Here is a 56,416-nt window from a genome sequence, read left to right as displayed (position 1 = left end):
GCAGGACCAGAGCAAAGCCGAGTCCCATCATGAAGCCGTCGACAAGTGAGGGCAGCACGGGATGTTTCGCCGCATACGCATCAGCGCGGCCAAGGATGACGCAGTTGGTCACGATCAGCGGAATGAATATGCCGAGAATCTGGTACAGCTCATAGGTGAAGGCCTGCATCAGCAATTCGACGCAGGTCGTCAGAGCGGCAATGATCATAACGAAAGCCGGTAGCCGCACAGCATCGGTCACCGCGCTGCGGATAATCGACACGGCGAGGTTCGAGCCGGTCAGTACCAGAATGGTGGCAATGCCCAGGCCCAGCGCATTGACTGCGGTGCTACTGACGCCAAGCAGCGGGCACAGACCCAACAATTGAACCAGCCCGGGATTGTTGTGCCACAAGCCATCAGCGGTGATATCGGAAAACTTGGTGCTAGCCATTGGCGGGCTCCTGGTTGGGCAGTTCGAGCAGGCTGCCACGGTTTTCGTCGAAATACTGCAGCGCACGGTATACGGCCTGGACCACTGCACGCGGCGTGATGGTGGCCCCGGTGAACTGGTCAAAGGCGCCGCCGTCCTTGCGCACGCCCCAGTCTTCCGGCATCGGCATTGTCAGGCTCTTGCCGTCAAAGCTGAGAACCCACCGACTCTTTGACAATTCAACCTTGTCGCCGAGGCCAGGGGTTTCGCGGTGGTTGAGTACCCGTACGCCAGCCAGTTCGCCGTTAGCGCGTATGCCGACCAACAGGCTGATGCGTCCGCTGTAACCGTCGGGTGCAATCACCGGCAGGATGACTGCGACGACTTCTCCGTCCTGCCGGCCGCGATAGGCTTCAGAGGGGCGGAGCAGGTTCAGCAATTCACGATCATCCACCACAAAGGTGTCGTTGAGCATGTCGTTGTCATGCTGTTCGTCGGGCAGGATTTCCGTGAGCGCGCTCAGTTGCACGCGGCGGATTTCTTCGGCGATACGCTCGGCGGTACTCTGCTGCGTGACGGCGATAAGCCCGACGGTGACCATCGCAAAAATGCCCAGGATGATGCTATTGCGTGCAACCGAACGACCGGCTGTTGCGGGGTTTTCCATGTCAGTCCACCTTGCCCATGCCGCGCTCGGCCTTGCGATGGCCATAGGTCCGCGGAGTGGTGTAGTAATCGATGGTGGGAGCGGTGAGGTTCATCAGCAGCACTGCAAAGGCGATCGCGTCCGGATACCCGCCCCAGGCGCGGATGACATACACCAGCACGCCGACACCCGCGCCGAATACCACTCGGCCCAGATTGCTGGTGGCGCCGGACACCGGATCGGTAACGATGAAGAAAGCCCCGAGCATGGTCGCGCCGCTGAGCAGATGAAACAGCGGTGAGCCATTGGAATCAGACCCGCTGCCCCCCCAGAAAAGCAGGCTCATGATCACTAGCGCCGCGAGCATGCCGAGCGGCGCATGCCAAGTAAAAATACGCTTGTAGATCAACAAGATACCGCCTGCCAGATAGGCCAGGTTGATCCATTCCCAGACATTCCCGCCCAGCGCGCCGAATACCGGTTGGCTCGCGGCCAACTCGTCCATCGTCAGCCCGCTGTTGTTCTTGAGCAGATCAAGGGGGGTGGCGTGCGTCCAGCCATCGATGGCCTGCGCGGAAAATCCAAACACCTGGCGCAGCGCATCCAGCAGCCCAAGGGTGGCCGATAGGTCCGGAACGCTCTGTTCGATGCCGCGCCAGGCCGGCCAGGCCGTCATCTCCACCGGAAAGGAGATCAACACCACCGCGTAACCGAGCATGGCCGGATTGAATGGGTTTTGCCCCAGTCCGCCATAGAGCTGTTTGCCGAAAACGATAGCGAAACTGGCGGCGATGACCACCAGCCACCAGGGCGACATCGGCGGCAACGCCAGAGCCAGCAACCAGGCGGTGACCAGCGCGCTGCCGTCAGAGACGAAAAACGACACCGGCCGTTTGCGTATCTTCAGGATGAGTGCTTCGGTACCCAGCGCCACGGCACTTGCCAGCAAAATGTTGATCAGCGTGCCGAAGCCAAAGAACCAGGTCATGGCCAGCACGCCGGGCAGGGTAGCGCCAACTACCCAGAGCATTATGTTCTGGGTCCGATTATTGCCGCGGGCATGGGGTGAGGTCATACGAACCAGCGCCATCAGTCGGTCTCCTTGCTGGCCATATGGTCGGCCAGGGCCTTGGCGGCCTTGTTCAGCGCTTCTTTGCTACGATCCAGTTCGGCTTGTGCTGCGCTGGTATCGCCGTCGGTGTCCTGCGCCTGCTTCAGCGCCTGCTCGGCCTTTTTGAAGGCTGCCTTGGCCATGGCCAGCTCGGTCTTGCGCTCGCGGGTGGTTTCGTCGATGGGCGTTTTCTCGACCCGCTGACGTTCCGGCGTAGGCTGCACAGTGTTTGCTTCAGCCGCCTCCAGCGTGCGCAGGGCGTCCGTCAGTACGTCCCGGCAGCGCTCTACCTCCTGTTGCAAGGCGGAATCGTCGATGTGGTCTGCCAGCGCGCGCTCGGCTTTCTTCAGACCGGCCTTGGCCATCGCCGCATCGAGCTTGGCCTGTTTCAGATTCTCATCGATGGGCTTTTTGGCGGCGACGTCCTTGGGCAGGCGCGCCTCGGCGGCAGCGACCTGCTCGCGCAGGGCATAGATTTCCTTTTCCTGTTCTTCGGTTGGCGCATCCCCCGCTGCACGTTCGGCCTTTTTCAGGCTGGCGCGCAGCATGGCGGCTTCAATCTTGAGTCGTTTGGTTTCATCGCCCGCCGCCGCAGCGGGCGCCGGAGTGGTTTGCACCGAGGCTTCACCAAGGCTGGCGTCGAAGCGTTGCTGGGCTTCGCGCCAGGCTTGTTCAAGCACCGGCACCTGCGCCTTCAGTTCTTCGTTGTCCGGGTTGGCTGCTACCTGCTTCTGCGCCTTCTTCAGCGCCATCTGCGCCGTAGCGGCGGCGATTTTAAGCTGTTTCTGCTCGGCGTTCAGGCCTGCTGGCTTCTGCGCCGTGACCCGGGCAACGTCCGGCTCGGCGGGGGCCGGCGTGCCAGGCGCGGCTGCCCCGGCCTCCTTGGCCGCTTTCATGCGGGCAGCCTTTTCAGCGCGGGCCTTGCGGTCTGCTTCCTTCTGTTCGGCTTCATGTTGCAGACGCTGTTGGCGCTGCTCGAAGCGCTGTTTGGAGTGTTCAGCCTTGTGATGTTGCAGTTCCAGCGCACGAATTTCGGATTTGGCTGCACGGTAATACTGCACCAGCGGAATGCTGCTGGGGCACACGTAGGAACAGCAGCCGCATTCGATGCAATCGAACAGATTCAGGCGTTGAAGCTGGTCATATTCCTTGCCGAGGGCAAACCAGTGCAACTGTTGCGGCAGCAGCATCGCCGGACAGGCCTCGGAGCAAAGCCCACAGCGGATGCAGGGTTGTGCTACCGGCGGCGGGGGCAGCTCTTCGAGCGTGCCGGCCAGCAGGCAGTTGCTGGTCTTGATGATGGGGGCATCCATGCTCTGCAGCGTAAAGCCCATCATAGGCCCGCCCATGACCAGTCGATACAAGCGATCCGGTTGTAGCCCAGCAAACTCGAGCAGATCGCGGATGGGCGTACCAATCAGCGCCTCGACATTGGTGGGACGTGTCAGAGCTTCGCCGGTCAGGGTGGTAATGCGCTTGATCAATGGCTGACCAAGGATCACTGCATCGTGGATCGCGAGCAAGGTGCCGATATTCTGGCAGACCATGCCGATATCCGCGGGCAGACCGCCGCTGGGGACTTCTCGGCCGGTCAGGATCTGGATCAATTGTTTTTCGCCACCCGAGGGGTACTTGGTGGGGAAGGGCACGATCTGCATCTCGCGATCGCCCACCGCTTCACGCATCGCGGCAATGGCCTCGGGCTTGTTATCCTCGATCCCGATCAGTACTTCGCCGGGGCGCAGGATGTGCATGAGGATTTCGATACCGGCGACGATCTCTGCCGCCTTGTAACGCATCGCCGTATCATCGGCAGTGATGTAGGGCTCGCATTCGGTGCCGTTGATGATCAGCGAATGCAGCTTCTGTTCCGGACGCGCATTGAGTTTGACCGCGGTCGGAAATCCCGCACCGCCGAGACCACTGACGCCCGCCAGTCGAATGGTTTCCAGCAGCGGCGCAGCATCCAGTGCCTTGAAATCCTCGATCGGTTCAAGGTCTGTCCAGACGTCCTGGCCATCGCTTTCCAGTGTTATCGCCCATTCTTCAAGGCCGGAGGCATGTGGGTAGGGCGCAGGCCCGATGGCACTGATGGTGCCGGAAGTCGGTGCATGCAGCGGGCAACTGACCAGCCCGTTGGCTTCGGCCAGCAACTGCCCCTTGAGGACTTTGTCGCCGACACTCACGACGGGTTCGGCTCGCGCGCCGATATGCTGCTGCAGCGGCAGTATCAGCCGTGGGGGCAGTGGCGCGATTTCCAACCCGTGCGCCGTGGACTGATGCTTGTTTTCCGGCGGATGAATGCCGCCGGGAATGTCCCAGATCTTGATGGGCGTGGCGTGGCTCATGCTGCGCCTCGCTGGGCGTCGGTGGCGATCAGGGTTTTGCCAGGCAAGGGATAATCCCACTTCCAGTTCTGCGGTGTAGTCGGTAGCGGCAGCATGTCGATGCAATCCACTGGACAGGGTTCGACGCACAGATCGCAGCCGGTACATTCGTCGACGATGACGGTATGCATCTGCTTGGCGGCGCCGAGGATGGCATCGACCGGGCAGGCCTGAATGCACTTGGTGCAGCCGATACACTCGGCTTCGCGGATGTAGGCGACGGTACGCGGCTTTTCTTCACCATGTTCGGCGTCGAGCGGTAGCGGTTCGACGTCCAGCAGGTCGGCCAGCGCCTGGATCGTCGATTCGCCACCCGGCGGGCATTTATTGATGGGCTCGCCGCCATTGGCTATCGATTCGGCGTAGGGCTTGCAGCCAGGGTGCCCGCACTGGCCGCATTGCGTCTGGGGCAGCAGCGCGTTGATCTGATCGACGATAGGATCGCCTTCAATCTTGAAGCGGATTGCGGCATAGCCCAGGATCGCGCCGAAGATCAGCGCCAGGCCAAGCAGTACCAGGATGGCAGTAATGACGATACCCATGCTTACAACCTTATGAGTCCGGTAAAGCCCATGAACGCGAGTGACATCAGGCCGGCGGTGATCATGCCGATGGCCGCTCCGCGAAAGGGCGCTGGGACGTCCGCAATGGCGATGCGCTCACGCAAACCGGCGAACAGAATCAGCACCATGGAAAAACCAATCGCCGCGCCAAGGCCGTAAAACGCGGACTTCATGAAGGTCTGCTCGGCGCGGTTGGTGTTCAGCAGCGCAACGCCCAGCACGGCGCAGTTGGTGGTAATCAGCGGGAGAAAAATGCCCAGCACCCGGTACAGCAGGGGGCTGGTCTTGTGCACCACCATTTCGGTGAATTGCACGACCACGGCAATCACCAGGATGAAGGAGATGGTTCGCAGAAACTCGAGCTCGAAGGGCACCAGAATGTACTGGAAGGTCAGATAGCTGAGGATCGACGCCAGCGTCAGCACGAAGGTCGTCGCCATCGACATGCCGATCGCGGTTTCCAGCTTGCCGGACACGCCCATGAACGGACAGAGCCCGAGAAACTGCACCAGAACGAAGTTGTTGACCAGTATGGTACTGACCAGGATCAGGGCAAATTCCGTCATATTACCCAACCGTGTTGGAGTCGCTGTGTCTGCGTGCGAGCGGCATTATCAGTCGCCTGTCTCGGACACGCTGTAAATACATCCCTGTACGCTCGGCTATTACCGTCCCGACCGCCAATGCCGCAGAGTATGAGCTAGCTGAGGCTCACTTGACCCGCTGGCCTGGCTTGGCGCCCGCGTCGGGACTGAGCAAGTAGATGTCTTCGCCGCCGGGCCCTGCCGCCAGAACCATCCCTTCGGATACGCCGAATTTCATCTTCCGTGGCGCCAGGTTGGCAACGTAGAGCGTCAGTCGACCTTCGAGCTTGCTCGGTTCAGGATAGGCGCTCTTGATCCCGGAGAATACGTTGCGCTTGGCATCGCCGATATCCAGCGTGAGGCGCAGCAGTTTGTCCGCGCCTTCGACAAACTCACATTTCTCGATCAGTGCCACACGCAGATCCACCGCCGCGAAGGTATTGAAATCAATCTCGTCGCCAATCGGCTCCTTGGTCAACTCGCCATTGCCGGTGGCTACCGCTGTTGCGGCAGCCGTTTCGGTTGCGGCTGCTTCCAGGTCTTCCTTGGACGCTTCGACCATGGCTTCAATTCTGGCTGGCTCGATGCGCGTAAGCAATGGCTTGAACGGGTTCAACTGGTGATCGGCAAGCAGTGTTTCGTGACTGGTCCAGGTCAGCTCCGGCACGTTGAGGAACGCCTCGGCGTCGGCGGCCAGGCGCGGCAATACCGGCTTGAGGAAAATTACCAACTGGCGGAACAGGTTGATGCCCAACGAGCAAATCGCCTGCACTTCAGCCTCTTTGCCTTCCTGCTTGTTCAATGCCCAGGGTGCTTTGTCGGCAATATAGGCATTGGCCTTGTCCGCCAACCCCATGATGTCGCGCATGGCGCGGGCAAAATCACGTTTCTCGTAGGCCTCGGCGATGCCGGGCGCGGCCTTGGCGAAGGCATCGGTCAGCTCAGGAGCCGGGTTCGCCGCGACCATTACGCCGCCGTTGCCCTTGTGGATGAAGCCTGCGCAGCGGCTGGCGATGTTCACTACCTTGCCGACCAGATCCGAATTCACCTTCTGCACGAAGTCATCAAGGCTGAGGTCCAGATCTTCCACGCCACGGCCAAGCTTGGCGGCGTAGTAATAGCGCAGATATTCCGGCGACAGGTGTTCGAGATAGGTGCGCGCCTTGATAAAGGTGCCGCGGGACTTGGACATTTTCTGCCCATTCACCGTCAGGTAGCCATGCACATGCACCGCCGTTGGCTTGCGGAAGTTTGCACCTTCGAGCATCGCCGGCCAGAACAGGGTGTGGAAATTGATGATGTCCTTGCCGATGAAGTGATACAGCTCGGCGGTGGAATCGGCGTTCCAATAGGCATCAAAACTCAGCTCCGGACGACGCGCGCACAGATTCTTGAAACTGGCCATGTAGCCGACCGGCGCATCCAGCCACACATAGAAATATTTGCCCGGCTCGCCAGGGATTTCGAAACCGAAGTAGGGCGCATCACGGCTGATATCCCACTCGTGAAGGCCGGAATCCAGCCATTCGGAAATCTTGTTCGCCACTGACTCCTGCAAGGCCCCGCCGCGGGTCCATTGCTTGAGCATGTCGGAAAAGTCCTGCAGGCGAAAGAAGAAGTGCTTGGAGTCGCGCAAGACCGGCGTAGCGCCGGAGATGGCCGAACGCGGGTCTTTCAGCTCGGTGGGCTCGTAGGTGGCACCGCATTTTTCGCAGTTGTCCCCGTACTGATCCTCTGCCGCACATTTCGGACAGGTGCCCTTGATGAAGCGGTCAGCCAGAAACATCTTCTTCTCGGGATCGAAGTACTGCGTCACCGAGCGGGTGCTGATATGGCCGGCTTCTTTCAATCTTTCATAGATAAGCGACGACAGCTCGCGGTTTTCTTCCGAATGGGTGGAATGGTAATTATCGAAATCCACCAGGAAATCGGCGAAATCAGCCGAGTGCTCGGCCTTCACGTTGTCGATCAATTGCTCCGGCGTGATGCCTTCCTTCTCGGCGCGCAACATGATCGCCGAGCCATGCGCATCGTCAGCGCACACATAGATGCACTGATTGCCACGCAGCTTCTGGAAACGCACCCACATGTCCGTCTGAATGTACTCAAGCATATGCCCCAAATGGATCGAACCATTGGCATAGGGCAGGGCGCTGGTTACAAGAATCTGGCGTTGGCTGGCATTCTGAGACATGGGCGTTTGGGTACTTTCCGGTTAGCTGATGAAAGGGGTGCGATGATAGCAGAAGCAGGCGGGCGGGGGGATACGGATCAGGCACGGCGCTACCGGCCGCCTACGGGTTAGTAATGCCAGCAATGCTGTTATATGCTCGAAATCGGCAAGGGACGCCCTCGACTTACCCGCCTAGCGGCAAGGACAGCCGTCTCCTATCTCAAAATGTGTGATCAAGACACGCCTATGCCCGTTTTGAAGAGGTAGAGCGGTAGCGTGGCCAGAGTTCGTCATGCGGCTGTCATGGCAAAACCGACCCAGGTATTGAAATCATGAAATGCGGAAGTCATGCAATTACGGGCAGTATCACGCGGGCAGTTCTAGGTTATTGATATTAAGAATTTTTCGTGCCTGGAGCTGTCCGGCGGACCGGAGTTATCTGGAAGTAACGAATATGCCATATGATGGAATTCCGTCTAATCACTGTTAGGTGAATGCAGCACATGGAGAGGAGCACCCGGTGAGCACATACCCGCTAAATATTGAAATTCCATCGCTGAAATCGATTTATATTGAAATGTGTTTTGGTGATCAGCTGCTAAGTACTGGAACAGCAATATTGGCAGCCGTTGATAAGGGTTCTCGTTGTGCTGTGATTACCAATAGACACAATGTAACAGGCCGACACCAAGATACTGGAGAGTGCCTCAGCAAAACCTTGGGAACCCCCGACAATATTGTTATTTACTTTCATCGTTCCGAACCAAACGTAGGCGAATGGTTAAAAGTAAAGCTCCCGTTATATCGAGACGATGAAACACCATACTGGATCGAGCACCCAACATTAGGAGCATCCGCTGATGTAGTTGCTTTAAATGTAAAATGGGGTGCTGATGTTTTGTGTCTACCTTACTACATCGAAGAAGACAGTGATCGAATTAAAATGGTCATTAATCCAGCAGAAACTGTAAGCGTTATAGGATTTCCATTTGGGCTTTCAACAACAGGGAAGCTTCCGGTCTGGGTTACAGGGTTTCTTGCTCAAGAACTCGACTTAGTGACAGAGGAAAATCCAGTATTCCTTATTGATTGCCGCTCTAGGCAGGGGCAATCGGGCTCACCTGTTATTGCCTACAGGGTTTCAAACTACAGGTTTGTTAATGGCGATAAAATTACAGCACAACTCTCACCAAAAATCGCTTGGGAGTTTCTAGGCATCTATTCTGGGCGTATCAACCCTGAGTCTGACCTTGGTCGAGTATGGCATGTGAGTATATTAAAAGACCTATTGGTAGCCGCCGAAAACGAATATAACTTACGTAGCTCAGAGAGTCGTGATGTTGAAATCACCTAACAAAGCCAGCCAGAGGGACCAAAAAACCGCCGCTTCACTCTGGTTTTTCGGCCCCTGCTGGCGGCGTTAGGCGAATTTAAGGACAGAGTATGAGTAAAGACGAAGCGCTATGGGTTGTAATACGAGGGGGCGGAGTAGTGTTCTTGGTTTTGACCGTAGTCAGCCTCACGAGTGTAGTCGGCATGGGAACCTATTGGCTGCACCTCGGTGATATTGTCGATGCGGCTTCATCCGTCCCAGATGGCAAGATGATGGCGGAAACAACGGCCAAAACGTTAGTTTCAAAAAGCATTGGAGAGTTTATTCTCTATGGGATTTCGGCGTTTTACTTCATGCGCAGAGGAAATCTTGTTCATCGTTTTATATCGAGGTGATTAGCCTAACCAATCGCTTTTGCCGGACAATTTCTCCACCGCTTCGCGGCTACAAAATTGCCGCAAAGCTCTACGTTAGCACTACAAGGAGGTATTGAGCATGCCTGAAAGATTAGAACTCACAAAAAATGCACAATTCTATACACCAAAGAACGCCATTGATGATTTAATCATAAATGATATTCTCGGTGCTGCAGTCGACAATATGGATACGGGCGCTCAGTTTGTTGTTGACCTTTTCAGAGCTGATAAGAGAGTTGATGAATCAGAGTTAGAATATAAATGCTCAGTTAGAGTATTCCCTTCTGTTAGGCCCGTATATTTTATTGACGCAGAGCTCGAAGATAGGGTGTACGCATTTATTATATTGATCGAATATCAGAATTATTTGGCAATCTTTAAGAAAAGCTGTGCAAATATATCCGAGTTATTAAAAGATCAGTTCACACTTGTTGATAGTAGAGATTTGACAAGTACATTTGGCGATAACGATGTTGAGTTTCAAAAAATCGCTTTAAGAAATATGACTATTTCAGATAGGGCAATGAGAGCAAGGTCTTATGAAGCTGCAGATTTAAAGGGACTTCTTTCGACACACTCTGCAGGAAGGTCAATTCCATTTTATTTAAAGTTACGTCAAGGCGCTATCACAAAAACAATTTCTGGAACTGGGCGATTAGTTGAGTCTTCTCAAAGAAAGTCCCTCGACGAGATAGCTGTTTGGGTGAAGGAGCAAGTTGAGCTTATTGAAAACCCTTCGAACGATAATAACTTCCTGGATTCTTTTGCTAAGAAAGTAGAATTAATCGATGTTCTAAACGCATGTGAACCTAATGCAATTCTTGTGGAAAGCACTCCGTTACAGGAAAGAATTGAACGGGACGGTCTGACTTTAAAATATAAGACAGCTAGAGGTGTAAATGTAGTTATTTCTTCTCGGGTTAAGAACAAGCTTTTTGCAGGCCTTGAAAGAGTATATGAACTTGACTCAAAGTGTAAGGTTATTGGAAGAGAAAACTGCACGCGCCTTAGAAAGAATGAAAAAAGCTTAACATTGACGTCGAAGGCTTTGACAAAGTTTCGAGTAATCGAAAACGGAAAGGAAGTAACCTTACAAAAATTTATCGTGAAAAATGGTTACTATAGCGTCACATTCACGGATCCTAAATACATGTACTTCATGGGGGCATGCTTTGAAGACCAATCAGGAGTTTCTGAGATAAATAGTATCTTAGAGATAATGCATCCTAAAATTGAAATACCTACAGTAACTTCTGAAAAGGGTGGTTTTACTGATACAAGTACGGCGTTTGAGGTTGACTCAATGTTTGGTGTAGTTGAGAGCTTACATCAAAACGACGACTATATATTCTGTGATGATTTGGGTATTGAATGGGCCGATCACATCACATTAAACCGTGCCGAATCTAATATAAGCTTCATCCATTCTAAGCATGGCAGTACTAGCACTTCAGCAAGCAACCTTCATGATGTGGTTGGTCAAGGAATTAAAAATCTGGGAAATATGTATTTTACTAAAGAGCAGATGCTCGAAAGAATCAATGGTAAGTTCTCAGATATATACTCAAATAGTGGCTGCAATACTAGTATTGCTAGAATTAGAAAAGGCGACCCAGCGCAAGCCGAGGGTTATCTTGATGGATTGTTAAAAGATTACAAGCTTCATAGAAAATGTATTCTAAGCTGTTCTTTTATATCAAAGTCTTCTGTGACAAATGAATTTTCTAAGATACAACGTGGTGAATCAGTGCCGGGACACATTATTCAATTGCTCTGGATTATTTCATCATTTGCTCATGCTGTTAGAGATATGAATGCGATACCAATAATATATTGTGCAGATTGATAGTGCTAACAAGCCACTGCACGCGGAAATTTTACTCGCTTCGCTCCTAAAATTCCGGTGAGTGGGGCGTTAAATCAGTAGTGATACCGGAGCTGAGCGATAAGCAAAGCGTCATCCGTGACCTTGTAAACTACTCGGTGTTCTTCATTTATCCGGCGAGACCAGTACACGGCAAGACTGTGTTGAGCGGTTCTGGTTTGCCAACACCTTCGAACGGTTCTCGCTTGGCCTCTTTGATCAGCTTGTTGATTCGGTTAAGAACCTTTTTGTCGGTTTTCTGCCAGCACAGATAATGTTCGCAGGCATCCTCGGAGAAGATAAGTCTCATTCAAGAAGTTCCTTTTCCGGACCACCACCTTGCTCCAGCTCGGCAACGGATTCCAATAAGCGCCGTGCGTTTTTTGGTGCTCGCAGAAGGTATGCAGTTTCTTGCGGCGCCTCATAGTCCTCAAGAGAGAGCATTACCACGGACTGCGATTTGCTTCGGATGATGATCACAGGGGAATGGTCTTCTCAGACCTGCGCCATGGTTTTTGCTAGATTGGTTCTAGCGGCTGTATAGCTAATGGCATCCATAAGGTTGCTCCTGTACAAGATGTTGACCATGGTCAGGATGCCGTACGCAAAAGGATTTCACAATCGGCTGCACAGCGACCAATTTTCCGCCGCTTTACTGCTCCAACCCGGCGCGTGAGCCGGGCGTTAATTTCTTGAACTCCAATTATTTTTGATGGCCGAAAGAGAGAGTCCTGTGCGGCGAGCCGTTAGCACAGCCACTAACTCCGCTGGTCGGCCAGAGCATTTGGAAGAACGAGCCAAAGGATGGATGTAAGACTAAATGCTTCGGTGAAGCTGGTAGAGGTAAAGGCCGGAGTGCCACCACTGGTGTTGCTACGTTATGCGGAGCTATTGTGATCGAGAATATTTTCAGAAGTAGTCGGTTTCTTGTGCTGGTGGCGGTGATTACTAGCGCAATATCATGCGTGCTCCTGTATGGCACTTCTATTAATATTATCTTGAATATTGGGCTGGATGTTGTTCGCGACATACCTGCCTCTGGTGATGGGGGAAAGAGTCTCGCGGTCAAACTCCTTAAATTACTGGATCTTCTGTTGATCGCTATTACTTTTCAAATCATCACGGTCAGTCTTTACCGTTTGTTCATCCGTCCGATACCCATTGAAGAAAGCAAACTCCTCGAAACTCTGGATATCAAGAGCTTCAATGACTTGAAGGTCACACTAACCCAGGTGGCTGTGGTAATTCTGGTTATTCTGTTTCTTGAACAGGCGGTAGAGACTGGCGCCACGATCGATACGTTATACTTTGGTGCTGCCATTGGAATAGTGATTGTGGCCGCGGTATTCGCCTGGGAGAATATGAAACACTGATTTGCTTCAGTTGGAAGATTAACAAATGGAGGCCAGGGACGCTCCTGACGTCGCGCCCGTGCTGCTAGCATTAATGGCTGGGGATTGGGCTTGCCAGTGGTGATTGCGGAGCGTCGGAGTGCGACTTTAGTGCCTTGCGCGCGGGGCGGGGTGCTACGGGACGTCAGTGCAGAGCCAGGGCGCACGGGATGAGCGCTGACTACTGCTGGGTAAGACCGGGCATATCCTGCCCGGACTGACTCGCTTCAAGCTGGATGCGCTCGGCTTTAGATAAGCCGGGCGCAACATTGTCCAGCCGAAAATCCACTTAGTAGTTGCGATTTTCCCGGGACTCTCTTTCGATGCCTTCGCCCGCCGCTTCGATGTCCTGGCCAGCGCCTTCCATCGTGTTGCAACCGGCAACAGCAAACAGCAGTGTGATACTCAGCAGAAATGTTCTGGTTACTAGGTTCATAATTTATCCTCGATAGGAGAGTTGTTGGATTGCTCTCACTTGTACTGACAGCGAGGCGGCAAAACCGTTCATCGTGATTCGATTGGTTGTCTGGGCCAGTGCTGAAGTGTCGCTGGCGCAATGGCAAGCAATCGACCTGCGGCGGTTATCGCCGGTTCACCATGGTGGGGACGAAATCCACTTCGAATACCCTGCCGTGGAAAAGCCGGCAATCACGGGTGCCAGTAGCAACCACCTGGTCGCCAGTGCACAGTTGCTTGTAGCCGTCATTGTCTAGAGGGTTAAACGGCATGTCGTCCACTTCGACGGTGGTGAGCGCACGCCCCTATGGTGCGAGAGCGTAGGCGACGGCCTCGTTGACATGGATTTGAGCGGTGTCGTACAGCGGTACCTCGGTGTGTTGCTGCTGTACCAACAAAGCGATCTCGGTGCAGCCCAGGACGATCGCTTGAGCGCCTTGTTCCCTAAGTGAGTCGATCACCCGGAGATACCCGGCTCGGGACTCGTCGCTGACTATTCCCTGACATAGCTGCGAATAGATCACGTCGTGAACGAAGGTGCGGTCGTGCTCGTTCGGCACCAGAACCTCAATGCCTTGCGCCTCCAGGCGCTCGCGGTAGAAATCCTGCTCCATGGTATAGCGTGTGCCGAGCAGGCCCGCGCGCGTTACGCCGTCTGTTGTCAGCGCGCGCGCTGTGGCGTCGGCAAGGTGCAGGAGCGGAATGTCAATTCGTTGCTGGATGGCGGGGGCTACCTTATGCATGGTGTTGGCGCAAATCAGCAGGAAGTCAGCACCTGCTGATTCGACAGCTGCAGCGGCGTTTCCGAGAATCAGCGCGGCCTGATCCCAGTCATCCCTGGCCTGTAACTCGGCAATCTCCGCGAAGTCGACGCTATGCATAACGATTCTGGCCGAATGAAGGCCGCCGAGGGCCTGGTTTATGCCGCGATTGAGCGCGCTGTAATAGCTTTGGGTGGATTCCCAGCTCATCCCGCCGAGCATGCCGATTGTTTTCATGAGATCTCCCCGGTGACTTATCTGAAATAGAAGCTTAGCTGCCGTACTCAGATCAGAATAGTCAGAACAGAGTAGTTCGAGACGCCGGCAATGACCGGCAAAGGGCTCAGGGCAGCTCCAGGCCTCCGGCCGCTTTGTGCAGCTGGCGAAGCAGGTCACCTAGGCGGCCAATATTGCTCCGGGTGGCTTCTAGCTCTGCGAACTGCTCAGGCGTGAGCAGGCGTTGCACGCGTTGATCGACGGACTCCAGCAAGTTCAGCAGCTCCTGCTGGCGCGCATCGCTGGAACGTTGCAGGGCTTGCCGATCGCCTGGCTGTGGCAATCCGTACCCGTTCGATAGCAACTCCGCCGGGCGGCTTAAAAAGGCACTCTCGGCCATGGCCTCACGCATCAGCTGGGCGGTTTCACCGAGCTCGTGATCAGCCAGATGCTCGGCGGATAGGTAACGCTCCTTGAGTTCGTGCCTGATGGTTAGCGCCAGGCGATGCATCGCCGCCTGTTCCAGCAGTAGCAATGCCGCTGCGGTGCGGTGATCGGCTTTGGCAAACCAGCGCTGGCGATCGCTGGCGGACCCATCCAGCCAGTCTTCGACGTCGGTCGGTGGCACCTGCAGCCGTTCACGTACCACGGTATACATCTGCTGATAGCGTTCGCGATAGGAATCAAAATACAGGCCTGTGCGCATCGCTTCGCTGCGGTCCTGCAACGCCGCTGTGTCCGCCAGACCGCGGGTTTCAAGGCTGCGCAGCAGGTCTATCGGGGTGATGCTGTCGAGGTCCCGCAGCGCCTGATGATCGCTGCCGCTGCGCAGCAGTTTTAGCGTTTCGACCGCACAGTTATTGGAGATGAAATAATAGGTGCCGTCATAACTCCAGTGCATCTCTGCGGCGCGGGCGGCCAGCGCGATCTGCTCTCTGCGGCTCAGGCGCAGCGGAATGGAGCTCAGGCTGCGCAATTCCTGTTTGGTGTATTCGTCCACTACCTGATTCAGGGGCAGCAGAAAAAGCCTGGACGGGTAGTTGCCGATCAGCCCGTCCCAGCTCGACAGCTGCACGTCATTCACGAAGGCGCGGAATGACAGCACCAGATGATGCTCAAGATCGAGCAGGCAGTCTGGGCCTCGGGGTCGGCCGGGCGCGCAGACAACCAGACGCAGCATGCTGTGGCCCCAGCGGCTGGCCCAGGCGTCGTTTGGCTCGGCCAGCAGATAATGCACCTGATAGATGCGCTCGGGGTCCAGCCAGCCTAGCGCCGGGCTGGAGGCGTCAAGGCCGGCATTGATGAACGGCAGCTCATCGGCACAGCGCTCGGCGAAGGTGGGCGCCCAGTCAAAATGCTGGGCGAAGTAGGCCTGCAGCGCCGGTCGACGGCAGCGGTACTGGGGATCGGACAGGAAGTACTCAAGATTGACGGCCACGAACTCGCGTGGACTGGTCAGTTCGTAGGCGTCTGGCGTGCGGGCCAGTTGCCGGTTTTCCGATTCTCTCTCGCCGCGCGTGCCCACCCGTTCTGGCCAGCCGGCCAGATCCAGCAGGCGCGGATCATCACTCAAGGTGTAGCGCCTGGCGATCTGCCCGCGGCATTCGGCCGGTAATCCGATGTCACCCAGCGTGTCGTATTGAGTCTGACATCGGCGCAGTACGCGCTGAGCGTCATCCGCCAGGAACCTGCCGCGGTCATAAAGGTGGGCGATTTCATGCACCAGCGTGGCGATCAGTTCGTTTTGCACGCTGCCGTGGGAGCGGCCCTGGGGCAGAGCCGCTTGATCGCCGGTAATCAATGCCGGCAGAAAGCGCTGATTAAGCTGCAGCTGACCACTGGGAGTCGCTCGGCCGATCACCCGTGCCGGCAACGTGCTGGTCCAGCTGATGGAAATCTCACGATCAAGCTGCTGGGCCAGACGTGGCGGCAGGGAGCTTCTCGCGTAAGTGAGGAGTTCGTGGCTGGCCAGGGCTTGGTCGGGTGTAAGCCCGTTCTCAACCAGCCTGAGTTCCAGATCGGCCAGGGCAGGGCTGCTGACCAGAACACATACAAACAGTCCGGCGCCCAGCAAAACCGAGCGGGTGAAGCGACCGGGCGGGCTGCCCATCAGCGTGCTGATGTGGCAGCGTGAGCCTGCTTTCAAAGTGCCAGAATGGCCGCTGCCAGTTGCATATCAGTTGCTTCAAGCTCGGGGAGCTCGCTGCGAATATGCATGAGCGCTGCTTCCAGACGGACACCACGAACGTCACCCTCGCTGCCCACGAAGCTTGCTGCATCTTCGCGCGCTTCCAGTACCACCTTGTCATCGCCTACCGATGAGGTGATGTCGCTGGTTCCTTCGACGGTATTGGCAAGGGACGAGCCGATGGCATCGGTGGTCCCGACGAAGCTGCTGGCGGTAGCAGCGCCGGACAAGCCCAGAATACCCGCCGCGATGAACATGGATAGACGATGCATGGTAGATCCTCGAATAGATGAGACAGGTAGGCCTGAGCCTGCAAAACGGGCGGCTACTTTGCGCACGCCGCGGTTCGGATCATACCTCTTTCGCCACGGCATTCGAACCCGGTGTGCGCGTTTGATGGAATGCGTCTGCTGCATCGACGGTGAGTACTGAAAATCGGTGGCGACCGATAGCCGTCAAAATCCGGCTTCGAATACTGTCGATGAATCTCTTAACGTCAAGTGTTCTCAACTGCCAACCGGATCCTTGATAACGGCGTCACATTTGTGAAAGACAGCCGTGCCTGCAGAGGAGGTATTTTTTATGCTAGGCGATATGGATCTGCACCGCGCATGAGGCGCGATGCTGGAAAAGGGCAGAATGGACATGGGTTCTAAACGGGTTTTGATTGTCGACGATTCGCGCTCGGCACGCCACGTCTTGAAACGCCAGCTGAAACAGCACGGACTCATAGTGGATGAGGTGGATTCAGCCGAAGACGCATTGCAGTATCTTCTCTATCGAAGGCCACATGCGATTTTCATGGATCACACAATGCCGGGCATGGATGGTTTCCAGGCCGTGCGCATTATCAAGGGCAATCCCGCAACCGGGCTGATCCCGATCATGATGTACACCTCAAAGGAGGGTGGCGACGTCTTTCTTGGTCAGGCCAGAGCACTGGGCGCCGTCGGCGTGATCCCCAAGGGTATCGAGTCGCCGGATCTGGCGGCTGCCCTGGAATCGCTGCGGTTGCTGGAGCCGGAAGAGGAGGCGGCGCCGCTGCCGAAGGCGGCAACCGAAACCATAGCGGCGCAGGCTGTGGCGGCTGAAGGCCAAAGCCTGGGCCGCGAGGCTGCAGAAGAAGCGATGTTCCGCTTTATGCGGCCGCACCTGGATGCTCATGCACGGCGCATGCAGTCCATCGTCAAATCGGAATTCAAGGTTATGCGTGAGTCGATCAAGCCAGCCACTTCACCCGTTCAAAGCCTGTGGCCGGCTGCGTTGGGCGGGGCGATCATTGGCGCTGCATTGGCAGCTGCGATCTATGCCATGATCTAACAGCGTTGGTTGCCGTTTCGCTGCGAGGCAAGCGAAACGGCATGCAGGCTGTGTTTTCCTAGTTCCCGGCGCGACGTAGCGCCTGCGGCGAGAAATCCCTCGGATCGAGGTCGACGCCGAAGTCGTACATGGGTTCGTTGTTATCCAGCCCATCTGCGAAATAATCACCGGTCTTCAAGTGATACAGCGTTTCGAGGGTACTGCTGAACATGGGCACCTCGTAGTAGTTGATCGGGTGACTTTCCTGCAGACCAATCAGGTCGCCATCCTTGTCACGCAGATCCACCGCAAGGATTTGCCAACTGTCCTCATCGATATAAAAACGACGACTCTCATAGGGATGGCGCAGGCCGAATCTCAGCTGAGCGTCAACCACCCACACGCGATGCAATTCGTAGCGCAGCAACTCCGAATTGAGGGTTTTCGGCTGGATGATGTTGTCGTACGGGATGCCCTGCTGATGCACCGCATAGCTGTTGTAGGGCACCAGCATTTCGCGCTTGCCGACCAGCGTCCAGTCATAACGATCGGGAGCGCCGTTGTATGAATCCACCACATCGGCAGTCGCCAGGCCGCTGGTATCAGGCTGGACCGAGTCGTAGGCCAGTGATGGCAGGCGGCGTACCCGACGATTGTCCGGGCTATAGCGCCAGGCGCGGCGGGTCGTCAGCACCTGATCCATCGGATCCTGCACGACCAGGGAGGTGCCTGATAACTTGGCCGGGGCGGTGACGACATACTTGTAGTACAGCAGAGTGTTGTTCAGATCCGCTTCGGTCATGTCTTCGCGGCCGTAAACGTAATAGATCTCGCGGTCGCGCTTGATCAGGTTGCTGTTGCCGTTGATCACGACAGCCTGGCTGTTGATGAAGTGATTCTGGTCGCCTTTGTAATGCAGGATGTGGTTCCAGATAACTTCCATTCCGCTCTGCGGGATAGGGAAGGGAATGCCCGCGGCGGCGCCACCAACACCGTTACCGTTGGACATCAACTCGCCATTCACTGCGTTTTTGCGGGTGGCGTCGTAGATGCGTTGCGGAGCCGATGCGCTGCGGCGAGTCGGGAATACGCGCAGATAATAGTCAGGATTGCGTTCGAGCAGATCGAGCATGCCGGCCGGGAGTTGTTCAGCATATTCCTGGATATTGGAACTGTTGACCCGATATAACTCGGCGTCGGCCTTGTAGGGGTCCGGGTGGTGCATGCCAGACTGGTAACCAGCGGGTGGTTTCACACCCCCGGTCCATTCCGGAATGGTGCCGGCGGCGTTACCCGCGCGCTCGGCTCCAAGGGGTGTCAGATCCTGACCCAGGCGCGCGGCCTGCTCGGGGTCAACCTTGGCCTGTGCCTGCCCGATGAATACAGCCAGCAATGCTATGCCAAACTTCCTGTACATTATTTTCTCCTTTACGAGCATCCTCTCCGGAGAACGGAAAGCCATGTTCGCCTCGCCATGAAACAATTTGATCGTGCGTCGAACCTGTCCTAGGGACCGTTCGCGGGCGAATTGTATCCGGCAATGGCGGCGGATAATGGCTCGGCTACAAAAACCATACAAATCCCCCGTCTCGCTGTATTGCCAACCCAGCCGGACGAGACTTTTCGCCATTACCCCATACAGGCGATAGCATTTTTATAGTGATCACGATTCTGTTCCAGGGCGGTATTTCGGTCGCGCACACCGTCACAGATTTACAACAAGGTGTGTGCCGGTAACCGGCGCGTTCCCTATGCTGGCGGAAATAATACGCCATCGGGCAACGCGCCTGATGCCAGCTCAAAAGCGGATATGGCCATGGCTTCTAAACGCGCATTGGTGGTCGACGATTCCCGGTCGGCCCGTCTTGTCCTGAAACGGCTCCTCGAGGAACACGGCATCATCGTGGATGAAGTAGAGTCCGCAGAGGATGCCCTCGAATACCTTGTCTATAACAAGCCCCATGCGATTTTCATGGATCACATGATGCCCGGCATGGATGGTCTTGAGGCTGTCGCAATCATCAAGCGTGATCCGGCCACCGCGCTAATTCCGATCATGATGTACACCTCGAAGGACGGTGAGGAATTGTTCCTGGGGCAGGCGCGTGCGCTGGGCGCTGTGGGTGTACTGCCCAAGGAGGTAAAGGCGGCCGATCTGGAGGTGGTACTCGGCGCACTGCGGCTGATCGGCACCGCAGCGGAGGAGCCCGACCAACCCGACGCGCCTGCAACAGTACCGGCCAGCCCGCCGCTGGAGATAACCAGCCTGGCGCGCGAAGCAGCGGACGAAGCCATGATCGAGCTGCTCAAGCCGCAGCTTGAGCAGCAAGTAAGCCGCTTGCATCAAAGTTTGAAGTCGGATTTGCGGCGCTTCTTTGACGAGATTCAAACGCCACCACCTGAGGCGCCGGTGCAACACGGTTGGCCCTGGTTGATTGGTGGTGTGGTGTTAGGCGCGGTATTGATGATTTTGACCTATAACATTCTACTGGGAGACCCGGACGCCCAGGCCGGGCCTGTTGCTGAACTCAGTAATCCTGGCACCGGTGCTGAGCAGGGCAGCGTGCTGCTGGGCGCGCTGGCGCAACAGCGTGGTCGCGCGGAGCATGAGAAGGAGTCCTTGCTGCGCGGATTGGAATGGGCATTGAATCGCGAGGGGCAGTATGGCCCGGATGAGATCCCCTTCAATGATCGTCGGCTCAGCTTTGTCAGTGAACTGATACAGATGCTGCATGGTGGCGGTTTTCAGGGCGTTATCCACCTGACCGCGCACGTTGGGGACTTCTGCCTGGTGCAGAATGACCGCGGCGAAATGGTCTTGGCGCCGGATAATTTGCCGCTGGGCGATTGCGAGCTGTTTGGTGTTGAGGCCGCTCGCTGGGGCCGAAGCACAGAGCTGTTCTCCATGGGTTTCGCCAACTTTGCTAATCGGGACCCCCTCGTCGAAGGTAGCCGCATCCGTCTGATAGCCAAACCTGCCGAGCAGCCAGAACCGCTTGTTGAATACCCGGAAATGGACGATTTTCTGCTCGCCGGAGACTGGAATGCCATCGCACGCCAGAATCAGCGCATTGAGGTTCGATTACAGCCGTGAAGGTGAGCGTTAAGGCCTGTACTCCTTCTATGACCGCGGTGGACGGCGGGCGGGTGCAGGTTTGGCGGCCTTGGAAGGGGGCGCGGCTGGCTTCGGTTCAGTGCCCGGCGCATCCGTAAACCAGTCCCCCAGGTGTATTCTGCTGCGCGCCGCGCTGGTTGCCTCGGGTGCTGATGGGCTCGGTTGAGCTTCCTGTCTTGGTATTTTGGGCTTCTTCGGCTTCTTAGGTTTCTTGCGAATCAGACCATCCGCTGTTGTGACCGGGAGTCGATGCTCTGCGATAAAGTGTGGCTCTTCATGGCGCGTCAGGACCTCACCGAGCAGCGATTCGATGGCCGCCAGTTGCGAGACCTCATCCGCGCTGACCAATGAAACAGCCTCGCCCGCAGCGCCGGCGCGGCCCGTTCTGCCAATCCGGTGCACATAGTCTGCCGCGGTAAGGGGCAAGTCGATGTTGACTACCAGGGGTAAATCCTCGATATCCAGCCCCCGCGCCGCAACGCTGGTGGCTATCAGTACCTGGATCTCGCCAGCCTTGAATCGCTCCAGCGCGCGCAGCCGGGTGGGCTGTCGCTTGTCGCCATGTATCGTCTCGACACTGATGCCGATGGCCTGCACCGCCTGGACCAGCTGCTCTGCTCCTTTGCGGGTATTTACAAATGCGAGCACCTGTCCCCACTGTCTATCCTTTAATAGATGCAGGAACAGCTCGGTCTTGCGTTTGCGGTCCACCGGCACCAGCCACTGCGCAATAGTGCTGGCTGCGGCGTTGCGCGTACTGACTGCGATACGCTGGGGAGCCCTGGAAACCTGCACGGCGAGCCGTTCAAGCCGTTGGGAGAAGGTCGCCGAGAACAGCAGCGTCTGACGTTGCTTCGGCAGTACCGCGATCAGTTCGTTGAGTTCGCTGGAAAAGCCCAGATCGAGCATGCGGTCTGCTTCATCCAGAACCAGGATATCCAGCTGGCGGAAGCGAACGGCATTCTGGCGGTGCAGGTCGAGCAGACGCCCAGGTGTCGCCACCAGCACATCGACGCCCTTGCGCAAGCCCATCATCTGCGGATTGATTGAGACGCCGCCATACACAGCCAGTGAGCGCAGCGGCAGATTCTGGCCATAGGTCTGGATGCTCCGGTGTACCTGTTCGGCCAATTCGCGGGTGGGCACCAGAATCAGCGCGCGCACCGAATTGGCGCTCACTGGCGCACCTGCGAGTGTCAGGCGTTGCAATATCGGCAACGCAAAGCCGGCTGTTTTACCGGTGCCGGTCTGCGCTGTAGCGATCAGATCCTGGTTGCCTAATATCGCGGGGATACTTTGCAGTTGCAAAGGCGTTGGCGTCTGATAGTTCAGGCTGGTCAATGTTTTCAACAGGGGCTCAAACAGACCGAGCGAGGCGAAAGTCATCCGGGTACCTTTGGAACGGGAGTAGTCTCGAGTTTACCCGCCCACGCCCTGTAGCGTCTCTGCTTTCCAGCGTGGCGCTCATGAATCGCTATGGCACTATAGGTGACAGGCCGCTGCCAACAGCCGGCTGGAAAGGGACGTATCTGGCCCGTTCCACCGCGGCGAACTCGTCAATCAGAGAAATCATCATGGATTACAGAACACACACCAGTCGCCATTTGACACGCCCTGACAACGACGAGGCGCAGAAGCGCCTGGCGGTGCTCATCGATGCGGATAATGCGCAGGCGGCGATTATCGATGGGATCTTTGAGGAGGTCGCCAAATACGGGGTCGCCAGCGTCAAGCGCATCTATGGCGACTGGACCGCGCCGCAGCTTGGAAGCTGGAAAAAAGTGCTGCTCGACTATTCAATCCAGCCCATACAGCAATTTGCCTATACCAAAGGCAAGAACGCGACCGACAGCTCGTTGATCATTGATGCGATGGACCTGCTGTATACCGGTCGCTTTGATGGCTTCTGTCTGGTTTCAAGCGACAGCGATTTCACCCGCCTGGCCGCACGGCTGAGAGAGGAGGGACTGGTGGTATACGGTTTCGGGGAGAAGAAGACGCCGTCACCCTTTGTGTTCGCCTGCGACAAGTTCATTTATACGGAAATCCTGCGTGAAGTGCCGGCAGGCCATGCGGATGCGGCCGAGCGCGATCCTGAGCTCGCATCGGCGCGTGACCCGTCAAGTTCGGCGTCCAGCAAGACGCAGCAAAAGGAGGCTGTGCCGCCGTCCGCCGCCTCAGCCAAGAGTAAAAGCAAGGCGCCGCTGGAGTTCATCGCCAAGGTGATCGATGATATTTCGGACGAGGACGGTTGGGCAAATCTGGGGCCGGTCGGCAGCAATATCAGCAAGTTGCGTCCTGAATTTGATCCCAGATTGTATGGTTACAAGAAGCTCAGCGAGCTGATAAAAGCGTTCCCGAAAAAGTTTGCCATTGAGGATCAGAAAACCTCTGGCGGCAAGGCTTTGCGAGTGCGGCTCCGTTAAGCGGGCTGCGGCTGAAACCGGTTTGATTGATATTGGAGTGCGCATGAGCAATATGACAGCCCCGCGATTTGGCTTGATTCTGATTGGTGACGAGTTACTTAACGGCCGCAAGCAGGACGCGCACCTTCCGGCAATGATCCCGCGTTTTGAGCAGCGGGGGCTTGAGGTGGCCTGGGTGCGTACCATCACCGACGATCCGGAGTTGATCACCCGTACGCTGGTAGAGACCTTCGCCAGTGGTGACATCGTGTTCAGCTTTGGCGGAATTGGCGCCACCCCGGATGATCTGACGCGGCAATGCGCTGCGGCGGCTCTGGGCGTGGACATCCTCCTGCACCCCGAAGCCGAATCCGAAATACGTGCCCAACTGGGTACGCAACTCAATCCACACCACCTGCGCATGGGTGAATACCCGGCGGGCAGTCAGATCATCCCAAATCCGATCAATCGCATCCCGGGCTTTTCCATTCAGCACCATCATTTCGTACCGGGGTTTCCAAAGATGGCCTGGTCAATGGTGGAATGGGTCCTGGATCATCACTATGCCGGTTTGCAGGCGCCTGGCGTTAAGGTCAGTCAGACGTTGTTGTTGACCGATACCAGTGAAGGGCCATTGATCCCTGCGATGGAGTCGTTGCTCGGTGAATTTCCGGATCTGCGTCTGGCCTGTCTGCCCAATGCCGACGGCAAGCGCGAAGTGGAGCTGAGCCTCAAGGGCGAGGCTAGCCGGGTGGCGCAGGGGATGGACCGCTTTCGCCAGCTACTGATGGCGTTAAAGAACGGTTGAATATTCACATGCATCGGGCGCCCCATCCGGATAGAGTGTGGCGCGAATCCAGACAGATAGTGAGAACCATGATGACTAGCCAACGCAGCCGCCGCCTCCGGAAGAAAATGCGCGTCGATGAATTCCAGGAAATGGGTTTCAATTTTTCCGCGACGCCCAAAGAAACATTGAATGATGAACAGGCAGACGCGCTGATTGACGCGCTGATCGGAGAAGTCATTGCTCCGCGCGGACTCGAATTCGGCGGTTGGGTAGGCGGTGGGTTTATCTGCAAGTCCGGCCCCGGCTCTGCCACCGATGAGGATCGCGAGGCCGTGGTTACCTGGCTGCGCCAGCGCCCGGAGATCGAAAGCGCTGAAGCCGAACCGCTGGTTGACGCCTGGCACTGAAGACTCCCCGAACTCACACAGCGGCGGATAGTCTCTGTTAAGGTGACTCTTAACGTGACTCTTTGACTGACTCTATGTGACTGCGAACTCTGACGGACGGACGATCATGCTAATAAAGCGCTATCAGTACACCCTGAAACTGGCTGTCATCATGTTGATGACCTCTCTGGTCGCAGGGTGCGGCATCAATAAGATCCCCACCCTTGATGAACAGGTGAAGTCGGCCTGGGCACAGGTCGAGAACCAGTATCAGCGTCGTGCCGACCTGATTCCGAATCTCGTAGAGACCGTAAAAGGCTTCGCCCGTCAGGAACAAGAAACCCTCACTGCCGTGACCGAGGCGCGCTCCAAAGCGACCTCGATTCAAATCAGTGCAGATGACCTGGACGACCCGGAGAAGATGCGCGCCTTCGAACAGGCACAATCGCAGCTCACTGGTGCGCTCAGCCGCCTGATGGCTGTTTCCGAGCGTTATCCCGATCTGAAATCCAATCAGAACTTTCTGGCTCTGCAATCTCAGCTGGAAGGCACCGAGAACCGGATTTCAGTAGCGCGTCGCGACTATGTCACCGCCGTTGAGCAATATAACACCGAGATTCGCACCTTCCCGGGTCGGATCTGGCACACCATCATGTATAGCGATCTGCCGTTACGTGAGAATTTCGAGGCAACCACTGAGAACGCCGAACAGGCGCCGCAAGTGCAGTTCGAATGAGCGTGCGTTTTACCGTTGTACTGGGCTTGCTCCTTTGGGCATGCGGGCTCGCTGCGCAAGAACAGGCAGGTGAGCTGACGTTGCCGGAGTTGACTGGCAGGGTAGTCGATCAGGCAGAGATGCTTGACACCCAGGCTGAGGCGCGCATCACCCAAATGCTGGCGGGGCATGAGGAAGCGACCACCGAGCAGGTTGTGGTGGTCACTATCCCGAGTCTCGAAGGCCGTAGCATCGAGGAATTCGGTGTTGAGCTGGGCCGCAAGTGGGGCATTGGCCAGGCCGGGGAGGATAACGGTGCGTTGCTGATTGTGGCGCGTGATGATCGTCGCCTGCGTATTGAAGTTGGCTATGGCCTCGAAGGGCGTCTGACCGACGCGCAGTCGTCAGTGATCATCAATAGCATCATCACACCCGCATTTCAGCAGGGGCAGTTCGAGCGCGGTATTGTCGAAGGCGCCGAGGCGATAGTGCAGGTGCTTGGCGGCGATCCGCTTCGCGTCGCTGCACCCCGCTCAGGCGGTCCTGAATCGGAACAACCCCCTGTCGGCATCTTTATCCTGCTGCTGTTCATCTTCCTTGGCCTCATCGGTGGCGGCGGGCGGGGCGGCGGTGGTGGACGTCGGCTGGGAGCTGCGATGTTGGCCGGTGCCTTGCTCGGCGGTATGGGCGGCGGTCGCGGTGGCGGCGGTATGGGCGGCGGCGGTTTTGGTGGTGGTGGCGGTGGCTTCGGAGGCGGTGGCGCTTCGGGAGGCTGGTAATTCAATGATGGAAACACAATGACTCTTCTCACCGAAAGCGAACAACAGCAGGTAGCCGAGGCGATTGATCGCGTCGAGCTACACACCGATGCCGAGCTGGTAACGGTTCTGGCGGGGCAGGCGGATGACTACCGCTATATACCTTTGCTCTGGGCCAGTCTGATCGCCTTGCTGGTCCCGGGCGCGGTGGTGTTCTTTACGCAATGGCTGAGCGCTGGTTATATGCTGATCGCGCAGTGGGCGGTTTTTATAGTACTGGCGTTGCTGTTCCGCATCCCGGCTATGACTACCCGGCTGATTCCGAAAACTGTCCGGTACTGGCGAGCGAGTAATCTGGCTCGTCGGCAGTTCATCGAACAGAACCTGCACCATACTGATGGCGAAACCGGCATCTTGATCTTTGTCTCGGAAGCCGAGCATTACGTGGAAATTCTCGCGGACCGGGGTATCTCAAGCCGGATAGATAACGCCGTCTGGGAGTCCATTGTCGCGCGCTTCACCGCGGATGTGCGCAACGGTCAGGTCTTGCAGGGCTTCCTCCATTGTATTGAAGCCTGTGGCGAGCACTTGCAGCGCGAAGTGCCGGCCACCCATGAGCGTAACGAACTATCCAATCGCCTGGTTGTGCTGCCCTGAGGGTGGCGATTCGCGATGATTCCGACTGGCGGGCCGACCACGACCTACTACGCCAACTGTATGGGCTACCAATAGATTGGATGGATTGACCTTGGTCCCCAGCACAGCGGGTGGCTTGAACGACTAGCATCAAGAAGAGCGGTAACGCCGGGATACATTCTGGGTTCTACCGGGACGAGGTTTACCGGTAAGCTGAACCCAGAACCGCTTGGCGGCCCGCTACCCCTGTTCCATTCAAGTTACCTGATGCCTATGTCCGACAAGTCCTTACCTACGCAGTCCGACAAGAAAGCCCTCGATCAGTTTATCCACCAGGTGCGAACCCTGCCCAAGGGGGCCGGTGGACAAGCCAGGCTGATCTTTGCGCTGGACGCGACCGCCAGCCGGGAAGCCACCTGGGATCAGGCCAGTCATCTGCAGAGCGAACTGTTTCTGGCCGCGAAGGATATCGGGGGCTTGGCCATACAGCTGTGTTATTACCGTGGTTATCGAGAGTTCAAATCCACCCGCTTCGTTCGTGAGACCGGCCAACTGCTGGGGTTGATGAATGGCGTGAAGTGCCTGGGCGGCATTACCCAGATCAGCCGCATTCTGGCGCACGCCCGCAATGAAACCCGTACCGAGCCGGTGAAAGCCGTTGTTTTCATCGGCGATTGCTGTGAAGAGCCAATCGATGAGCTCTGCCATATCGCCGGAGAGCTGGGCATGCTGCGTACGCCGGTGTTCATGTTTCAGGAGGGCAGCGACCCGCATGCATCGGCGGTGTTTAAGCAGATCAGCAAGCTTTCAGGTGGTGCTTACGCGCCCTTCGATCGCAGCAGTCCCCAGCTGTTGAAGGATCTGCTTGCTGCGGTTGCCGTGTACGCTTCGGGCGGGGCCAAGGCTTTGCGCGATTATTCCCAGCGCAGCTCGAACGAGGTCAAACGCTTGACCGGGCAGATCCGCTGATGATCGGTTTACTGCTGATCGCCGCCTTGCTGAGCGCCATCGGTTGGGCATGGGTGCGCAGCCAACCGCCGGCCCAGCGCGCGCGGGCGGCGGCGATGCTGGGGGCTATAGCGGCTGTGCTGATCATTGCCGTCCTCGCGCTAAGTGGCCGGTTTTATCTGGTGTTGGCTTTGCTGGCGGGCTTGTTACCTCTGGCCCGGCGACTGTTACCGGGAATGGTGCTGGGACGGCTGCTTCGCGGCGGTATGCCAGGCATGGGCGGGCGGGCGCAGCCCAAGCCAGGCAATAGCTCTCGCGTGGCGACCTCCATTCTGGAAATGACGCTCGACCATGATTCCGGTGATATGTCTGGACGGGTACTTGCCGGCCCCATGAGCGGGCGATCGTTGTCTGATCTGGGCGAAGCCGAATTCATCGAGCTGCTGCGTTATTGCCGACAGAGCGATGAGGATTCCGCGCGGCTGCTGGAGTCCTATCTCGACCGGCGTTTCGGTGATTCCTGGCGTGAAGACGATCCGTCCTCGGCAGGAGATGATGCACAGGGTAAGCAGGGAGAAGGCTCTCCTTCACTGTCAGAGCAGGACGCGTTGGAGATTCTCGGGTTGGAGCGGGGTGCAACGCGGGAAGATATCGTTCAAGCTCACCGGCATATGATGCAGAAGATGCACCCGGACCGGGGCGGTAGCACCTATTTGGCAGCACTGATCAATCGTGCTAAAGAGGTTCTGCTGAAATAATCTTCGGATTGAATTCCGGTGTAGCGCGGATGCGCTGCACCGGAGTCAGGCAATGGTCGTTACGGCGTAGGTCCGATAACTGAACAGTTACCCTTGCCCACGTACTTCTTCAGTACGTCCCACTGGGCTTTGTCCGATCCATCCTTGTTAGGCTCGACCGACAGTTTGTAACTGCCCCAGGCAGGACCCGCCGCCCAGTAGGTCATGGGGATGCAGTTCTCTTGCAGGTAAGCCAGAGTGTTATCCATTGCTTCCAGCCACTGTGGATGGCTAGGCACTCCGAGCTCGCCGATATGCCCGCGCTTGTAGTTCTTCTTCAGCCAGTTGACGAAGGGTTTCACCCGCTTGACGCCGATCATCGGGTCGAGATCTGCTGCCGGCCCATTCTTGTAACTGCCGCTGGCGTCTGGATCAAGGTAGACGTGCGCTGAAAATACCAGGTTGTCCACCGGATCCTCCAGGGCGAGCAGCTTGTTGCCGTGCCAGTTCCAACGCTCGGCGCTGGCGTAGGACATGCCTTCGATATAGATAGCCGTCTGACGATCATGTTTTCGGATGCCGTCGATGCCGGCCTGTGCTGCCTTCGCCCAGGTCTTGTCGGCGCTGCCAAAGGGCTCGTTCATGATGTCATAGCCGAGCAAGGCGCTGCGGTCGCCCCAGCGTTTGGCGAGGCGTTCGTTGAGGTCACGGTAAGCGCTGTAGGGCACGGCACTGCTGCCGATGATATTGCCGCGGTAGCGGGCGTAATTGTGCACGTCCAGCAGGACGTGGATGCCGTTTGCCGCTGCATCGGTGAACAGTTTGTCGATCAATCCTGCGTATATCGGATCAAACTCTTTGTTCAATGCAGGTTGCAGGCGCTCCCACTTGATCGGGAAGCGAATGGACTGGATGCCCTTGTCTCGCCAGTTCTCCAGGAGCGTGCGAGAAGGGAAGAAATAGTGTGTGCCTGCCTTGCCCGGCAACGCACTACTGGTAAATTCTGCGCCGGCGATGTTCAGACCAACCAGATCAACCGCGGCAGAAGCCACGCTGGTGGTTGCAAACAGGCCAAAGGTGACGACTGCGATCCATTTGCCGACTGCTTTCGAGGTTGCCATTCTGGCATATCTCCCTGAGCGTTTGTGCCTGCCTATGCAGGCCCGCGCTGTGTTTGGTGTAACGTAGGAAATGACTGGTTTGTTCGCGCTGTCAGCAATGGCTAACCCAGCACGTTGCGAACAACCAGAATCCTAAACGAAGCGGTTGGCAGGCTCAACGAGGGCGAATTAGACACCTCGCCGCGTATTTAGTTCACTCGCGTGATAAATAGCTGATGGCCAAAGGACGGTTTTTTCGTAAGGTGCGGCGAGATAAAAATGTGCATGCGGCAGACGAAGCGGAGCGGCGAGGCGCGCAGAAACGATGGCCTCTGGCCGGCAGAGAGCCGACCAGGTAACGACAGGAAGTATTGCGGGGTGTGTTTTTTAGTGTGAATTACCCGACGGACGGTGCGCCGGTGGCCTTAATTAGCCAGATTTGCTGGAAAGATTGGACGGGCCAGAGGGCGCTTCATAGTCACTAAAGTACTCTGCCCCTGCGTTCAGACAGTGTTTGACCCATGCTGAATCGGGTTGAATGCTGAACCACTCCGGTGGGCCAGAGCGAAGTGCTGACGCCGCCTCCTCGTAACGATTAAATCGCACAGGCAAATGGTAACCGGCGGATTCCAGCTCATCGAGGGCAAGAATCCGCGTTCCGGGACCGTCAGCAATACTCCAGCCCCCGTCTTGCATGAGTACCACGAACAAGCCGCGTTCTATCAGCTCTGCCTGATCGTAATCGTTAGTAATCTGCAAGCCGGTCTCCTGCTTATCAGTCCTTGTTTCGATCGTGGGTTACATCATCAAGCTCATGATCGTCGCGGGGCTCTTCGACATCCTCGCCAACATCGTCATATGGAGTCGTTTCCTCGGCACCGGTATCCGAACCCGGTACCTCGACGGAACCGCCAACGCCTTTATCACCCGGGGTTCCGCCAGCATTCGTTGCGGGTCGCTGATGTTCCGCACTGGTCTCAGTGCCGTGGTCAGCATCGCTGTGGTTCTCGGCAGCGGCCGGTAAGCTCAAGCCTATCGAAGCGAAAGCAACTGCAGTGGCTAGTGATTTCAGAATGGCCATTGATCTCTCCTTCGGTATGTTCGTATTCGATAGACCCGTCAGAATCGCCAGCGTTCACCTTCAACTCAGCGGGTGCGCCTCATGAGAATGAGTCCAGAACGGGAGGGTCGGTTGGAACGGCTAGCCGCCGAGGGTCTGATCCTGCTTGCGAAACCAGGCCAGCGCTTCGTCAAAATGGTGTGGCTTGAAGTCCGGCCAATACTGGTCCAGGACAAAAAAGTCGGCATACACGGACTGGACCGGAAGAAAGCCACTGAGCCTCCGGCCACCGCCCCAACGCACAATGAGGTCCAGGCGCGAAACGGCGGTGGAACGCAGCTCGCCCGTTCGCATACCCGCCAGATCCCATTCCCATCCATAATTGATCAGCAGGTTTACCTTGATTCCTTCGCCCTGGCGCTCCCTGAACTGGCGAAGTTCTTCGGGGAACTGGGCCGACGTCTCATCACCCACCACCAATAAGGCGGCGCCTCTGCGTGCTACTTCCAGTGCAAAAGCGACCGAGGCATCACGGAAGGCCTGTTTCTGAGTGGCCGGGCGCTTGGTGTTGTCCTGGGTGAAGCAATAGATGGATGCTTCTTCAATGCCGAGTTTCTTACATTGCTCGAACAACTGAAGCCCCGGTTCGATACCGTAGCCATAGCCTGCTTCCCTGTTCATGCCGTGCTCCACCGCCCACCGTCGATTGCCGTCCGGAATGAAACCCACGTGTCGTGGAAGTCTGCTTTTTGCCATGGGATCGGGTGCTCCGGGTGAAGGTCGTCTGAGATGAATGACAAACGCTTGCGGGCGAAATCTGAGTATCAGAGAGCCCACATGGCGATACGTTCAATAGGGGAGGGAAAAGCTATCAGCAGGATAGCGCTAATTAATTTTCGCAATACCCTCGTTTCCCTGATCATTCACCCCTGATTCATCAACAGAGGCATTGATCATGAGCATTATCAAAAACATTATGCAGCGCGTTCGTCCAACCTTCCAGAACAGCGGGCAGCCTCCAATGGACCATCCCAATTTCTGGATGTACCAGTAAAGGCGCTGCCCAGAGCAGGCGGTTCAGTTCAGCACGTTCACCAGAATTTCCTGAACCAGACCGGTTGCGGCAGCCACCAGTACCATGTCAGAGCCCGCTCGGCGCCATTCATAACCGGAGTAGTGCGGCAAATGTCTGGACTGCTCACGGCTCAGGCGCTTTCCCCAGCCAGGCGGCAGCGGCTTGCCGCGCATGATATATACGTGCTGCGGCAGGGCTCGGCCCTTGCCGATATGGTGTCGTTGCTGACGCACATGAGTATGCAGGGTTTGCATCGGCGGCAGAATGATCACCTGGCGTTGACCTCGCCGATCATCAAAGCGGCGTGTCTGATGCCTGGATTTCTGTTTCGAGTGTGGCGCATGCCCGTATTTCTGATGGTCCTGTCTATGTGACTGCTGGTGCTTTTCAGGGCCTCCGTGTTTTGCTCTGGCGGCCTGGTTAGAGTCGGCTTGAACAGTACTGACGGAGAGTGCAGCGAGCAGTCCTGCGATGGCAGCAATCTGAAATATTTTCATTAGCGGGTCTCGTTGATCGGTTCCCCTGGATACTATGCCGCGAGCAGGCGGTTGGGTTGATTGTAAAGGCGGCTTTACCAAGCTTTACAGAGGGGTACTGGCCGAGGCGGCGCAGCGCAATAGGGTGAGAATGTTGGCCGATTGAGAACTGCACCGCGAATCAGCAGTGCGGAGATTGAACTTCCCACCATCGGGCAACACAATCTTGACCCGCTGGGGACTCACACCAAGCCCGTTAAGTGAACCTGCTGCGCCTGTATTCCCGCTCTGATTTCAGGAGTGCGCGGACGACTCCTCAATGACGACACGCTGTATTCAACATGGAACGGATATCCTATGTTCTTCAGATTTGTCCACCGCCAGTCGAGCTGCCATCACCTCCCTGTGCGATACATGATAGGCGCGCTCATCGCATTAGCCTGTCCTGCTCTGATCGCGCTGGGTAGCTTCAATGACGAGCCGGTAACCGCATGGAGCCAACCTGGTCTTGCTGCCGAACCAAATATAATCTGGTCTACCGCAGATACAGGCGAAGCCAACGGCTTGCCTCGCTTTGAGATCAGCACCGATTCCAGCCCTGAAATTCAAACGCCGATTCGGTTCGTATTCTGATTTCTAGTCCTTGCGTAGTACTCTCACTGGTGATGCGCGGGCCAGCCGCCAGATGATCCCAGGGAAGAAGATGACCACTACTACAGAAACACAACTGGATTCTGCAACGCGGTATGGGCTCGTGGCGTTGGCCATTACCCAGGGGTATGCCCTGTATTTCCTGCATTTCGCGGTCGAGAACTCAATGTGGCCGGTCACCGAATTACCCTGGCTCAAAGCATTTTATTCGGTGGCGATCGGATTGCCGGTCTTTTTCTACCTGGGGATGGAGCGGTTAAAGGATCGGCGAACCCTGATCGCGGGCGCTGGGCTAGGTGTGCTGTTGTTCGGCCTGGGTTGGCACCTGGGATGGGTCGAGGAGGGCGCAAGCACTTCGAGCCATAACCGCCATCCATTCACTCCGGCCTTCGTGGTGTCGGTTGGCGTCGCACTATTCATCGTGAATATGCTTGTTCGGACCTGGAATGCGGACGGCGACCCGCGTCTGCGTTACGAGAGGATGTTGTCGTTTTCCTGGCAGCAGGCACTCACCATTGGCCAGCTGGGATTGTTTGTCGGTGCCTTCTGGCTGCTGTTATTCCTTTGGGGCGGTCTGTTCTCGGCGATCGGCATTGGCTTCTTCAAGGAGCTCTTCGACAGCATTGCCTTTATCTATCCGGTCACCTGGTTGGTGATGGGGCTGGGGTTGATTCATATCCGCGAGCGCATCCGTTTTATCGCCACCGTCCAGGTCATGTGTGAGGTGCTGATAAAAGCGTTGTTGCCATTGGCTGCCGGCATCGTTTTGCTGTTTTTGGCAACCTTGCCGTTTACCGGTGTTCAGCCGGTCTGGGATACAGGTAGTGCTGCGACACTGATGATGCTGCTCACTCTGGTGTTGCTGTTCTGCTTCAACGCTGTGCTGCTGAACAGTGATCGGGACTATCGCCCTTCACTGCGCTACCTGGTCATGGTCGCTGTTGCGTCGCTACCTGTGAGTAGTGTGCTGGCGGCCTGGGCCCTCTGGTTGCGCATTGACCAGTACGGCATCACCGTCGATCGGCTGTGGGCAGCCACTGTCCTGTTGTTAATCTGCGGTTTCAGTTTCAGTTACGCGATATTGATTGTCTGGCGTCGGAACGACTGTCTGGCTCCGATCCGCGCAGCCAACTGTTGGCTGGCTGTATTCGTCGTCGGGGTGCTGCTGGTAGTCAATTCACCCCTGGCAGATTTGCGCAAATGGGCCGCCAAAAGCCAGGCAGAGCGACTGCTTGATGGACGTACCAGCCCCTCCAGCTTTGACTATGCGTACCTGCGCTTTGATCTGGGGACCTACGGCATGCGCGCGCTGAAACAGATCGAGGGCAGCGAGCTGGCGAAACGCGATCCGGAAATAGCCAGCCGCGTTGCGGCGGTGCGCAAGCAGGAACACCGCTGGAGCCGGGAGCCCGAGGTTGACCTCACCGATATGACTGCCGTGGCGTCCATGCTGCGCTCAACTGAGGCGCTGCCAGAGACGTTATTGGCCAGGATCGCGGCATCGCAGAAAGACTGTATGCAAAGTGAAGCGGAATGCATGGCTATCCGGCCCAGCCTCGCACCGGAACAAACACGAGCGGTCGACTGGCTGGTATTTCGTACCGCTCGGTATATCTCCGGATCAGCCTATAAGCTCGAGGATGGACAATGGCTGGAAACGGGCACGGTGAGTTCGAATTGCAGACCAGAAACGGACTTCACGCGCCCCGAACACCTCGACCGTGTTGACGGTCCTTTTCTTGCCTACTACTTCAAAAACTGCTTTTACACCGTGACGCCTACTGAGGTGCATCTTCGACAACTGGCAAGGCAACCGCACCAGAGCGCGGCAGCTGAGTCGGATTGATAGTCTGCAGCCCAGATCGTTTCCGCGACTATCCCCGCTCGGCGCAGAAAACCAGCGAACCAGCTCTCAGTCCTGGTCTTCGAAGCTTGGCCTGCAGGCGCTGCAGCTGCAAAATCCTCCTGTGGTCAGGGTCAACCTGAAGCCAATATGTGAGCGAAGGACGGCTCAAAGCAAAGGGGAAGGGAATTCACAGTGGATCAAGCATCTAAAGCGATCAGGCTCCGGGACCTTCCCGCGGAGATCCGGCTGGCAACAGCCAGGCCCACCACAACATGGATCAGCCTGATCAGCTGTGCCGGGGTTGCTTTAATGGTGCTGGGTGTTGTATCGCTGATACTCGGTCCTGATCGAAACTACTACACCGAAGCCCATGGCTTCGATTTCGTCCAGTTCTTCCAGGTATTTCCAGGCCGTCTGCTCTGTATTGGCATCGTGCTCACCGGCGTGGGGTCTGCGCTGGACTCCCAGGTCATGAGCCGGTATCGCGCGGCGCTGCAGGATGAACTTGACGCCGCCATTGATATCGCCGAAGACGCTCTGCCTGAAGGCTGCATGCTGACCGTTGCACAGAAGACTGAGCATGTGTATCTGATTTCTCTGATCCGCCAGCAAGCGCCTGCTGCCGCCGAGCGTGATATGGAGCCTGTCCCGGCAGGGGAGCAGTAACCGATGCAGCTCTCCGTAACCCCTGGCCGACTCGTTGTGCTGCGTAGCGTGCTGGCCGATACCGGACGCGTTCTTACTTTCCGCCAGCCCTCCGGCATGTTCCTTGATCACTGGCGTGCCTATCTCATCTGCGGGCTGGGGATGACGCTGCTCGCAGGTATGGGCCGCTACTGGAATAATCCGCGCGCCGAGCTCTGGCAGCAGCTGGGTATGGGTTCGGTGGTGTATGTCATAGTGCTCGCTCTGGTATTGCGCGTGCTGCTTGTGCCTTTCAAACCACGGGCTTGTACGCTGCGTAACCTGTTGCTGTTTCTGCTGATCACTTCACCTCCCGGTCTGCTGTTTCTGATTCCGGTTGAATCCTTTTTTTCCCTGCGAGGCGCCCAGCTTGCCAACGCGGGGCTGCTGGGGTTCGTCGCATTGTGGCGGGTCACCTTGCTGATGTGGTTTTTGCGCAGCATTGCCAGATTGTCGGGCCTGGCTATCGTGATAGCGAGTCTGGCGCCGCTGATTTTTATCGCTGCGACCTTGACGCTGCTGAACCTTGAGCATGTAGTGATCGACTACCTGAATGGGGTCCGGCCCGAGCAATACTCACCGAATGACCTGAGTTATTCGATACTCACGCTGCTTTCGTTTATCTCGATGTTTGCCGCGCCCTATCTGCTGGTGGGATACGCCTGGGCCTGGTATCGCGCTGATCGAATGATGATAGTGCAGCCCACACGGCGCCAGCCTTGACGGGTGGAACAGCTGACAACAAGGATGCAAAGATGCGTGACGACAACAAACGGCTCCAGCCACGCCTGGTTGCAGGCACCAGTACTCGCTTCTCGTTGCCATCAGTTCCGGATTGGGACGGCTACAGCTGCGCGGATGCCATGTATGAGGCCGAAGCGCGAAAGTACGCCCGCTATGCAGCGCTGCGAGGCAAACTCCGGATGCCGGTTTCAATTACCGACGCGATAGGTGAAGAGCGCGCTCGCCGGCTGTTAACTGAAGCGTTGGAGGAGCTGTGCGCCTTTGAGGCGAGCGCTGAAGGATTTGCTGGGTAGGTCGCGGCCAGTACGGCTCAGCAGCGGCCGATCGAGTATCAGCCTTTGCAGGCGTGATCTGATCCAAAGCGCTCCAGCTGCATTTCCTGCAGTCGACTCAAGGTACGGCGGAAGGCGAAGGTGAGATGACCCTCGGTATACAGCTCCGACAGCGGAACCGCTGCCTCGATATACAGCGGGACACGTCGGTCATAGCACTCATCGACCAGCCCAATGAAGCGTCGCACGCTGTCATCGTGGATCGACAGTTGCGGTAGGTCGCGGTCACCGGCATCAACCCGGTCCACACCATCCTCAGTTCCACGGGCTATACGTGCAGGCCGCTGGGCGGCGCTGAGGGCGGGAACCTCACTTAGCAGGATCGCCTCGAATCTGTCGCACAAACCGATGAAATCAAGTGTCGACAGGGCTTGTCGGCATAGCGCATCGAAACTGAACCAGGCTACGGACGGACCATGCTTGAGCGCAAGCAACTCGCGGTTGCCCAGCTGTAATGCCCCAGTTATAGCTGGTTCGTCAGCATTTAACTGCTCAAACACCTGATGCAAAGGATTGCTGTTGTCCGCGCTGACCTCCCAGTATCGCTGGTGGTTGTGCCCCGCTCGCAAGCGATGATCGAGCGCTCCGTCCACGCTTACAATCTGCATATGCTGGTTGATGGCATCGATGGCCGGAAGAAAGCGTTCGCGGTTAAATCCATCGGCGTACAAGTGCTCCGGCGGCTGGTTTGACGTCGCCACCAGAACGACCCCGCGATCGAATATAAGCTGGAACAGGGTGCCAAGCAGTATTGCATCGCCAATGTCATTGACGAACAACTCATCAAAGCAAAGCACCCGCACGTCGCAAGCCAATTCATCGGCAAGAGCATGCAGTGGATTGGCGATGCCGTTCAGCTGGAACAACCGCTGGTGAACCCAGCTCATGAAACGGTGAAAGTGCTGGCGCCGCGCTGGTACTGCCAGGCCCTGGTAAAAAGCATCCATCAGCCAGGTCTTGCCACGCCCGACCGGCCCCCACAGATACACTCCCGTCATCGAGGCTTCGCTGCGGGAGTGCAAGGCTTGGTGGCAGTCATCCAGCAACTGAACGGCGCGTTGCTGCGCGGGATCAGTTTCGAAACCCTGGTGCGCCAGGGCCCGTTGATAAGCAACGGATGGGGGGACGGGGGCATGCTGAGTCATGCGGGAATGGTGCCCGAATATCAGTCGATCAGCCAGTCTCGGAGACCGGTTGCCCGTGCTCAGGTACCGACGCGAGCCCCTATGACCATCTCACTGACCCATCGCGTCAGGATCTTGGTGTAGACCTCCTGACAGCCTTCGCCGCTCAGGCCATGGTCCGCACCGTCAATGATCCGGTGGGTGAGCGAATGGGCGCTGACGAAGGAAGACCGGTAACTCATGATCGTCGCATGGGGTACCCGATCATCATACTGCGACTCCACTAACAATACGTCGCCCTCGAATCCGGCGCAGGCGGCCAGCGCACGATTATCGTTAGGGGTTAATCGTCCGTGCCGATAATCCATCAGTCTGACCTTGTCCAGAGCCTGTTTGGGCGTTGTCCATTCATCGTCCCAGTACAAGGCGGGTACGCGAAGAGCAAGCCATTTAACGGGGCGCAGGGTAGTCAGAAAGGCGGCCAGATAGCCGCCGTAACTGGTTCCGATGACTGCAATACAGGAGGGGTCCACCGCGGGGTGTTCGGAGAGCTGATCGTAGGCGGCCAACAGGTCCGCCAGGTTGTGCTCGCGAGTCACCGTTTCTTTTTGCACCTGCGTTGCAACGTGGCCGCGCATATCGAAGGTCAGGCAGACGCAGCCTAGCCCTGCCATGCCCTTGGCGCGCTCAAGATCTCGCTCCTGGCTTCCGCCCCAGCCGTGTACGAACAGAACGCCCGGCATTTTTGACTCAGGGGCCATGAAGGTGCCGGCAATGTGTTCATTCTCAACCAGGATATCGATGGGGTCCTTGTTAGCTGTCATGGTTCGCCTTTACGCATTTGGTCAGGTAGCCGACCTCGCTGTCTTCGCCGCTGTACACCACAGTCGCGCCAGCGGGCGGTTCAGCGTCCTTGCCATAGATTTCCAGTGTCGAGGTTTGCACCTGAGCGAGTGATTCATCGGCGGTCAGCAATTCGATGGCCAGCACCTCGGCACTGCTCGCTCCGCCGATACGCCAGGATTGTTCCAGCACACCGGTCACGCGTTCACCGCGCTGGTTGGTGCCTTCGGCCACATCGTAGTTGCGGCGTGACAGAACAATGCCCGGCAGAGTCTCAAGCGCGGCGCGTTCATATTGCTGTGCGCGCGCGACCGCCAGCTTGAAGGCAGTTGATAGACTGAGCTCTTGCAGCGCCGGGTAATCGCCGCGGACCACACGAAGATCCGAACCGCCGTATACCAGCTGGCCGGCATTGTCGCGCGTTAACCGCTGCGTCCCGCAATAGCTTGCGACCACGCCGCACAGTCTGACCTGGCCCACACTGTAAGTTATAACATCGGTGAGATTTTCTTCCAGGACCAGGCCCCATATTGCCAGTTCCGATTCATCAATCTGGTCCATGAACGCCTTCAGTTCCGCCCGGCTGGTAATCACGCTTTGGCCTTTTCCCGCGCGCGCCAGAACCGGCTTCAGCCGTATCGGTCCCGCGCGAAGCATCGCGGCCCCGGCAGCAAGTGCATCTTGTATACCGAACGCGGTATAGCCGGGCAGCACGGCATCCGCTGCCATGGTATGAAAACGATCTGTCCAGCCCTCGGGCCGAGCGGTCGCCGAGCTGTACAGGGGGTGGGAAATGGCTTTGGTGCTCATGAATGGCTGGGCCACCAGGCCGCCGAAAAAATCGTTCTCACTATGAATGGCCAACTGGCGGTAGTTCGCAGCGCCGACCAGCGTATCGGATGGAATAAAGTAGGGTAGGGCGGCAGAAGGCGTTGCGGCAAAAATGCCCTGATAAGGCAGGCCTAACAGCCTGGCAATTCGAGTACCGATGGCTTGAAATGTCTGTCGTTCATGCTCGGGTGTGGCTGTGTTCGAGAACAACAAGGCGACACCGGATTTATTGGACATGCTGGCTACTCCTTCGGCAGGACTGTTACAGCCATTTGATTACCTGGTCGCCCCGAAAAACATGCCACAGTCACCGGTGCTTTATTCCAGCACGGGCCTTGCGTCATGTGGACGAGTAGCTAATGCAAGCGACGTGATACGCCCTCGGTGACGATCTCTCTGCCCGCGGCGGCGAGTATCCGCAGCCACTGATCCAAGGCTAGGCCAACTATTATTGTTGGGCCAGCCGCTCTATCGTTAATAATTATTGCGGTAACGCAAACACCACGACACTGTCTCCCATGCTGGTGTCGAGGCGAGCATCCCCGCCGGAAGCGATGGCAACATACTGCCGCCCCGCGTGAGTATAGGTAATGGGTGGGGCCTGTCCCCCAGCCGGTAGCCGGCCGTTCCACAGCTGCTCACCGGTGCGTGTATCGAAGGCGCGCAGGTAATTGTCACGCGCTGCCGCGATGAATGTCAGGCCGCTACGCGTATTCACCGCACCACCCAGGTTTGGCATGCCAATACGCAGCCTTACGCGGCTAGCGATGCCCAGCGGACCTGCATCCTCCGCGGTGCCGAGCGGCTGGCTCCAGAGTAACTGGCCGGTACGCATGTCGGTCGCCGACAGGAACCCCCAGGGTGGCGCCACGCAGGGCACTCCGAGCGGCGATAGCCACATCGAGTTATCAACGCCAAAGGGCGCACCGGCCTGCGGTGCGATGCGCTGATCTGGCCTCGCGCCGCCACTGCCCACGGGCGGATCCAGCACTTGCCCGCGCGGATAGAGTTTTACCCGGTTCGGCAAACGATTGCTGTTGGTAATCAGAATCTGCTGTTCGGGATTGACTGATAAACTGCCCCAAGTCAGCCCGCCCAGGCTGCCGGGAAACACCAGCGTGCCGTCGCCCTGATCCGTCGGAGGCGTATAGATGCCCTCATAGCGCATGCGTTTGAACTGGATACGGCAGAACAGCGCATCGAGGGGTGTGAGGCCGAACAGGTGTTCTTCGGCAATCAGCTCGGGCTCGCGTCCCGGTGCGCCGGCAAAGTTGGGAAATCCTGTGGAGTACTGCTGGGTCGCGGAGGTCCAGTCGCCCTCGACGGTGCCTTGTGGTGTGGCACGCCGTTCAATGGGCGTTAACGGCTCTCCACTGCTTGCATCGAGTACATAAATCGAGCCGCTCTTGGTGCCCTGTAACAGCACGCGGCGCCATTCACCTTCTATCTCCATGTCGGTCAGCGTGGGCTGAGCGCCCAGATCGTAGTTCCAGAGGTCGTGATCCACCGTGCGGAAATGCCAGCGTGTATCGCCAGTCCGGGCGTCCACGGCAACGACGGCGGCCGTGTATGCTTCTTCCTCCTTACTGCGGTCGCCGCCCCAATGGTCATTTGCCGGGCTGCCGGTGGCCAGGTAGACCAGCCCCAATTGCTCGTCGGCCGAAATCACTGTCCACACGTTCGGCGTTCCCCGTGGCCAGATCTCGCCGGGACCCAGGCGATGGCGCGGCCGGTCGACACGCTTGGCGTCCCACGCCCACACAAGCTCGCCGGTGGTTGCACTGTAGGCACGGGTGACGCCTGAGGGGGCGTCCCGGCGTTGGTTGTCGCTGATCTGTTGGCCGACGATGACCAGATCGCCCACCACAGCCGGTCCTGATGTGCTTGAGGAAAATCCGGTTTCCTGGCTGTCCAGCCCTTCGCCAAGGTCTACCGTACCGCTATTGCCGAACCCGCGGCACTGCTCCCCGGTGGGTGCATCAAGCGCAATCAGGCGACTGTCTGCCGTGGCCAGCAGCACTCGCCGCGAACACAGTTTGCCATCCTCTGACGCATTGGCTGTTTCATGATAGGCCACGGCACGGCAGGCTACGCTCTGCATGGATTCCATGGCATCGGGCGAAACCCGTGGGTCGAAATGCCATTGCGCCTGACCGGTAGCAGGATCCAGGGCGAACACCTGATTGCTATTCGAGCACACGAAGAGGCTGTTGCCGATTTTCAGCGGGGCATTCTGAAACGCGTAGGTGACCCGTTCGTTAGGGGGCAGGTCGCCAGTATGGAACTCCCAGGCCAGGGTCAGTAGGGCGACGTTTTCCGGGGTGATCTGATCGGCCGTGGAGAAGCGTTGTCCCTGATTGGTTCCCCCGAAGGCTATCCATTCCTCCGGGTCGGTCGTTGATTGAATGGTGGAGGTAACAGGTGCCACGCCGTCCGTAGCTGCCACTGCTGAAGCCTGCGAATTATCAGCTGAAGCGCGTACCAGATAGCCTCCGCCAGCCACCAGCGCCACCAGCAGCAGCGGAATTCCCAGGATCATTGCCGCCAGCCCATGATCCGAGCGGCGTGTTGACTCGCTGCTGATGAACGCAAGCGCTAACAGCATTACCAGCAGCAGACCAAGGTGTAGCCCGGTACGCCCGGCGAGATCAAAGCCCCAGGCGTGCATCCAAGCTTTGAGATCGATTTCCCAGAGCGCCCAAAGCAGGGTGCCAATGGTGACCATGGCAAAGAGTCCGACACCGGATGCGTAACGTCCGCTGAGGATCCACAGGCAGGCAAGGGCACCCGCCGCGCCGGCGATGGCGTAATAGAAGGAGCCACCAAGCATTGCCAGCCATATCCCTGGCAGGGCTATCGAGAGGCTGACCAGCAGCGCCACAAATGCCGCCAGCAATAACATCCATCGTGCGAGAAATGGACCGGGCTTCCGTTGCATCGTCATGACCTCAGGCTTCGATTCAATTGCGGCTACGGCTCGACATGTCGACCCCTCTTGTCGACACAGGCATGTGTTTAAAATTCATAGCGATGTTCCATGCTTTGACGTAGGTGGCATTTTGAGATGGTCGGCCCGCAGAATAGCTGATTGAAGCGCACTTGCGGTGCGGCTGCGGTAGCTGCAGGCCACGCGCAGGGGGGGCTGTTTCAGAACGATTGCGGTACCGCCCGTGTCGAACCGTATCTACCGTCGCGTCTGGCTGCGGCAATCAAAATCGGTTGAAGGAGACGACATGAAGGGTGTGGTGGAGCAGAGTATTCGATCAAAGCGCGTCAGTTTGTATGCGTTTGGTTGTCTGTTGCTGGTAGGCAGTTTTCTTGCCCTGTCGCTGGTCATTGCCAAGCTTGCTGATGAGGCCGGGGCACCCCGGCTGACCTTCCTGATGACTGCTCTGATCGGCGCCGCGCTGATTCTTGCTGGCTCGACTGCCATACGCGGGCAGCCGATGCCGCTGAACCGGCGCACCCTGGAATATGCTGTCGTATCGGGGATCCTGTTTGCCGTACCCAACGCCGTATCCTTTCTCGCCGTGCGGCACGTTGGTGCGGGATTCGTAGCGCTGAGTCTGGCTTTTCCGATCCTCGTTACCTGGCTGCTGGCGGTGACATTGCGCATGGAGCAACTGCGCGTGCTCCGGTTGATTGGTGTGTTATTGGGGCTTGGGGGTGGAGTGATACTGGCGTTGTCCAAAGGCACCGATGCGGAGGGTGCACTCGGCTGGGCAGCGCTGGTGATGCTGATGCCGCTGGTGCTGGCAGTCGGCAACATCTACCGCACCTGGCGCTGGCCGCAGAACGCAGCGCCAGTGTTCCTGGCAGCCTTGATGATGCTCGGCGGCGCGGCGGCCCTGTCACCCTTCGTGCTGACATATGAAGCCGGTCGCTTCGGCGAGCTGTTCGGATCATCGCAGGTCGGGTTGCTGTTGCTCGGCGAAACGGCGGTGTTTGCCGTGGTGTACTTCTTCTTTTTCGTTCTGCAACGCCTGGCGGGCCCGGTCTATCTGAGCCAGATTGGCGTGGTAGCCGCTCTGGCCGGCAGCCTGATTGCGATTCTGCTCCTGGGGGAAAGCATGCCTCCCAACCTCGGAATGGCTGTCGCGCTGATTATTCTGGGTACCGTTATTTTTCACCGGGCAGCCTGAGCATTTGTCGATTTTCTGACCCTTTGCACGACTAGTGTGGCAGGTCATTCATTTCGGATGACTCTCGAAACAGCGAGGATATTGTCATGCCATATGTCGATGGTTTTGTTGGCGCCGTTCCCAACGCCAACAAGGAAGCCTACCGTAAACACGCCGAGTCTGCGGGCCACGTATTCAAGGAATTCGGAGCCATCAGTTTCGTTGAATGCTGGGGCGATGACGTGCCGCCGGGCGAGGTGACCTCCTTCCCCATGGCAGTCAAATGCAAGGAGGACGAAACGGTGATTTTTTCCTGGATTACCTGGCCATCCAAAGCCGCCCGCGATGAGGGTATGCAGAAAGTCATGGCCGATCCGCGGGTGCAACCGGATGTGAACCCGATGCCGTTCGATGGCAAACGGCTGATTTACGGTGGGTTTGAGCCGATCGTGGAGTTGTAGGGTTGGGCGGTGTGATGATTGTCGAGAATTGAAAAGCACGCCGCGCCGCCTGATTGCGCCCCCTGGGATGGTCGAGCACCAGCTCGACTAGCGTGCCGCCGCTACCACAATCATGAACAAACCCTCGCGCAATNACTAGCGTGCCGCCGCTACCACAATCATGAACAAACCCTCGCGCAATGGAGTGTCGAGTTCCATCTCGACGATGAGGGTCGCAGGCAACTCCGCTGGCCAGGATGGAACCTGGCCCTCCATTGTTGCGTGTCTTATTTGTAGGAGACCAGTGAAACAGCTTTAGACCTGGGCGTCCTTCGGTCGCCCACGAAAGCGGCGAGGCGTCTGGTCTGGGGTGCTCCACTTCCCGTTTTTTTTACGAATCCTTCGGCGGCAACTCACGCACCGGTCTGACTTCAACGCTGCCAAGGTGCGCTGGCGGGATATGGCTGGCCAGTTGTAGCGCTTCGTTCAGGTCGCGGGCATCAAGTAGATAGAAGCCGGCAAGTTGTTCCTTGGTCTCGGCGAAGGGGCCGTCGGAGACCACCGTTTCGCCGTCACGGACGCGGATGGTGGTGGCGTCTGTTGTCGGCTGCAATGCCTCACCAGCCAGGTACTTGCCCTGGCTGGTGAGTTTCTCGACGCAGCCGACGCATTGCTGATTGAGGTCATGCCATTCCTGTTCCGACATGGCATTGATCAGGCTCTCCTGCAGATACACCAGGGCGACGTATTTCATCGTTATATCCTCCTTATGTTTAGTTCAGGCAGGCTGATCGACCAGGCCGCAATTGAGCATCCAGCTGACGCCATAGCGGTCAGTCAGCATGCCGAAACCCTCGGCCCAGAAGGTCTTGTCGAAGGGCATCTTCACCGAACCGCCTTCAGCCAGCAGGTCGAAGATCTGCTTGCCCTGATTCGTATCGCCATACTCGAGGGCTATGGTTGAGCCACCTATCGATTGCCCGCAGTCACCTGCCATGTCGCCGCCCATGAGCAGGTACCGGCCGAGGCGCATCTGCACGTGGGCGATCAGTTCATGGCTTTCAGTCGGGAAATCGGCGGCCATGGGTGTTTCGCCATAGGTAAGCATGGCTTCCAGGTCGCCGCCCAGGGTGTCAGCGTAGAACGCGAAGGCTTCCCGGCAGCTACCATCGAATTCCAGGTACACACTTACACTCTGCGGACGTTTGGCCCGTTGCTGCTCAAGCTGCGTATGACGATCCAGTGCGGCGCCAGGGGCGAAGTCCGCCAACTCGTAATAGCGCCGTAGCTCCAGCGCGACATTGCCGTCACCATCCATCACCGGCCACTGTTTAGCCCACTCGATGGCCTCTTCCGCTGAGTCGACCTGCAGCACACTGTAGCCGGCAACGACCTCGTTCTGCTCGAACGGGCCCTGCGTCTCCACCGGCGTACCGTCGGCAAAGTTGATCCGATAGCCTTTAGAGCTTGGCGTAAGCCCGTCGCCGGTCAGAAACACGCCGGCGCGTTGCATCTTCTCGTTGTACTCAGCCATCGCGTTGAGCATGGCCTCCGATGGCATGACGCCCTGTTCGGTCTGGGCATCGGCTCTGCGTATAAGCATGAATTTCATGGTCCCCTCCGTCGTTTGATCAGCAAAGCTGTTGCTTGCATGAATAGTCGCGGCGGGGTAGCGCAAATCGACACTCAACCGACAATTTATCCCTGAAGGCTGGATAGTCGCCGTTGCAGTAAGCGGCGCTCAGGCTCCTGGCGGGTGAGGGTAATGGCCTGCTGGTAGGCCTCGCGTGCAGTATTGGTGTGGCCGGCGCGCCGGCACAGATCCGCCCTGGCTGCGTGATACAGATAGTAGTTTCGCAGCTCCGGAGCATTGGCCAGCTGCGCTAGCAGGGTCAGGCCGACTTCGGGTCCGTCGCGCATGGCCACCGCGACGGCGCGGTTCAGGGCAATCACCGGGGAGGGATCAAGGCGGATCAGTACATCGTACAGTTCCACGATTTCGTGCCAGTCGGTTTCCCCAGCACTGGCGGCACGCGCGTGTTCGGCGGCGATGGCAGCCTGCACGCTATAGAGCCTGGGGTGCGGCAACTGCATCGCTGTATCGAGGCAGTGCAACCCTTCCTGGATTTTGCGGCGATCCCAAAGACTGCGATCCTGCTGCTCAAGGGTGATCAGATCGCCGTCAGGACATTGCCGGGCGGCGCGACGGGAATCCTGCAGCAACATCAATGCGAGCAGCCCGTAGACCTCGGCCTGTGGTAGCAGCGAACTCAATAGCCGGCCGAGACGAATCGCCTCATCCGCCAGGCTGACGTTAGTCACAGCCTGACCTTCACTGCTGGAATAGCCTTCATTGAATACCAGATACACGACGCGTAACACGCTGTGCAAACGCTCGGCTAACGCCTTGCCTTCGGGCACCTCGTAGGGGATTGCCGCGTCACGAATCTTGCGCTTGGCCCGCACAATCCGCTGGGCTACGGTGGCCGGTTGTTGCAACAGGCCGCGCGCCACCTGTTCGGTGGTCAGCCCACACATTTCACGCAGCGTCAGCGCCAGTCGGGTTTCGATCGCCAGACTCGGGTGACAGCAGGTAAAAATCAGCCGAAGCTGATCATCGTCAACACTGCTGTCATCAAACGCGTGCGCGGGGATCTCGCCGAGCTCTATCTGCTGCTGCATATGCTGATTGGCGGTCTGTCTGCGGCGGATCTGATCGATCCCCTTGTGCCGGCCGGTGCTGATCAGCCAGGCGGTTGGATTGTCTGGAATGCCCTGGGCAGGCCACTGCTGCAGGGCGGCGGCAAAGGCTTCCTGCATGGATTCCTCGGCCAGCTCGAAGTCACCCAGCAGTCGAATGAGGGTTGCCAGTACCCGACGCGAGCGGGTGCGGTACAGGTTATCAAGGAGACTGGGGACGGGCATGGCAGCAGCTTCCGCTGGTAGTCAATCGCTCGGTGGCGGCCGGTCCGGGCCGATCAACCAACCCTGATCGCGATCTGTTCGCAAGCCAATAGCATAGCCGGAATTGCAGGCAATTCGAGGAGCCAGTATTCAACCTCAATGTTGATCTGACCCATCGGGTGTATTGCGTTGAGGCCCGCTGAGCGTGAAGGAGAAACGGGCGCTTACCTGATGGAGGTAAGCGCCCGCGATACAGCTTGTTGCCCCGCGTTTATCCAAAGTCCTGCTTTTCCATCCAGGGGATAATCCGTGCGAAGGCTTCTTCGATATTCTCCAGCGAAGTGGAATAGCTCAACCGGATGGCGTTACTGCAATGGTTGCCGAAGGTTTCGCCGGGGATGGTGCAGACCCCGGTTTCCTTGAGCAGCCGCAGTGCCACGTTCGTGCCATTGACCCCCTCGGGCAGCGCGGGGAACAGATAGAAGGCGCCCTCGGGTTTGTATCCGGTGAGATAAGGGGTCTGTTCGACCAGTTCCACCAGGCGGTCACGGCGTTTTTGGTACTCGGTGCGCATGTGATCAATAAAGGCATTGTCACCATGCAGGGCGGCCACGCCCGCCCACTGACAGGGCGTATTGGCGACCGTGGTGGTGAACATGTGATAACGCCGCAGCTTCTTGATTGCCGCCTGGCTGGCGATCATCCAGCCGATACGCATGCCGGGCATGCTGTAGGTCTTGGAGAAGCTGCTCATGACCATCACATTGTCGATATCGCTGGCACAGGACAGTATGGACGGGTACTCCTTGCCGTCGTAAATCAGGTGGTCGTAGACCTCGTCACTGATGATCTGAATATCGCGATAGGCTGCTTCCTCAAGAATGGCTTCCAGAGTCTCCCTGGGGTACACGGTGCCAGTCGGGTTGCTCGGCGAGTTGAGCACGATGGCATAGGTGTGCGGCTCGATCGCGTCTATCACTTCCTGCGGGTCAAGTTGGTGATTGTTCTCGACGCGCGTGCGCACCTCCGTTACTTCGCCACCGTTCATGCGAATAAGCGGGGCGTAGAGGGTGAAGGCCGGGTCGGGCACGATGAAGTGGCGACCGGGAGCCGATACCGCCGTCAACGCCAGATAAATGGCCTCCGTGGCGCCCGTGGTGACCAGGATGTTTTCCGAGGTCAGTTTGCGCTGGTAGCGATCGCTGTAATACACCGCCAGCGATTCAAGTAATTCGGGCAGCCCGGCATCCATGGTATAGCCGGTCTGGCCCGCACGCAGCGCCTCGATGGTCGCATCGATAATATGGGTCGGCGTTGGCAGGTCGGGCTGACCGATCGACAGGTGAATCACGTCCTTCATGCCCGCGGCCATATTGACCATACGGCGTATGCCGGGAATCGGAATGGTCAACAGCGCCGGGTTCCAGATCGGGTCTTCGGATTCGTACAGCTCGATGTCCATGGTGTTCAATGACATGGTGACCTCCTGGGCGCTTAAGCGCTGAATAACGGTGGACGGCGGTCAGTCAGCGGTGCGGCCTGCTGATAGGCGTAGCCGGCCTGAAGCACCAGCGCATCATTGAAGCGCGCGCCAACCAATTGCAGGCTGATCGGCAGATCATTGCTGTCAAAGCCGCAGGGCACGGCCAGACCGGGTTGGCCGGTCATGTTGAACGGGTAGGTAAAGGGCGTCCAGGTGGGCCAGCGGGTGCTGGGCCAGTCCTGCGGGACTTCACGCCCAGTGTCGAAGGCCGTCAGCGGCAGGGTAGGCGTCAGCAGCAGATCGTATTTCTGGTGGAAGGTCGCCATGCGTTCACGTAGCGCCATGGACTCGTTCACTGCGCCCAGGTAATCAAGCATGCTCAAACGGGCGGCTTTTACCGCGACGGCGACCAGTTGTGGATCCATCAGCTCACGTTTCTTCGGGCCCAGGTCGCGCATGGCATTCGCTGCGCCGCCATAGAACAGATGGCCGAAGGCGGCCAGCGGATCGCTGAAGCCGGGATCCACGCGGATCACCTCCGCGCCCAGCTGCTCGAATACCTTCGCCGCTTCGGCTATCGCCGCCTCGATTTCCGGGTCCACGTCGACATAGCCCAGGTTAGGGCTGAAGCCGATCTTCAGGCCTTTGACGCCCTTTTTCAGGTTGGCCAGGTAGTCGATGTTGCGGCGGGGTACAGCATTGGTGTCGCGGTGATCGGCTTCGGTGAGCACGTTCATCATCAGTGCGCAGTCCTCCACCGTCCAGGTCATGGGGCCAGCGTGGGCGAGGGTACCAAAGGGGCTGGCCGGCCAATGCGGTACTTCACCAAAGGAGGGTTTAAGACCAACGATGCCGCAAAACCCGGCAGGGATCCGGATCGAGCCGCCAGCATCGGTGCCCAGTGCGAGAGGTGCCATGCCCAGCGCCACAGCCACGCCGCTACCACCGCTGGAGCCGCCAGCGGTTTTCTCAGGGTTCCAGGGATTGTTGGTGGCGCCATTGATCGGGTTGTCGGTGACACCCTTCCAGCCCATTTCGGGAGTGGTGGTCTTGCCAATGGGCACATAACCGTGGCGCGCCAGGGCAGCTGTGGCCGGTGCAGACTTGTTCAGGGTACTGGCTGGATCGACGGTTTTTGAGCCCTTCACCGTGGGCCACATCGGGGTAAGGAACACATCCTTGACCGCTACTGGCACGCCATCAAGCAGGCCACGAGCTTCGCCGTCGTGGTAACGCTTTTCGGATTCGCTGGCCAGGCCCAACGTGGTGTCCCGATCAACCAGACAGAAGCCGTTGGTATGCACATCAATTCGCTCGATCTGGTCGAGCATCGCACTGGCTGCTTCTACGGGCGACAGGCTTTTGTCCCGGTAGCGCGCAAGTAGTTCAACAGCGGTCAGCTGCAGTATGTCTTTGGACATGATTGTTTCTCCTGTCGTATTGCTCGATACGGAAAACACGTCCTACGACGGATGCGCGCAGTGGCGCAACGGATTGCGCACTGCGTGTCCGTATCAGCCCTTTTTCACCTGGTTGAAAAGGGCCTCTCCTTTTTGCCAGCGGTTGAAGTTGGCGACAAACTGCTCGCCGAGTGCTTGTTGCCAACCGATGAAATCGCCGGCCATATGCGCCGATATCATCACGTTGGGCATGTCCCACAAAGGGTGCTCCTGGGGTAATGGCTCCTGCTCGAACACGTCCAGTGCCGCACCTGCAATCTCGCCTGCGCGCAAGGCGGCGACCAGATCATCAGTGTTCACGATGGCGCCGCGCCCGACGTTGATCACGCGCGCGCCGGGCTTCATTGCCTGAAAGGCGCGGCGGTCGAACAGACCTTGGGTATCCTCGGTCAGTGGCGCCGTGATGATCACGTAATCAGCCTGCGGCAGTAACGCGTGCAGCTGATCGTTGCTGACCACCGAATCGAAGCGTGGATCGTCACGGCTGCTGCGCGCGGTGCCCGTTACGGTCAGGCCCACCGCTGACAGCAGTGTAGCGACCTCGCCGCCGATGGAGCCGGCACCGATAACCAGCGCCTGCGTACCGGTAATCATCTCGGTATCACGGTGTTGCCAACGGTGCTGGCGCTGTAGTGACAGGTTGCCCAGGGTGTCCTTGGCGAACATGAGCACAGCGCCCAGCACATACTCGGCAATGCCGCGATCAAACACGCCGCGGGCGTTGGATACCTGAACCTCACTCGCCACCAGGGCGGGAAACATCAGGGCATCCACCCCCGCGCTGGCCGTGTGCACCCACTTGATGCGGTGTTCCGCGGGCCAGCAGCGCTCAAGCAGACCGGTGCGAAAGTCGGTTACTAGCAGCACATCGGTCTCCGTCAGGGCTTCTCGCAGCTCGGACTCTTCGCTGACCGTGCGCACCCGGACCTCCTCCGGCAGGGTTTCAAGCCCGGGCAGGGTGTCGTCGCCCGGGGCGACCAGCACCAGTACCTCGGTCATGGCTGGACCTCGGCCAGGGCCTTGGCAAACCGGTCGACCGCATCAGTGATCTCTTCAGCGGTGACCACCAGTGGCGGCAGCCAGCGCACGATCTGGCCGTCGATGCCGCAGCGCAGTAGCAACAATCCCTGCGCTTCTGCCGCCTCGGTCAGACGCAGGGCGATTTCCGGCATCGGTTCATGCGGACCTCGGCCAATTTCCATGCCCAACATCAGGCCCTTTCCGCGGATGGTGGAGATGAGCGGATAATCGCTCTGAAGGGCGTGCAGCTGATCCCAGAGTTCGGTTCCGCGTGCGGCGGCGTTTTCGATCAGGTTCTCCTGTTCGATCACCTTGAGAGTGGCCAGCGCCGCGGCGCAGGACACCGCGTTGGCGCCGTAGGTGCCGCCCTGCGAGCCGGGTGCACCCTTGGCCATCAGCTCCGCCGAGGCTGCAATCGCCGACAGCGGGAAGCCGCTGGCCAGACCCTTGGCAGTGATCAGAATATCCGGCTTTACGTCGAAATGCTGATGACTCCAGAACTTGCCAGTGCGGCCATAACCGGCCTGGATCTCGTCGCAAATCAGCAGGATGCCGTGTTTCTTGCAGCGTTCAGCCAGTCCCTGCATGAAGGCAGTATTGGCCGGGTAGTAGCCGTACTCACCTTGCACCGGCTCGATCAGTATGGCGGCAGTATCGCTGGGGGCGGTCTGCGTCTTGAAGATATGGTCCAGCTCGCGCAGGCAGAACTCGGTGGTCTGTTCTTCGCTCCAGCCATAGCGCCAGCTGTGGGGGTAGGGCGCTACCACCACGCCAGCCATCATGGGATGAAAGCCGGTGCGCACTTTGGTGCCGGAGGTGGTCAGCGAGGCGGCGCCCATGGTCCGACCATGAAAGCCGCCATTGAAGACGATAATGTTCGCGCGGTGGGTGGCGTGCCGCGCCAGGCGCAGGGCCGTCTCGACAGCTTCGGAGCCGGAGTTGCTCAGGGCAATCGAGTCGATGCCGTCGGGCATCTTCTCAACCAGTCGGTCGGTCAGCTCCAGCATCGGGCGATGGGTGACCGTGGTGTACTGGGCGTGGATCATCTTGCCGACCTGCTCCTGTGCAGCGGCAACCACTGTCGGATGGCAATGTCCGGTACTGGTGACGCCGATCCCGGAGGTGAAGTCGAGATAGGCTTTGCCATCGGTGTCATATAGCCAACTGCCTTGGCCATGGTCAGCGCAGACTCGGCTGGATTGCTTCAACAAGGGTGATAAGTGACTCATATAGAGACTCCTGTCGGGTGGACGGGGCCTGGGTCCCGGTGAAGCGATAGCGACGGTGGCACCGCCGCGATTAGTTCAAGTGCTCAGCCATTGAGGCGATCGATCACGCCAGCGGTAATTGTCTGGCAACTTCGGGGTTGATCGCCGACGGCCTGCAAGTCCTGCGCAACGGCGTTACGCAGCAGCTCCGCAGGCTCCGTAAAGCCCAACCATTCGAGCATCATGGCGGTGGTCAACAGCATGGCCGCCGGATTGGCCTTGTCCTGGCCCGCTATGTCAGGCGCACTGCCATGAGTGGGTTCAAACAACGCCGGTAGCTCCCGGCTGTCCGGATTGATATTGCAAGACGGCGCGAGACCCAGACCGCCCGACAGCACGGCAGCCAGATCGGTGAGAATATCCCCGTGCAGGTTGCTCGCGACTACCACATCAAACTCCCAGGGATTCTGTACAAATTTCATACAGGCCGCATCCACCAACTGATGGGTTACCCCTATATGCGGAAATTCCTTGGCTACCTCGGCAAACACCTCGGTATACAGCTCGCCCCAGGTAGGTTGCGCGTTGCGCTTGGTGATCAGGCAGACCTGCGCCGGTGCGCTGCCTTTTTCGGCGCAGTAGAAGGTTTGGGCGCCGTTGCGCTGGGCCATGCGTTGTTCGGCCCGATGAAACGCATGCCGGATCAACCGCTCGGTACCGCGATGGGTGAATACTTCCAGCTGAGTGGCCACCTCAAACGCGGTGCCCTTGTTCATCCGGCCACCCTGGTTCACGTATTCGCCTTCGCTGTTTTCACGGATGACCAGCATGTCGACGTCTGCAGCACGTGGGTCGGCCAGATAGCGTGGAGCTCCGGGTAACAACCGTGCGGGTCGCTCACAGGCCCACAGATCCAGTCCCTTACGGAAGGTCAACAACGGGGCGAGAGAGATGCTGTCGGACAATTTGTAGCGCTCCGGATCGCTCACCGGGCCGGGGTCGCCCAGCGCGCCCATCAACAGCGCGTCATAGATGCATACCCGGCGCAGCGCATTGGCCGGCATCATTTCGCCGTATTCCTTGTGCCAGGCGGTACTTGGCCAGTCGAGGCGATCCCAGTTCAGCGGCAGCGAGAAGCTTTCACGCAATACCTCCAGCACCGATTCGGCGGCTTTCATCACCTCCGGACCGATACCATCCCCGGGCATCAACGCGATGCGGATATCGGATTGCTCGGTCATAGGATTACTCCGTGCCCATGCAGATATATTTCAGCTCGGTATATTCTTCGAGGCCATGACGTGACCCTTCGCGGCCCAGACCCGATGCCTTGACCCCGCCAAAGGGTGCCATGGGATTGGATATGGCGCCTTCATTGACGCCGACCATGCCAGCCTCCAGCGCATCGGCTACGCGCCAGCAGCGGTGAATATCACGGCTGTAGAAGTAGGCGGCCAGGCCGTAGGGGGTGTCATTGGCGATCTGGATGGCCTCTTCTTCGGTGTCGAAGGTCATGATCGCTGCGAGCGGCCCGAAGGTCTCTTCGTGGCACACCTGCATCTCGGTCGACACATCGGAGATCAGCACCGGATGTACGAAACTGCCTTTTTCGCTATCCGGAGCGGGGCCGTAGAGGTGCGTGGCGCCCTTGTCGATCGCGTCCTGGTAATGCTGCTGGACCTTTTCCGCTGCCGCGCGATTGATCAGCGGCGCCTGGGTTACGCCCTCGTCCAGGCCGTTGCCGAGCTTCAGGTTGCCCATTGCCTTGGCCAGCAACGAGGCGAATTTCTCATGCACGCTGCGCTGGACCAGGAAGCGGTTGGCACAGACGCAGGTCTGACCGGTGTTGCGGAATTTACAGATCATCGCGCCTTCGACTGCACGATCCAGATCCGCATCGTCGAATACGATGAAGGGGGCGTTGCCGCCCAGCTCGAGTGAGACCTTCTGAATATGTTCGGCACACTGGGCCATCAGCTGGCTGCCGACGCCGGTCGACCCGGTAAAGCTGAGCTTGCGGACGATCGGGCTGCTGGTCAGCACCTTGCCGATCATCTTTGAATCGCCGGTGACGACGTTGAATACTCCAGGCGGAATGCCGGCTTCATGGGCCAGTTCAGCGAGTGCCAGCGCGGTATAGGGGGTGGCCTCCGAGGGTTTGACAATCATGCTGCAACCGGCGGCGAGGGCTGCGCCGGCCTTGCGGGTGATCATGGCCGCCGGGAAGTTCCAGGGCGTGATGGCCGCCGTGACGCCCACTGGCTGGCGCGTGACAATAATGTGCTGGCCGGGTTTGGCGCCGGGGATAGTTTCGCCATACATGCGGGGCGCTTCTTCGGCGAACCAGCGCACGAAGGACGCGGCGTAGGCGACCTCACCACGGGATTCGACCAGCGGCTTGCCCTGTTCCATGGTCATCAGGACGGCGATATCCTCCTGATGATCAAGCATCAACTGATACCAGCGCATCAACAGATTGGCCCGCTCCTGTGCGGTGGTGCGCTTCCACGAATCGAAAGCCGTCTGCGCCTTGCCGATGGTGGACTCGATTTCCGCTGCGCTTAGCGATGGAATGTTGCCGATATCCTCGCCGGTGGCGGGATTATCCACGGTGATACGGGCCTTATCCTGGGCATCTACCCAGTTCCCACCTATATAGCATTGCTGACGAAACAAGCGTTGTGAACTCAAGCGGGAAAGTGACATCAAGCCTCCTGTTTAATAGATGCGCCATTGGACGCCTCATCCCAGCGTAGGCAGGTTAATGGGGGGATGCAACCCCTGCTAAAGAACCACGCTCATGGGGCCTCAAGCGAAGCGGCGGGGCGTCTGGAACGGACGTCTCCCTCCACGCATATTCGCGGCGCGCGCGCTGTGCTTCAGGTTGCAGGTCCCCCGAATGCGCCCGCGCTAGCGGTGGACTCCATACTGATGGCAGGCTATACCCAACGGGTGAATCAGGCGTTGCGGTTGTTCCGTCGGGCTGTTGTGCGCCGCGCCTTCTGTACAACGGAAAAAAGGAACGCTGGATATGAGCTTTGATTTCGACCAGAACATCCACCGCGAAGGCACCCAGTCGGTGAAATATGATGCGCGGCGGGTGGTTTTCGGCGGCGAGGAAGTAATGCCTCTGTGGGTGGCCGATATGGATTTTGCTGCCCCCGCAGCGGTCACTCAGGCATTGATCGAGCGGGCACGCCATCCGGTGTATGGCTACAGTCTGTTCCCCGAAAGTCTGTATCAGGCAATGATCGATTGGTTCGCCTCCCGCCACGGTTGGCGCATCGAGCGCGACTGGATACTCATGGCGCCTGGCGTCGTACCCTCGATCCACGCTGCAATCATGGCCTTCGTCCAGCCGGGTGAGGGCGTCATTGTGCAGTCGCCGGTGTATCCGCCCTTCTTCAGTTCGGTGCAAAAGACCGGGCGCCGTCTGATCAATAATCCGCTGCGTCTTGATAATGGCCGCTATCGCATGGATCTGGAGCATCTCGACCGCTGTGCTGCCGAGGGCGCGCGCATGCTGATGCTGTGTTCGCCGCACAATCCGGTGGGCCGTGTCTGGGATGAGGGTGAATTGCGCGCTTTGCTGGAGATTACCCGACGCCATGGGTTGATCCTGTTATCCGATGATATCCACTGCGATCTGGTGCTGCCGGGCAAGCGGCATCTGATGCTGGCTGACCTGGCCGAGGAAGGCGATCGGATCGTCACTGCGGTGGCGCCGAGCAAGACGTTCAATATCCCGGGGCTTGGTTTATCGGCCTTGGTGGTTCCGCATTCAGAACACCGGGATGCTTTGAAACAGGTATTCGAAACCCTGCATATGGAGCAGGCCAATCCGTTCAGCCTGACGGCATTCGAAGCAGCCTATCGGGCCGGTGGTCCCTGGCTTGATGCCCTGCTGATTTACCTGCAGGAAAATGCCCGTTTCGTCAGTGACTACCTGCACCAGCATATACCGCGTATCACCCTGATCGAACCGGAGGGCACCTACCTGCTATGGCTCGATTGCCGCGAGCTGGGCTTGAGCGATGCCGGGCTCAAGGCCTTTTTCATCCAGCAGGCCGGCCTTGGGCTCAATCCCGGGACCAGTTTCGGTGAAGGCGGCAGCGGTTTTATGCGGCTGAACATCGGCACCCGTCGCGCCAACCTGCAGCAGGCCATGGAACAGCTTCGCCTGGCTGTTGAAACAATGACCTCGAAGTGACGAACGGTTCGCAAACTGCCGCCGGCCGGGCGGCACTTTTCGAGCTGTGTGCCGTCATAGCGCTACGCTTGCAGCGATAGTGTGATAGTCAGTCGTTTCAGGAAAATGTTTGGTAAAACGTCGTGTTTCCTAGCGTGCAATCTGCTCCACGCCAGCTGCTGCCCGCCGGATACGTATCCGGCTGGACACGGGGAAAAGGACACATGATGACGAAGACCAACCTGGTGTGCTGGATGGCGTTGGCACTGATGACGACGGGCTGTGGCGGGGGAGGTGGAGGGGGATCGGATGCCCCTCCGGATACGCCGGTAGAAGAGCCACCAGCAACCGAACCGCCGCCGATAGACGAACCCCCCGCAACAGACCCACCGCCCATCGATGAGCCACCTGCAACGGACCCACCAGCCGAGGAACCGCCGGTCAGCAACCCGCCACCCGGCGGCGCGGTATCGCGCCCAGCGCCGTCTCTCGGCTGCGGTGGGCCGGCGCCGAAATCGGGCACCCGTACCATCAC

At 58.0% G+C, this 56,416-nt stretch carries 54 protein-coding genes and 2 pseudogenes (2 of these 56 running past the window's edge); 23 read left to right on the top strand and 33 right to left on the bottom strand.

Annotated features, from left to right (window positions below; all coding sequences use genetic code 11):
• The 7 genes from FHK95_RS07135 to metG all read right to left on the bottom strand — a co-directional run.
• Positions 1-433 carry the 5' portion of an electron transport complex subunit E gene (locus tag FHK95_RS07135; RefSeq protein WP_150303898.1) on the bottom strand. It extends 281 nt beyond the left edge of the window, so 433 of the gene's 714 nt are visible here — the first part of the coding sequence; its start codon is at positions 431-433; its stop codon lies beyond the left edge, outside the window.
• Positions 426-1,079: an electron transport complex subunit RsxG gene (gene rsxG, locus FHK95_RS07130; RefSeq protein ID WP_150303897.1), complete on the bottom strand. Its 654-nt coding sequence runs from the start codon at positions 1,077-1,079 to the stop codon at positions 426-428. The genes FHK95_RS07135 and rsxG overlap by 8 nt, the downstream gene beginning before the upstream one ends.
• A 1-nt stretch (position 1,080) precedes the next feature.
• Positions 1,081-2,148, bottom strand: coding sequence for an electron transport complex subunit RsxD (gene rsxD, locus FHK95_RS07125; protein WP_150303896.1), 1,068 nt, complete (start codon positions 2,146-2,148; stop codon positions 1,081-1,083).
• Positions 2,148-4,517 carry an electron transport complex subunit RsxC gene (rsxC, locus tag FHK95_RS07120; protein ID WP_150303895.1) on the bottom strand — a complete coding sequence of 790 codons (2,370 nt, stop codon included), beginning with the start codon at positions 4,515-4,517 and terminating at the stop codon, positions 2,148-2,150. The genes rsxD and rsxC overlap by 1 nt, the downstream gene beginning before the upstream one ends.
• Complete coding sequence (gene rsxB / locus FHK95_RS07115; RefSeq protein WP_150303894.1) at positions 4,514-5,098, bottom strand: electron transport complex subunit RsxB; 585 nt, start codon at positions 5,096-5,098, stop codon at positions 4,514-4,516. Before rsxB ends, rsxC begins: the two co-directional genes overlap by 4 nt.
• 2 nt (positions 5,099-5,100) lie before the next feature.
• Positions 5,101-5,685: an electron transport complex subunit RsxA gene (rsxA, locus tag FHK95_RS07110; RefSeq protein ID WP_150303893.1), complete on the bottom strand. Its 585-nt coding sequence runs from the start codon at positions 5,683-5,685 to the stop codon at positions 5,101-5,103.
• A 145-nt stretch (positions 5,686-5,830) separates the two neighbouring features.
• Positions 5,831-7,897, bottom strand: coding sequence for a methionine--tRNA ligase (gene metG, locus FHK95_RS07105; RefSeq protein ID WP_150303892.1), 2,067 nt, complete (start codon positions 7,895-7,897; stop codon positions 5,831-5,833).
• Positions 7,898-8,396: 499 nt separating this feature from the next.
• On the opposite strand from metG, the gene FHK95_RS07100 reads away from it, so the two are divergent.
• The 3 genes from FHK95_RS07100 to FHK95_RS07090 all read left to right on the top strand — a co-directional run bounded on the left by FHK95_RS07100 (position 8,397) and on the right by FHK95_RS07090 (position 11,471).
• Positions 8,397-9,230 carry a trypsin-like serine peptidase gene (locus tag FHK95_RS07100; RefSeq protein WP_150303891.1) on the top strand — a complete coding sequence of 278 codons (834 nt, stop codon included), beginning with the start codon at positions 8,397-8,399 and terminating at the stop codon, positions 9,228-9,230.
• 89 nt (positions 9,231-9,319) lie between these two features.
• Complete coding sequence (locus FHK95_RS07095; protein WP_150303890.1) at positions 9,320-9,604, top strand: hypothetical protein; 285 nt, start codon at positions 9,320-9,322, stop codon at positions 9,602-9,604.
• A 100-nt stretch (positions 9,605-9,704) separates the two neighbouring features.
• Positions 9,705-11,471: a hypothetical protein gene (locus FHK95_RS07090; RefSeq protein ID WP_150303889.1), complete on the top strand. Its 1,767-nt coding sequence runs from the start codon at positions 9,705-9,707 to the stop codon at positions 11,469-11,471.
• Positions 11,472-11,545: 74 nt separating this feature from the next.
• On the opposite strand, the pseudogene FHK95_RS07085 reads toward FHK95_RS07090, so the two are convergent.
• A pseudogene (locus FHK95_RS07085) lies at positions 11,546-11,799 on the bottom strand (Txe/YoeB family addiction module toxin).
• Positions 11,796-11,972: pseudogene (locus tag FHK95_RS07080) on the bottom strand (type II toxin-antitoxin system Phd/YefM family antitoxin); the annotation flags it as partial. The pseudogenes FHK95_RS07085 and FHK95_RS07080, both read right to left, overlap by 4 nt.
• A 410-nt stretch (positions 11,973-12,382) precedes the next feature.
• On the opposite strand from FHK95_RS07080, the gene FHK95_RS07075 reads away from it, so the two are divergent.
• A complete protein-coding gene (locus FHK95_RS07075; RefSeq protein ID WP_150303888.1) occupies positions 12,383-12,862 on the top strand; it encodes a YqhA family protein in 480 nt (159 codons plus the stop codon).
• 307 nt (positions 12,863-13,169) lie between these two features.
• Here FHK95_RS07075 and FHK95_RS07070 read toward each other — a convergent pair whose 3' ends face one another.
• Positions 13,170-13,316 (bottom strand): entericidin A/B family lipoprotein, encoded by a 147-nt coding sequence (locus tag FHK95_RS07070; protein WP_150303887.1) that lies wholly within the window; start codon positions 13,314-13,316, stop codon positions 13,170-13,172.
• A gap of 73 nt (positions 13,317-13,389) precedes the next feature.
• On the opposite strand from FHK95_RS07070, the gene FHK95_RS07065 reads away from it, so the two are divergent.
• Positions 13,390-13,593, top strand: coding sequence for a hypothetical protein (locus FHK95_RS07065; protein ID WP_150303886.1), 204 nt, complete (start codon positions 13,390-13,392; stop codon positions 13,591-13,593).
• 48 nt (positions 13,594-13,641) lie between these two features.
• Here FHK95_RS07065 and FHK95_RS07060 read toward each other — a convergent pair whose 3' ends face one another.
• The 3 genes from FHK95_RS07060 to FHK95_RS07050 all read right to left on the bottom strand — a co-directional run bounded on the left by FHK95_RS07060 (position 13,642) and on the right by FHK95_RS07050 (position 16,773).
• Positions 13,642-14,334: an aspartate/glutamate racemase family protein gene (locus tag FHK95_RS07060; RefSeq protein ID WP_150303885.1), complete on the bottom strand. Its 693-nt coding sequence runs from the start codon at positions 14,332-14,334 to the stop codon at positions 13,642-13,644.
• Positions 14,335-14,440: 106 nt separating this feature from the next.
• Positions 14,441-16,423 (bottom strand): DUF7844 domain-containing protein, encoded by a 1,983-nt coding sequence (locus FHK95_RS07055; protein WP_150303884.1) that lies wholly within the window; start codon positions 16,421-16,423, stop codon positions 14,441-14,443.
• A 32-nt stretch (positions 16,424-16,455) separates the two neighbouring features.
• Entirely contained in the window at positions 16,456-16,773 is a 318-nt protein-coding gene (locus FHK95_RS07050; RefSeq protein ID WP_150303883.1) for a DUF2388 domain-containing protein, read from the bottom strand.
• A 367-nt stretch (positions 16,774-17,140) separates the two neighbouring features.
• Between FHK95_RS07050 and FHK95_RS07045 the strand changes: the two genes are divergently transcribed.
• The gene (locus tag FHK95_RS07045; protein WP_178114733.1) at positions 17,141-17,821 is read left to right on the top strand and encodes a response regulator; all 681 of its coding nucleotides are present in this window, start codon (positions 17,141-17,143) and stop codon (positions 17,819-17,821) included.
• Positions 17,822-17,879: 58 nt separating this feature from the next.
• Here FHK95_RS07045 and FHK95_RS07040 read toward each other — a convergent pair whose 3' ends face one another.
• Positions 17,880-19,217: a DUF1329 domain-containing protein gene (locus FHK95_RS07040; RefSeq protein ID WP_150303881.1), complete on the bottom strand. Its 1,338-nt coding sequence runs from the start codon at positions 19,215-19,217 to the stop codon at positions 17,880-17,882.
• A 399-nt stretch (positions 19,218-19,616) separates the two neighbouring features.
• Between FHK95_RS07040 and FHK95_RS07035 the strand changes: the two genes are divergently transcribed.
• Positions 19,617-20,894 (top strand): response regulator, encoded by a 1,278-nt coding sequence (locus FHK95_RS07035; RefSeq protein ID WP_178114732.1) that lies wholly within the window; start codon positions 19,617-19,619, stop codon positions 20,892-20,894.
• A gap of 27 nt (positions 20,895-20,921) precedes the next feature.
• Here FHK95_RS07035 and FHK95_RS07030 read toward each other — a convergent pair whose 3' ends face one another.
• Entirely contained in the window at positions 20,922-22,301 is a 1,380-nt protein-coding gene (locus FHK95_RS07030) for a DEAD/DEAH box helicase (protein WP_150303879.1), read from the bottom strand.
• 188 nt (positions 22,302-22,489) lie between these two features.
• Here FHK95_RS07030 and FHK95_RS07025 point away from each other — a divergent pair, with 188 nt between their 5' ends.
• The 8 genes from FHK95_RS07025 to FHK95_RS06990 all read left to right on the top strand — a co-directional run bounded on the left by FHK95_RS07025 (position 22,490) and on the right by FHK95_RS06990 (position 28,311).
• A complete protein-coding gene (locus FHK95_RS07025; RefSeq protein WP_150303878.1) occupies positions 22,490-23,341 on the top strand; it encodes an NYN domain-containing protein in 852 nt (283 codons plus the stop codon).
• Positions 23,342-23,384: 43 nt separating this feature from the next.
• The gene (locus FHK95_RS07020) at positions 23,385-24,128 is read left to right on the top strand and encodes a competence/damage-inducible protein A (protein ID WP_150303877.1); all 744 of its coding nucleotides are present in this window, start codon (positions 23,385-23,387) and stop codon (positions 24,126-24,128) included.
• 8 nt (positions 24,129-24,136) lie between these two features.
• Positions 24,137-24,517, top strand: coding sequence for a YggL 50S ribosome-binding family protein (locus tag FHK95_RS07015; RefSeq protein WP_328592928.1), 381 nt, complete (start codon positions 24,137-24,139; stop codon positions 24,515-24,517).
• Between the two features lie 106 nt (positions 24,518-24,623).
• Positions 24,624-25,232 carry a LemA family protein gene (locus FHK95_RS07010; protein WP_150303875.1) on the top strand — a complete coding sequence of 203 codons (609 nt, stop codon included), beginning with the start codon at positions 24,624-24,626 and terminating at the stop codon, positions 25,230-25,232.
• On the top strand, positions 25,229-25,990 hold the full coding sequence (locus FHK95_RS07005; RefSeq protein ID WP_150303874.1) for a TPM domain-containing protein: 762 nt from the start codon (positions 25,229-25,231) through the stop codon (positions 25,988-25,990). Before FHK95_RS07010 ends, FHK95_RS07005 begins: the two co-directional genes overlap by 4 nt.
• Before the next feature lie 18 nt (positions 25,991-26,008).
• Positions 26,009-26,626 (top strand): TPM domain-containing protein, encoded by a 618-nt coding sequence (locus tag FHK95_RS07000; RefSeq protein ID WP_150303873.1) that lies wholly within the window; start codon positions 26,009-26,011, stop codon positions 26,624-26,626.
• Positions 26,627-26,878: 252 nt separating this feature from the next.
• Positions 26,879-27,574 (top strand): VWA domain-containing protein, encoded by a 696-nt coding sequence (locus FHK95_RS06995; protein WP_150303872.1) that lies wholly within the window; start codon positions 26,879-26,881, stop codon positions 27,572-27,574.
• Entirely contained in the window at positions 27,574-28,311 is a 738-nt protein-coding gene (locus FHK95_RS06990) for a J domain-containing protein (protein ID WP_206668549.1), read from the top strand. The genes FHK95_RS06995 and FHK95_RS06990 overlap by 1 nt, the downstream gene beginning before the upstream one ends.
• A gap of 59 nt (positions 28,312-28,370) precedes the next feature.
• Here the strand turns inward: FHK95_RS06990 and FHK95_RS06985 are convergent, their stop codons facing one another.
• The 5 genes from FHK95_RS06985 to FHK95_RS06965 all read right to left on the bottom strand — a co-directional run bounded on the left by FHK95_RS06985 (position 28,371) and on the right by FHK95_RS06965 (position 32,022).
• Positions 28,371-29,411 (bottom strand): glycoside hydrolase family 5 protein, encoded by a 1,041-nt coding sequence (locus FHK95_RS06985; protein WP_150303871.1) that lies wholly within the window; start codon positions 29,409-29,411, stop codon positions 28,371-28,373.
• 408 nt (positions 29,412-29,819) lie between these two features.
• Entirely contained in the window at positions 29,820-30,149 is a 330-nt protein-coding gene (locus tag FHK95_RS06980; protein ID WP_150303870.1) for a hypothetical protein, read from the bottom strand.
• 16 nt (positions 30,150-30,165) lie between these two features.
• On the bottom strand, positions 30,166-30,471 hold the full coding sequence (locus tag FHK95_RS06975) for a hypothetical protein (RefSeq protein ID WP_150303869.1): 306 nt from the start codon (positions 30,469-30,471) through the stop codon (positions 30,166-30,168).
• A 120-nt stretch (positions 30,472-30,591) separates the two neighbouring features.
• The gene (locus FHK95_RS06970) at positions 30,592-31,206 is read right to left on the bottom strand and encodes an undecaprenyl diphosphate synthase family protein (RefSeq protein ID WP_150303868.1); all 615 of its coding nucleotides are present in this window, start codon (positions 31,204-31,206) and stop codon (positions 30,592-30,594) included.
• Between the two features lie 321 nt (positions 31,207-31,527).
• Positions 31,528-32,022 (bottom strand): anti-virulence regulator CigR family protein, encoded by a 495-nt coding sequence (locus FHK95_RS06965; RefSeq protein WP_150303867.1) that lies wholly within the window; start codon positions 32,020-32,022, stop codon positions 31,528-31,530.
• Positions 32,023-32,704: 682 nt separating this feature from the next.
• Here FHK95_RS06965 and FHK95_RS06960 point away from each other — a divergent pair.
• The 4 genes from FHK95_RS06960 (at position 32,705) to FHK95_RS06945 (ending at position 36,219) form a co-directional block, all read left to right on the top strand.
• Positions 32,705-34,498 (top strand): DUF4153 domain-containing protein, encoded by a 1,794-nt coding sequence (locus FHK95_RS06960; RefSeq protein WP_178114731.1) that lies wholly within the window; start codon positions 32,705-32,707, stop codon positions 34,496-34,498.
• Positions 34,499-34,690: 192 nt separating this feature from the next.
• Positions 34,691-35,164: a hypothetical protein gene (locus FHK95_RS06955; RefSeq protein ID WP_150303865.1), complete on the top strand. Its 474-nt coding sequence runs from the start codon at positions 34,691-34,693 to the stop codon at positions 35,162-35,164.
• 3 nt (positions 35,165-35,167) lie between these two features.
• On the top strand, positions 35,168-35,905 hold the full coding sequence (locus FHK95_RS06950; protein WP_150303864.1) for a hypothetical protein: 738 nt from the start codon (positions 35,168-35,170) through the stop codon (positions 35,903-35,905).
• A 32-nt stretch (positions 35,906-35,937) separates the two neighbouring features.
• Positions 35,938-36,219 carry a hypothetical protein gene (locus tag FHK95_RS06945; RefSeq protein WP_150303863.1) on the top strand — a complete coding sequence of 94 codons (282 nt, stop codon included), beginning with the start codon at positions 35,938-35,940 and terminating at the stop codon, positions 36,217-36,219.
• Between the two features lie 38 nt (positions 36,220-36,257).
• Here the strand turns inward: FHK95_RS06945 and zapE are convergent, their stop codons facing one another.
• The 4 genes from zapE to FHK95_RS06925 form a co-directional block, all read right to left on the bottom strand.
• Positions 36,258-37,403 carry a cell division protein ZapE gene (gene zapE, locus FHK95_RS06940; protein ID WP_150303862.1) on the bottom strand — a complete coding sequence of 382 codons (1,146 nt, stop codon included), beginning with the start codon at positions 37,401-37,403 and terminating at the stop codon, positions 36,258-36,260.
• 59 nt (positions 37,404-37,462) lie between these two features.
• A complete protein-coding gene (locus FHK95_RS06935; protein WP_150303861.1) occupies positions 37,463-38,206 on the bottom strand; it encodes an alpha/beta hydrolase family protein in 744 nt (247 codons plus the stop codon).
• Complete coding sequence (locus FHK95_RS06930) at positions 38,196-39,293, bottom strand: DUF3182 family protein (protein ID WP_150303860.1); 1,098 nt, start codon at positions 39,291-39,293, stop codon at positions 38,196-38,198. Before FHK95_RS06930 ends, FHK95_RS06935 begins: the two co-directional genes overlap by 11 nt.
• A 244-nt stretch (positions 39,294-39,537) precedes the next feature.
• Entirely contained in the window at positions 39,538-41,994 is a 2,457-nt protein-coding gene (locus FHK95_RS06925; RefSeq protein ID WP_178114730.1) for a membrane-bound PQQ-dependent dehydrogenase, glucose/quinate/shikimate family, read from the bottom strand.
• Positions 41,995-42,226: 232 nt separating this feature from the next.
• Here FHK95_RS06925 and FHK95_RS06920 point away from each other — a divergent pair, with 232 nt between their 5' ends.
• Positions 42,227-43,198: a DMT family transporter gene (locus tag FHK95_RS06920; protein ID WP_206668547.1), complete on the top strand. Its 972-nt coding sequence runs from the start codon at positions 42,227-42,229 to the stop codon at positions 43,196-43,198.
• Positions 43,199-43,284: 86 nt separating this feature from the next.
• Positions 43,285-43,638 (top strand): DUF1428 domain-containing protein, encoded by a 354-nt coding sequence (locus tag FHK95_RS06915; protein WP_150303858.1) that lies wholly within the window; start codon positions 43,285-43,287, stop codon positions 43,636-43,638.
• A gap of 370 nt (positions 43,639-44,008) precedes the next feature.
• On the opposite strand, the gene FHK95_RS06910 is transcribed toward FHK95_RS06915, so the two are convergent.
• The 9 genes from FHK95_RS06910 to FHK95_RS06870 form a co-directional block, all read right to left on the bottom strand.
• Positions 44,009-44,371, bottom strand: a complete 363-nt coding sequence (locus FHK95_RS06910; protein ID WP_150303857.1) for a YciI family protein — start codon at positions 44,369-44,371, stop codon at positions 44,009-44,011.
• A 24-nt stretch (positions 44,372-44,395) separates the two neighbouring features.
• Complete coding sequence (locus FHK95_RS06905; RefSeq protein WP_150303856.1) at positions 44,396-45,229, bottom strand: YciI family protein; 834 nt, start codon at positions 45,227-45,229, stop codon at positions 44,396-44,398.
• A gap of 86 nt (positions 45,230-45,315) precedes the next feature.
• Positions 45,316-46,542 carry an RNA polymerase sigma factor gene (locus FHK95_RS06900; RefSeq protein ID WP_150303855.1) on the bottom strand — a complete coding sequence of 409 codons (1,227 nt, stop codon included), beginning with the start codon at positions 46,540-46,542 and terminating at the stop codon, positions 45,316-45,318.
• A 250-nt stretch (positions 46,543-46,792) separates the two neighbouring features.
• Positions 46,793-47,998, bottom strand: coding sequence for a pyridoxal phosphate-dependent aminotransferase (locus FHK95_RS06895; protein ID WP_150303854.1), 1,206 nt, complete (start codon positions 47,996-47,998; stop codon positions 46,793-46,795).
• Positions 47,999-48,015: 17 nt separating this feature from the next.
• Positions 48,016-49,425, bottom strand: a complete 1,410-nt coding sequence (locus FHK95_RS06890) for an amidase (RefSeq protein WP_150303853.1) — start codon at positions 49,423-49,425, stop codon at positions 48,016-48,018.
• A 93-nt stretch (positions 49,426-49,518) separates the two neighbouring features.
• Entirely contained in the window at positions 49,519-50,463 is a 945-nt protein-coding gene (locus FHK95_RS06885) for a D-2-hydroxyacid dehydrogenase (protein ID WP_150303852.1), read from the bottom strand.
• The gene (locus tag FHK95_RS06880) at positions 50,460-51,713 is read right to left on the bottom strand and encodes an aspartate aminotransferase family protein (RefSeq protein WP_150303851.1); all 1,254 of its coding nucleotides are present in this window, start codon (positions 51,711-51,713) and stop codon (positions 50,460-50,462) included. Before FHK95_RS06880 ends, FHK95_RS06885 begins: the two co-directional genes overlap by 4 nt.
• Before the next feature lie 83 nt (positions 51,714-51,796).
• Complete coding sequence (locus FHK95_RS06875; protein ID WP_150303850.1) at positions 51,797-52,933, bottom strand: isocitrate/isopropylmalate dehydrogenase family protein; 1,137 nt, start codon at positions 52,931-52,933, stop codon at positions 51,797-51,799.
• A gap of 4 nt (positions 52,934-52,937) precedes the next feature.
• Positions 52,938-54,398 carry an NAD-dependent succinate-semialdehyde dehydrogenase gene (locus FHK95_RS06870; RefSeq protein ID WP_150303849.1) on the bottom strand — a complete coding sequence of 487 codons (1,461 nt, stop codon included), beginning with the start codon at positions 54,396-54,398 and terminating at the stop codon, positions 52,938-52,940.
• Positions 54,399-54,723: 325 nt separating this feature from the next.
• Between FHK95_RS06870 and FHK95_RS06865 the strand changes: the two genes are divergently transcribed.
• The gene (locus FHK95_RS06865) at positions 54,724-55,902 is read left to right on the top strand and encodes a MalY/PatB family protein (protein ID WP_150303848.1); all 1,179 of its coding nucleotides are present in this window, start codon (positions 54,724-54,726) and stop codon (positions 55,900-55,902) included.
• A 203-nt stretch (positions 55,903-56,105) separates the two neighbouring features.
• Positions 56,106-56,416: the 5' end (the start) of an alpha/beta hydrolase family esterase gene (locus FHK95_RS06860; RefSeq protein WP_150303847.1), read on the top strand. It continues 715 nt past the right edge of the window; the window shows 311 of its 1,026 coding nt (coding positions 1-311); its start codon is at positions 56,106-56,108; the stop codon falls past the right edge of the window.

The sequence above is a fragment of the Pseudomonas saliphila genome (assembly GCF_008638345.1).
Taxonomy (GTDB): domain Bacteria; phylum Pseudomonadota; class Gammaproteobacteria; order Pseudomonadales; family Pseudomonadaceae; genus Halopseudomonas; species Halopseudomonas saliphila.
The sequence above is the reverse complement of the archived record's forward strand: the minus strand, read 5'-3'. Positions and strand labels throughout refer to the sequence as shown.

Bases quoted from the DNA above. Each gene is read 5' to 3' on its own strand.
- FHK95_RS06890 (WP_150303853.1), bottom strand. From the start codon at position 49,425: ATGTCCAAAGACATACTGCAGCTGACCGCTGTTGAACTACTTGCGCGC.
- FHK95_RS06875 (WP_150303850.1), bottom strand. From the start codon at position 52,933: ATGACCGAGCAATCCGATATCCGCATCGCGTTGATGCCCGGGGATGGT.
- FHK95_RS07025 (WP_150303878.1), top strand. From the start codon at position 22,490: ATGGATTACAGAACACACACCAGTCGCCATTTGACACGCCCTGACAAC.
- FHK95_RS07070 (WP_150303887.1), bottom strand. From the start codon at position 13,316: ATGAACCTAGTAACCAGAACATTTCTGCTGAGTATCACACTGCTGTTT.
- FHK95_RS06930 (WP_150303860.1), bottom strand. From the start codon at position 39,293: ATGTCCAATAAATCCGGTGTCGCCTTGTTGTTCTCGAACACAGCCACA.
- FHK95_RS06945 (WP_150303863.1), top strand. From the start codon at position 35,938: ATGCGTGACGACAACAAACGGCTCCAGCCACGCCTGGTTGCAGGCACC.
- FHK95_RS06925 (WP_178114730.1), bottom strand. From the start codon at position 41,994: ATGCAACGGAAGCCCGGTCCATTTCTCGCACGATGGATGTTATTGCTG.
- FHK95_RS06870 (WP_150303849.1), bottom strand. From the start codon at position 54,398: ATGTCACTTTCCCGCTTGAGTTCACAACGCTTGTTTCGTCAGCAATGC.
- rsxG (WP_150303897.1), bottom strand. From the start codon at position 1,079: ATGGAAAACCCCGCAACAGCCGGTCGTTCGGTTGCACGCAATAGCATC.
- FHK95_RS07090 (WP_150303889.1), top strand. From the start codon at position 9,705: ATGCCTGAAAGATTAGAACTCACAAAAAATGCACAATTCTATACACCA.
- FHK95_RS06970 (WP_150303868.1), bottom strand. From the start codon at position 31,206: ATGGCAAAAAGCAGACTTCCACGACACGTGGGTTTCATTCCGGACGGC.
- FHK95_RS06975 (WP_150303869.1), bottom strand. From the start codon at position 30,471: ATGGCCATTCTGAAATCACTAGCCACTGCAGTTGCTTTCGCTTCGATA.
- FHK95_RS06915 (WP_150303858.1), top strand. From the start codon at position 43,285: ATGCCATATGTCGATGGTTTTGTTGGCGCCGTTCCCAACGCCAACAAG.
- rsxA (WP_150303893.1), bottom strand. From the start codon at position 5,685: ATGACGGAATTTGCCCTGATCCTGGTCAGTACCATACTGGTCAACAAC.
- FHK95_RS06865 (WP_150303848.1), top strand. From the start codon at position 54,724: ATGAGCTTTGATTTCGACCAGAACATCCACCGCGAAGGCACCCAGTCG.
- FHK95_RS07000 (WP_150303873.1), top strand. From the start codon at position 26,009: ATGACTCTTCTCACCGAAAGCGAACAACAGCAGGTAGCCGAGGCGATT.
- FHK95_RS07020 (WP_150303877.1), top strand. From the start codon at position 23,385: ATGAGCAATATGACAGCCCCGCGATTTGGCTTGATTCTGATTGGTGAC.
- FHK95_RS07040 (WP_150303881.1), bottom strand. From the start codon at position 19,217: ATGTACAGGAAGTTTGGCATAGCATTGCTGGCTGTATTCATCGGGCAG.
- FHK95_RS06995 (WP_150303872.1), top strand. From the start codon at position 26,879: ATGTCCGACAAGTCCTTACCTACGCAGTCCGACAAGAAAGCCCTCGAT.
- FHK95_RS06905 (WP_150303856.1), bottom strand. From the start codon at position 45,229: ATGAAATTCATGCTTATACGCAGAGCCGATGCCCAGACCGAACAGGGC.
- FHK95_RS06935 (WP_150303861.1), bottom strand. From the start codon at position 38,206: ATGACAGCTAACAAGGACCCCATCGATATCCTGGTTGAGAATGAACAC.
- FHK95_RS06880 (WP_150303851.1), bottom strand. From the start codon at position 51,713: ATGAGTCACTTATCACCCTTGTTGAAGCAATCCAGCCGAGTCTGCGCT.
- rsxB (WP_150303894.1), bottom strand. From the start codon at position 5,098: ATGGGTATCGTCATTACTGCCATCCTGGTACTGCTTGGCCTGGCGCTG.
- FHK95_RS07030 (WP_150303879.1), bottom strand. From the start codon at position 22,301: ATGACTTTCGCCTCGCTCGGTCTGTTTGAGCCCCTGTTGAAAACATTG.
- FHK95_RS06885 (WP_150303852.1), bottom strand. From the start codon at position 50,463: ATGACCGAGGTACTGGTGCTGGTCGCCCCGGGCGACGACACCCTGCCC.
- FHK95_RS07060 (WP_150303885.1), bottom strand. From the start codon at position 14,334: ATGAAAACAATCGGCATGCTCGGCGGGATGAGCTGGGAATCCACCCAA.
- FHK95_RS07050 (WP_150303883.1), bottom strand. From the start codon at position 16,773: ATGCATCGTCTATCCATGTTCATCGCGGCGGGTATTCTGGGCTTGTCC.
- rsxC (WP_150303895.1), bottom strand. From the start codon at position 4,517: ATGAGCCACGCCACGCCCATCAAGATCTGGGACATTCCCGGCGGCATT.
- FHK95_RS07035 (WP_178114732.1), top strand. From the start codon at position 19,617: ATGGCTTCTAAACGCGCATTGGTGGTCGACGATTCCCGGTCGGCCCGT.
- FHK95_RS06990 (WP_206668549.1), top strand. From the start codon at position 27,574: ATGATCGGTTTACTGCTGATCGCCGCCTTGCTGAGCGCCATCGGTTGG.
- FHK95_RS06960 (WP_178114731.1), top strand. From the start codon at position 32,705: ATGACCACTACTACAGAAACACAACTGGATTCTGCAACGCGGTATGGG.
- FHK95_RS07045 (WP_178114733.1), top strand. From the start codon at position 17,141: ATGGACATGGGTTCTAAACGGGTTTTGATTGTCGACGATTCGCGCTCG.
- metG (WP_150303892.1), bottom strand. From the start codon at position 7,897: ATGTCTCAGAATGCCAGCCAACGCCAGATTCTTGTAACCAGCGCCCTG.
- zapE (WP_150303862.1), bottom strand. From the start codon at position 37,403: ATGACTCAGCATGCCCCCGTCCCCCCATCCGTTGCTTATCAACGGGCC.
- FHK95_RS07005 (WP_150303874.1), top strand. From the start codon at position 25,229: ATGAGCGTGCGTTTTACCGTTGTACTGGGCTTGCTCCTTTGGGCATGC.
- FHK95_RS07095 (WP_150303890.1), top strand. From the start codon at position 9,320: ATGAGTAAAGACGAAGCGCTATGGGTTGTAATACGAGGGGGCGGAGTA.
- FHK95_RS06985 (WP_150303871.1), bottom strand. From the start codon at position 29,411: ATGGCAACCTCGAAAGCAGTCGGCAAATGGATCGCAGTCGTCACCTTT.
- FHK95_RS06910 (WP_150303857.1), bottom strand. From the start codon at position 44,371: ATGAAATACGTCGCCCTGGTGTATCTGCAGGAGAGCCTGATCAATGCC.
- FHK95_RS06950 (WP_150303864.1), top strand. From the start codon at position 35,168: ATGCAGCTCTCCGTAACCCCTGGCCGACTCGTTGTGCTGCGTAGCGTG.
- FHK95_RS06895 (WP_150303854.1), bottom strand. From the start codon at position 47,998: ATGTCATTGAACACCATGGACATCGAGCTGTACGAATCCGAAGACCCG.
- FHK95_RS06965 (WP_150303867.1), bottom strand. From the start codon at position 32,022: ATGAAAATATTTCAGATTGCTGCCATCGCAGGACTGCTCGCTGCACTC.
- FHK95_RS07055 (WP_150303884.1), bottom strand. From the start codon at position 16,423: ATGGGCAGCCCGCCCGGTCGCTTCACCCGCTCGGTTTTGCTGGGCGCC.
- FHK95_RS07015 (WP_328592928.1), top strand. From the start codon at position 24,137: ATGCATCGGGCGCCCCATCCGGATAGAGTGTGGCGCGAATCCAGACAG.
- FHK95_RS06900 (WP_150303855.1), bottom strand. From the start codon at position 46,542: ATGCCCGTCCCCAGTCTCCTTGATAACCTGTACCGCACCCGCTCGCGT.
- rsxD (WP_150303896.1), bottom strand. From the start codon at position 2,148: ATGGCGCTGGTTCGTATGACCTCACCCCATGCCCGCGGCAATAATCGG.
- FHK95_RS07010 (WP_150303875.1), top strand. From the start codon at position 24,624: ATGCTAATAAAGCGCTATCAGTACACCCTGAAACTGGCTGTCATCATG.